At 66.9% G+C, this 57,057-nt stretch carries 49 protein-coding genes (1 of these 49 running past the window's edge); 24 read left to right on the forward strand and 25 right to left on the reverse strand.

Annotation, left to right across the window (positions count from 1 at the left end; genetic code table 11):
- On the forward strand, positions 1–205 hold the 3' portion of the coding sequence (locus GA645_RS14830; protein ID WP_152223777.1) for a cupin domain-containing protein. Its footprint begins 155 nt before the window's first position; only the last 205 of its 360 coding nucleotides appear in the window; its start codon lies beyond the left edge, outside the window; its stop codon occupies positions 203–205.
- Positions 206–490: 285 nt separating this feature from the next.
- Here the strand turns inward: GA645_RS14830 and GA645_RS14835 are convergent, their stop codons facing one another.
- Positions 491–1,219, reverse strand: coding sequence for an alanyl-tRNA editing protein (locus GA645_RS14835; RefSeq protein ID WP_152223778.1), 729 nt, complete (start codon positions 1,217–1,219; stop codon positions 491–493).
- A gap of 482 nt (positions 1,220–1,701) precedes the next feature.
- Between GA645_RS14835 and GA645_RS14840 the strand changes: the two genes are divergently transcribed.
- On the forward strand, positions 1,702–2,508 hold the full coding sequence (locus GA645_RS14840; protein WP_152223779.1) for a lytic transglycosylase domain-containing protein: 807 nt from the start codon (positions 1,702–1,704) through the stop codon (positions 2,506–2,508).
- Between the two features lie 201 nt (positions 2,509–2,709).
- On the opposite strand, the gene GA645_RS14845 is transcribed toward GA645_RS14840, so the two are convergent.
- From GA645_RS14845 to GA645_RS14870, 6 genes are all read right to left on the reverse strand, one after another.
- Positions 2,710–3,804, reverse strand: a complete 1,095-nt coding sequence (locus GA645_RS14845; protein ID WP_152223780.1) for a hypothetical protein — start codon at positions 3,802–3,804, stop codon at positions 2,710–2,712.
- A 111-nt stretch (positions 3,805–3,915) separates the two neighbouring features.
- The gene (locus GA645_RS14850) at positions 3,916–5,067 is read right to left on the reverse strand and encodes a Xaa-Pro peptidase family protein (protein ID WP_152223781.1); all 1,152 of its coding nucleotides are present in this window, start codon (positions 5,065–5,067) and stop codon (positions 3,916–3,918) included.
- 86 nt (positions 5,068–5,153) lie between these two features.
- Positions 5,154–5,996 (reverse strand): ABC transporter permease, encoded by an 843-nt coding sequence (locus GA645_RS14855; protein ID WP_218572326.1) that lies wholly within the window; start codon positions 5,994–5,996, stop codon positions 5,154–5,156.
- Entirely contained in the window at positions 5,993–6,844 is an 852-nt protein-coding gene (locus tag GA645_RS14860) for an ABC transporter permease (protein WP_152223782.1), read from the reverse strand. Before GA645_RS14860 ends, GA645_RS14855 begins: the two co-directional genes overlap by 4 nt.
- A gap of 1 nt (position 6,845) precedes the next feature.
- A complete protein-coding gene (locus tag GA645_RS14865) occupies positions 6,846–7,967 on the reverse strand; it encodes an ABC transporter substrate-binding protein (RefSeq protein ID WP_152223783.1) in 1,122 nt (373 codons plus the stop codon).
- A gap of 39 nt (positions 7,968–8,006) precedes the next feature.
- Positions 8,007–9,086, reverse strand: a complete 1,080-nt coding sequence (locus GA645_RS14870) for an ABC transporter ATP-binding protein (protein ID WP_152223784.1) — start codon at positions 9,084–9,086, stop codon at positions 8,007–8,009.
- A 131-nt stretch (positions 9,087–9,217) separates the two neighbouring features.
- Between GA645_RS14870 and GA645_RS14875 the strand changes: the two genes are divergently transcribed.
- On the forward strand, positions 9,218–10,111 hold the full coding sequence (locus GA645_RS14875; RefSeq protein WP_152223785.1) for a LysR substrate-binding domain-containing protein: 894 nt from the start codon (positions 9,218–9,220) through the stop codon (positions 10,109–10,111).
- A 267-nt stretch (positions 10,112–10,378) separates the two neighbouring features.
- Here the strand turns inward: GA645_RS14875 and GA645_RS14880 are convergent, their stop codons facing one another.
- From GA645_RS14880 to GA645_RS14900, 5 genes are all read right to left on the reverse strand, one after another.
- On the reverse strand, positions 10,379–12,814 hold the full coding sequence (locus GA645_RS14880; protein ID WP_152223786.1) for an RND family transporter: 2,436 nt from the start codon (positions 12,812–12,814) through the stop codon (positions 10,379–10,381).
- 23 nt (positions 12,815–12,837) lie between these two features.
- Positions 12,838–13,902: a YCF48-related protein gene (locus GA645_RS14885; RefSeq protein ID WP_152223787.1), complete on the reverse strand. Its 1,065-nt coding sequence runs from the start codon at positions 13,900–13,902 to the stop codon at positions 12,838–12,840.
- A 62-nt stretch (positions 13,903–13,964) separates the two neighbouring features.
- Positions 13,965–15,323 carry a DUF1329 domain-containing protein gene (locus GA645_RS14890; RefSeq protein WP_152223788.1) on the reverse strand — a complete coding sequence of 453 codons (1,359 nt, stop codon included), beginning with the start codon at positions 15,321–15,323 and terminating at the stop codon, positions 13,965–13,967.
- Positions 15,324–15,364: 41 nt separating this feature from the next.
- On the reverse strand, positions 15,365–17,209 hold the full coding sequence (locus GA645_RS14895; protein ID WP_152223789.1) for a DUF1302 domain-containing protein: 1,845 nt from the start codon (positions 17,207–17,209) through the stop codon (positions 15,365–15,367).
- A gap of 134 nt (positions 17,210–17,343) precedes the next feature.
- The gene (locus tag GA645_RS14900; RefSeq protein WP_256675927.1) at positions 17,344–17,907 is read right to left on the reverse strand and encodes an alpha/beta hydrolase; all 564 of its coding nucleotides are present in this window, start codon (positions 17,905–17,907) and stop codon (positions 17,344–17,346) included.
- 355 nt (positions 17,908–18,262) lie between these two features.
- On the opposite strand from GA645_RS14900, the gene GA645_RS14905 reads away from it, so the two are divergent.
- Positions 18,263–19,267 carry an AraC family transcriptional regulator gene (locus tag GA645_RS14905; RefSeq protein WP_152228119.1) on the forward strand — a complete coding sequence of 335 codons (1,005 nt, stop codon included), beginning with the start codon at positions 18,263–18,265 and terminating at the stop codon, positions 19,265–19,267.
- A 989-nt stretch (positions 19,268–20,256) separates the two neighbouring features.
- On the opposite strand, the gene GA645_RS14910 is transcribed toward GA645_RS14905, so the two are convergent.
- The 7 genes from GA645_RS14910 to GA645_RS14940 all read right to left on the reverse strand — a co-directional run bounded on the left by GA645_RS14910 (position 20,257) and on the right by GA645_RS14940 (position 26,585).
- Positions 20,257–21,267 carry a YeiH family protein gene (locus GA645_RS14910; protein WP_152223791.1) on the reverse strand — a complete coding sequence of 337 codons (1,011 nt, stop codon included), beginning with the start codon at positions 21,265–21,267 and terminating at the stop codon, positions 20,257–20,259.
- A complete protein-coding gene (locus GA645_RS14915; RefSeq protein WP_152223792.1) occupies positions 21,264–21,599 on the reverse strand; it encodes a Rieske (2Fe-2S) protein in 336 nt (111 codons plus the stop codon). The genes GA645_RS14910 and GA645_RS14915 overlap by 4 nt, the downstream gene beginning before the upstream one ends.
- Positions 21,596–22,258: a DsbA family protein gene (locus GA645_RS14920; protein WP_152223793.1), complete on the reverse strand. Its 663-nt coding sequence runs from the start codon at positions 22,256–22,258 to the stop codon at positions 21,596–21,598. The genes GA645_RS14915 and GA645_RS14920 overlap by 4 nt, the downstream gene beginning before the upstream one ends.
- The gene (locus tag GA645_RS14925; protein ID WP_152223794.1) at positions 22,255–23,544 is read right to left on the reverse strand and encodes an MFS transporter; all 1,290 of its coding nucleotides are present in this window, start codon (positions 23,542–23,544) and stop codon (positions 22,255–22,257) included. The genes GA645_RS14920 and GA645_RS14925 overlap by 4 nt, the downstream gene beginning before the upstream one ends.
- A gap of 105 nt (positions 23,545–23,649) precedes the next feature.
- Entirely contained in the window at positions 23,650–24,702 is a 1,053-nt protein-coding gene (locus GA645_RS14930) for a 3-keto-5-aminohexanoate cleavage protein (RefSeq protein WP_152223795.1), read from the reverse strand.
- Between the two features lie 42 nt (positions 24,703–24,744).
- Positions 24,745–25,593 carry a TauD/TfdA family dioxygenase gene (locus tag GA645_RS14935; RefSeq protein ID WP_152223796.1) on the reverse strand — a complete coding sequence of 283 codons (849 nt, stop codon included), beginning with the start codon at positions 25,591–25,593 and terminating at the stop codon, positions 24,745–24,747.
- 11 nt (positions 25,594–25,604) lie between these two features.
- A complete protein-coding gene (locus tag GA645_RS14940; protein WP_152223797.1) occupies positions 25,605–26,585 on the reverse strand; it encodes a quinone oxidoreductase in 981 nt (326 codons plus the stop codon).
- Positions 26,586–26,794: 209 nt separating this feature from the next.
- Here GA645_RS14940 and GA645_RS14945 point away from each other — a divergent pair, with 209 nt between their 5' ends.
- Positions 26,795–26,986: a hypothetical protein gene (locus GA645_RS14945; RefSeq protein WP_152223798.1), complete on the forward strand. Its 192-nt coding sequence runs from the start codon at positions 26,795–26,797 to the stop codon at positions 26,984–26,986.
- A 237-nt stretch (positions 26,987–27,223) separates the two neighbouring features.
- Here GA645_RS14945 and GA645_RS14950 read toward each other — a convergent pair whose 3' ends face one another.
- The gene (locus tag GA645_RS14950; protein WP_152223799.1) at positions 27,224–27,463 is read right to left on the reverse strand and encodes a hypothetical protein; all 240 of its coding nucleotides are present in this window, start codon (positions 27,461–27,463) and stop codon (positions 27,224–27,226) included.
- 180 nt (positions 27,464–27,643) lie between these two features.
- Between GA645_RS14950 and GA645_RS14955 the strand changes: the two genes are divergently transcribed.
- From GA645_RS14955 to GA645_RS14980, 6 genes are all read left to right on the forward strand, one after another.
- Positions 27,644–28,645 carry an HlyD family efflux transporter periplasmic adaptor subunit gene (locus GA645_RS14955; RefSeq protein ID WP_152223800.1) on the forward strand — a complete coding sequence of 334 codons (1,002 nt, stop codon included), beginning with the start codon at positions 27,644–27,646 and terminating at the stop codon, positions 28,643–28,645.
- Positions 28,645–30,447, forward strand: a complete 1,803-nt coding sequence (locus GA645_RS14960) for an ATP-binding cassette domain-containing protein (protein ID WP_152223801.1) — start codon at positions 28,645–28,647, stop codon at positions 30,445–30,447. The genes GA645_RS14955 and GA645_RS14960 overlap by 1 nt, the downstream gene beginning before the upstream one ends.
- The gene (locus GA645_RS14965) at positions 30,444–31,574 is read left to right on the forward strand and encodes an ABC transporter permease (RefSeq protein ID WP_152223802.1); all 1,131 of its coding nucleotides are present in this window, start codon (positions 30,444–30,446) and stop codon (positions 31,572–31,574) included. Before GA645_RS14960 ends, GA645_RS14965 begins: the two co-directional genes overlap by 4 nt.
- A 6-nt stretch (positions 31,575–31,580) precedes the next feature.
- Positions 31,581–32,684 (forward strand): ABC transporter permease, encoded by a 1,104-nt coding sequence (locus tag GA645_RS14970; protein ID WP_152223803.1) that lies wholly within the window; start codon positions 31,581–31,583, stop codon positions 32,682–32,684.
- Between the two features lie 65 nt (positions 32,685–32,749).
- Positions 32,750–33,058 carry a hypothetical protein gene (locus tag GA645_RS14975; RefSeq protein WP_152223804.1) on the forward strand — a complete coding sequence of 103 codons (309 nt, stop codon included), beginning with the start codon at positions 32,750–32,752 and terminating at the stop codon, positions 33,056–33,058.
- Positions 33,059–33,087: 29 nt separating this feature from the next.
- Positions 33,088–34,617: an efflux transporter outer membrane subunit gene (locus tag GA645_RS14980; RefSeq protein ID WP_152223805.1), complete on the forward strand. Its 1,530-nt coding sequence runs from the start codon at positions 33,088–33,090 to the stop codon at positions 34,615–34,617.
- Here the strand turns inward: GA645_RS14980 and GA645_RS14985 are convergent.
- Positions 34,614–35,237, reverse strand: a complete 624-nt coding sequence (locus GA645_RS14985) for a DUF4157 domain-containing protein (protein ID WP_152223806.1) — start codon at positions 35,235–35,237, stop codon at positions 34,614–34,616. The two genes, GA645_RS14980 and GA645_RS14985, sit on opposite strands and share 4 nt — an antisense overlap.
- Before the next feature lie 273 nt (positions 35,238–35,510).
- Between GA645_RS14985 and GA645_RS14990 the strand changes: the two genes are divergently transcribed.
- From GA645_RS14990 to GA645_RS15025, 8 genes are all read left to right on the forward strand, one after another.
- On the forward strand, positions 35,511–35,915 hold the full coding sequence (locus tag GA645_RS14990) for an SgcJ/EcaC family oxidoreductase (RefSeq protein ID WP_152223807.1): 405 nt from the start codon (positions 35,511–35,513) through the stop codon (positions 35,913–35,915).
- Complete coding sequence (locus GA645_RS14995; protein WP_152223808.1) at positions 35,912–36,397, forward strand: ATP-binding protein; 486 nt, start codon at positions 35,912–35,914, stop codon at positions 36,395–36,397. Before GA645_RS14990 ends, GA645_RS14995 begins: the two co-directional genes overlap by 4 nt.
- Before the next feature lie 49 nt (positions 36,398–36,446).
- Positions 36,447–37,385, forward strand: coding sequence for a class I SAM-dependent methyltransferase (locus GA645_RS15000; RefSeq protein WP_152223809.1), 939 nt, complete (start codon positions 36,447–36,449; stop codon positions 37,383–37,385).
- Positions 37,386–37,618: 233 nt separating this feature from the next.
- Complete coding sequence (locus GA645_RS15005) at positions 37,619–39,268, forward strand: VRR-NUC domain-containing protein (RefSeq protein WP_152223810.1); 1,650 nt, start codon at positions 37,619–37,621, stop codon at positions 39,266–39,268.
- Positions 39,265–41,580, forward strand: a complete 2,316-nt coding sequence (locus GA645_RS15010) for an ATP-dependent DNA helicase (protein WP_152223811.1) — start codon at positions 39,265–39,267, stop codon at positions 41,578–41,580. The genes GA645_RS15005 and GA645_RS15010 overlap by 4 nt, the downstream gene beginning before the upstream one ends.
- Positions 41,581–42,300: 720 nt before the next feature.
- Positions 42,301–42,915 (forward strand): translesion DNA synthesis-associated protein ImuA, encoded by a 615-nt coding sequence (imuA, locus tag GA645_RS15015; protein WP_152223812.1) that lies wholly within the window; start codon positions 42,301–42,303, stop codon positions 42,913–42,915.
- A gap of 7 nt (positions 42,916–42,922) precedes the next feature.
- Positions 42,923–44,332 (forward strand): DNA polymerase Y family protein, encoded by a 1,410-nt coding sequence (locus tag GA645_RS15020; RefSeq protein WP_152223813.1) that lies wholly within the window; start codon positions 42,923–42,925, stop codon positions 44,330–44,332.
- Complete coding sequence (locus GA645_RS15025; protein WP_152223814.1) at positions 44,329–47,415, forward strand: error-prone DNA polymerase; 3,087 nt, start codon at positions 44,329–44,331, stop codon at positions 47,413–47,415. The genes GA645_RS15020 and GA645_RS15025 overlap by 4 nt, the downstream gene beginning before the upstream one ends.
- 667 nt (positions 47,416–48,082) lie before the next feature.
- On the opposite strand, the gene GA645_RS29050 is transcribed toward GA645_RS15025, so the two are convergent.
- The gene (locus GA645_RS29050; RefSeq protein WP_152228121.1) at positions 48,083–48,382 is read right to left on the reverse strand and encodes a hypothetical protein; all 300 of its coding nucleotides are present in this window, start codon (positions 48,380–48,382) and stop codon (positions 48,083–48,085) included.
- Positions 48,383–48,562: 180 nt separating this feature from the next.
- On the opposite strand from GA645_RS29050, the gene GA645_RS15035 reads away from it, so the two are divergent.
- Both GA645_RS15035 and lysA read left to right on the forward strand, forming a co-directional pair.
- Positions 48,563–49,498: a LysR family transcriptional regulator gene (locus tag GA645_RS15035; protein WP_152223815.1), complete on the forward strand. Its 936-nt coding sequence runs from the start codon at positions 48,563–48,565 to the stop codon at positions 49,496–49,498.
- Positions 49,499–49,577: 79 nt separating this feature from the next.
- Positions 49,578–50,822: a diaminopimelate decarboxylase gene (lysA, locus tag GA645_RS15040; RefSeq protein ID WP_152223816.1), complete on the forward strand. Its 1,245-nt coding sequence runs from the start codon at positions 49,578–49,580 to the stop codon at positions 50,820–50,822.
- 246 nt (positions 50,823–51,068) lie between these two features.
- Here the strand turns inward: lysA and GA645_RS15045 are convergent, their stop codons facing one another.
- Positions 51,069–51,866 (reverse strand): helix-turn-helix domain-containing protein, encoded by a 798-nt coding sequence (locus GA645_RS15045; protein WP_152223817.1) that lies wholly within the window; start codon positions 51,864–51,866, stop codon positions 51,069–51,071.
- 94 nt (positions 51,867–51,960) lie between these two features.
- Between GA645_RS15045 and GA645_RS15050 the strand changes: the two genes are divergently transcribed.
- On the forward strand, positions 51,961–52,854 hold the full coding sequence (locus GA645_RS15050; RefSeq protein WP_152223818.1) for a DMT family transporter: 894 nt from the start codon (positions 51,961–51,963) through the stop codon (positions 52,852–52,854).
- 291 nt (positions 52,855–53,145) lie between these two features.
- On the opposite strand, the gene GA645_RS15055 is transcribed toward GA645_RS15050, so the two are convergent.
- A complete protein-coding gene (locus GA645_RS15055; protein ID WP_152223819.1) occupies positions 53,146–54,192 on the reverse strand; it encodes a nitronate monooxygenase family protein in 1,047 nt (348 codons plus the stop codon).
- Positions 54,193–54,290: 98 nt separating this feature from the next.
- On the opposite strand from GA645_RS15055, the gene GA645_RS15060 reads away from it, so the two are divergent.
- Complete coding sequence (locus GA645_RS15060) at positions 54,291–55,163, forward strand: LysR substrate-binding domain-containing protein (protein WP_152223820.1); 873 nt, start codon at positions 54,291–54,293, stop codon at positions 55,161–55,163.
- On the forward strand, positions 55,160–56,314 hold the full coding sequence (locus tag GA645_RS15065) for a YbfB/YjiJ family MFS transporter (protein ID WP_152223821.1): 1,155 nt from the start codon (positions 55,160–55,162) through the stop codon (positions 56,312–56,314). The genes GA645_RS15060 and GA645_RS15065 overlap by 4 nt, the downstream gene beginning before the upstream one ends.
- Before the next feature lie 155 nt (positions 56,315–56,469).
- Here GA645_RS15065 and GA645_RS15070 read toward each other — a convergent pair whose 3' ends face one another.
- Positions 56,470–56,910: a carboxymuconolactone decarboxylase family protein gene (locus tag GA645_RS15070; RefSeq protein WP_152223822.1), complete on the reverse strand. Its 441-nt coding sequence runs from the start codon at positions 56,908–56,910 to the stop codon at positions 56,470–56,472.
- Positions 56,911–57,057 lie beyond the last annotated feature (147 nt).

Raw genomic sequence — 57,057 nt, forward strand, 5'->3', positions numbered from 1 at the left:
CTGGGAAGCCGGCGTGCACCTGGAGCGCTGCGAGTGCGACTACGACGAGCTGTGCCACATTCTCGAAGGCACCGTGCGCCTGACCGACGCGGACGGCGTGGCGAAGACCTTCGGGCCGGGGGACTCCTTCGTGGTGGCGGCGGGCTTCAAGGGCACCTGGGAGAACCTCACGCCGGTGCGCAAGGTGTATTTCATTCTCGGCTGAGGCCTGCTTGAGGAAGGTCTCGCAAGGTGCGTAGGAGCGGACTCCGTCCGCGATTGGCCTCGCCCAGCTCCGGGCCAAACCGGCGCGGCGGTGATTCGATCGCGGACAGAGTCCGCTCCAACCTTCTTCTGGATCCCCGCGTTCGCGGGGATGACGCAGAGGAGCGCGAACCTTGCTCCCGTCACTCCCGCGAACGCGGGAGCCCAAAAGACAGTTGCTCCTGCGTCATCGCCACCCTGTAGGCGTGGGCCCGCGAACAGCGTCCGCAGGACGCTCCTCTTCCCGTCAATTCAGCGTCAACACCACCCGCCGCGTGCGGGCGGTCTTCTTTTCCATTTTCGACACACGCACGCCGCCGATCTCCGCCGTATTGGCCACATGGGTGCCGCCACATGGCTGCAGGTCGATACCTTCGATGCGCACCAGCCGCACCTGACCAAAGCCCATCGGCGGTTTCACGCTCATGGTGCGCACCAGCTCGGGGTTGGCGGCCAGTTCCTCGTCGCTGATGCTGTCGATATTAACCGCAGCCGCTTGCGCCACGAACTCGGCCAGGCGCACATCGATCTCCTCCCGCGACAGCGGTTCCGTAGTAACGAAATCCAGCCGCGCGTAATCGCTGGTGATGCTGCAGCCGTCCACCGGGTACGGCAGGATCGCGCACATCAGGTGCGACGCGGTGTGCAGGCGCATGTGGCGGTGCCGGCGCTCCCAGTCGATTTCCACCTGCACCGGCTGGCCTACTTGCAGGTCGGCCGCCGCCAACTGGTCCTCGGCGATCAGGTGCAGTACGTCGTCGGGACCGGCTCCCTCGATGGGCGCCTTGCGCGCGTCGGTAATGCGCAGTCGCGTGCCATCGGCCAGGCTCAGCCAGCCGCTGTCGCCGGCCTGACCGCCACCCAGCGGGTAGAACACGGTGCGATCGAGCAGCACGCCGGTCTCGGTGACCTGGCGGATGTGCGCCTCGCAATGGGTGAGGTAGGTATCGCGGCGAAACAGTGCTTGAGTACTCATCAGGCTCTTCCTTGGGCTTCCAGCGAACGGAACCGCCACTCTACGCCTACACCGGAGCAGACATCGCCGCGAATTCCGTAGCCCGATGCCTATAACCGCCTCGCCTGCTCGCAGCATCTTCAGGTTCTTGCACAAAAATCGGACATCCGCTCTGCCCCGTGAGTCGGGATTGACGTAGGAGCGGATTCATCCGCGATGTCTCCTCGGTGGATGCCGATCCCGCACGCAGCCCGCTCCTACGCAACGGCTGGCCCGCTGCGGGACGCACACTTGAAACAAACACCGCCCGGCGCCGAGTCCCGCAGCGCCGGCAAGCCGTACGTCATCCCGAAATCCAGGGCCGCCTGCAAGGGTTATAACTACCCGAACGAAACGGCAGGTTCTGGGGAGTCGGGCCTGCAACCACTGCCCTTGTCGGCGTTCACCTCTTGCACGGATCAGTGCCCACGGCCTGATCGGCGCCTGTGGCGCGGAGCGGTTTGATGAGTTCCAGAGCGTGGCGTTGGGCTCGCAGGGGCCTTCCTGGCTGCATCGGGCTGGCATTGCTGGTTGCTCCGCTTTATGCCAACGCCCTGTTCCGCTGCCAGGCGCGGGACGGAACCGTCAGCCACACCAGCCATGCTATCGCCGGTGCGCACTGCACGCTTCAGAACGGCAAGGCTGGCGCTGCTACCGGCGCCAGGCCAAAGGCCGCGCCAATGTCCGAACGAAGTGACGCCGCAGGTGCAGAGCGCATTCGGGTGTACACCTTCGTCCACAAGGGGGTTCGCCAGTATGTGAGCCGACGCCCCGTGGGGATCCCAGAACGGGTCGATGTGCTGGAGGTGTATTACATCAAGGGCTGCTACCTGTGCATGGCGCCGAAGGATTTCAATGTCGCCACCCTGCATCTGGACACCCGTTCCTATCAGCGCGAGATCGAGGCTGCTTCGAAACTATACGGCGTCGACAGGTCGCTGGTCCGCGCGGTGATCCATGCCGAATCGGCGTTCCAGCCGAACGCCATTTCCATCGCTGGCGCCCAGGGGCTGATGCAGTTGATGCCCGACACCGCTGTGCGCTTCAACGTGACCAATCCGTTCGATGCGCGACAGAACATTCGCGGCGGCGTGCGCTACCTGGCTTGGCTGCTCAAACACTTCAATGGCAATCAGACATTGGCGCTGGCAGGCTATAACGCCGGCGAGGCGTCGGTGGAGGAGTACAACGGCGTGCCGCCCTACGCCGAGACACGATTCTATGTCTCCCGCGTGCAGTCGCTGACCGAGCGTTATCGCAATCATCGCTAGGACGTTGGGCGCCAACGCCAGCGATGGTTCGCGAGCAGCGACGGTAAGCCCCATTACGTAGGGCGCATAACCTGGAACAGGTTATCCGCCAGACCTTCTGCCGGAGCGGCGCCGAATCGATCGCGGACGGAGTCCGCTCCTACGCTAACCCTGCCCCCTACGCAGGCGGTCAATCCGGCGCGAACGGATCGCGCCGGAGGCTCAGGCGAACTTCCACCCCGCCGTCGCCAGCCGCGCATCCAGCGCGGCGAGATCGGCTTCCACCCGCGCCGCCGGTTCCGGCATATACGCCAGCGGGTCGGGCAGCGTGGACGGCTGGCCGAGGAAGCCTTCAGTCGCGGCATGCAGGCAGTACGCGCTGTAGGCCGGGTTGTAGCCGCCTTCCTGCACCACCAGCAGGCGACCCTGGCAGAGCTCGTCGGCCAGCGCGCGGGCGCGGCGGGCCAGACGATTGAAGCCCTGCATGGTCACCAGCTGGCGGCCGTTGGGGTCGAACTGCGAGGCGTCCAGGCCGTTGGCGATGATCAGCAGGTCCGGCTTGAACGCGCGCAGCGTCGGCTCGACAAAGCGGCTGAAGACCATCTCGTAGAGCTGGTCGCCAGAGCCCATCGGCAGCGGCAGGTTGAGGTTGCTGCCTAATCCCGCGCCAAAGCCGCGCTCGTCCACCGCGCCGGTCTGCGGGTGGCTCGGGCCCCAGGCGCCGTGGTCCATGTGCAGCGAGACGGTGAACACCGAGGGATCGTCGTAGAAGCCTTCCTGCGTGCCGTTGCCGTGGTGTACGTCCCAATCGACGATGGCGACGCGTTCCAGGCCGGCCGACTGGGCCGCACGTGCGGCAATCCCGGCGTGATTGAAGAAGCAGTAGCCGTCCGCCATGGCTGGCGCGGCGTGGTGACCCGGCGGGCGCACCAAGGCCATGGCCGGATGGCCGCTGGCCAATACGCTCTCCAGCGCCGCCAGGCTGGTGCCGGCAGCGGCCAGCAGCCCGGCGAGGCTGCCGGCGGACATCAGCGTGGTGCTGCTGAAGCGCTTGCCCTGGGTATCCGCCTCGAAGATGCCGCGCAGGTAGTCGGCATCGTGGAAGCGCAGCAGTTCTTCTTCGTTGGCATGGCGACCTTCGTGCCAGCGCAGCGAGTCGGCGACCGGGCCGCGCTGGAGGATGGCGCGCATGTTGAGCAGCCGGGGATTGCTCTCCGGGTGCAGCAGTTGCTCGGCCAGCAGGTCGCTGGGCGGCGCTTCGAACACGCCGGCGGCGGTGTCGTGGCGCAGCACGTCGTCGTGCCAGAAAATATCCATCGTGTGACTCATCAGAAGCCCTCGGTTTCCATCACTGCGCCACAGGCGCAGACACGCAACATGGATTCGCCCCGGGCCGGCCAGCGAAGCGCCGCCGGGGGCGAACGCCCATCAGTCGATGATCGTCAGCTCGGGCGGAATCTCCGACAGGCTCGCCGAGCCCTTCTCGCCGCACAGCACGGTGTCGCCGAGCTTGATGCCGAAGCCTTCGTTGTACAAGGACAGGTTGGGCTCGATGGAGAACGACATGTTCGGCTGGAACACGTGGTCGTCGGCCTCGTCCACCATCATCGCTTCCAGCCAGGTCGGCGGGTAGGCCAGGCCCAGGCTGTAGCCGATGCGGTGCACGCGGGTGCGCGACAGGTCGATGCGATCGAGGATCTGGTTGCACACGCGGTTGGCCTCGCCCACCGGGGTACCCGGCTTGGCGATGTCGATGGCAGCATTGAAGGCCTCGGTGAGCAGGGTCGCCACCTCCTTCACTCGCGGGCTGGGTTTGCCGATCACCGCGGTGCGCATGAGGATCGCGTGGTAGCGGTTGCACACGCCCGCATGCTCGAGGATCACCACGTCGCCGTGGCTGATGGTCTGGCGGTGCGGCATGGCGTGGGTCATGGTGCTGCGGCGGCCGGTGGCGCACATCGGGCTGATCGCCGAGTACTCGCTGCCGGCACGGCCCAGGGCGTTGGCGACGATGCCCGCCACTTCCACTTCGGAGATGCCCGGACGTAGCGCCTCGAAGGCGGCCAGCATACCCTGGTCAGCCATGCGCGCGGCGCTGCGCTGGTATTCGATTTCCTCGGCGGTCTTGATCAGGCGGTTCTCGGCGACCAGCGGGCCGGCGTCCTCGAAGCGGGCTTCGGGCATATAGCCCAGCAGCGCGTTGTACTGCGCCGGGGAGAAGGTCGAGGCGGTCATTTCCAGGCCGATGCGCGCCTGGGACAGGCCAGCCTGGGCGAGCACGTCGGCGACGATCTTCAGCGGGTCCTGCCTGGCGATGTCATAGAAGATCGCCTCGTTGATGCACGACAGCTCCCAGGTGCAGGGCTCCTCGCTGGTGCGGGTGAGGAACACCGGCTCGGCCAGCTTCGGCGAGATGATCAGCGCCTGGTACCAGAGGAAGCCCAGGCTGTCGAAACCGCTCAGGTAGTTGATGTTGTCCGGGTAGTTGACCACCAGGGCATCCAGGCCACGATCGGCCATGCGCCGTTTGACGGCTTCGACGCGTTGACGGTAGGTGCGCGCGGGGAAAGCGGTAAGCATGGGGATTCCCTCCTCAGGGACAAGGTGTAAGCGACAGGCAGTTCGACTGGTCGCCAAGGTGGCGACCGGATGTAAATCGGGGTAAGTCAGGAAGGCGGCTGTCGGCGCTCCAGGTACATGCGCAGCAGCATCACCGCCAGGGTGAGGACGATCATCAGGGTGGACACGGCGGCGATCGCCGGGTCGAGGTTGTAGCGCAGGCCGTCCCAGATGCGCTTGGGCAGCGTCACCACGTTCAGGCCGCTGGTGAACAGGGTCACCACCACCTCTTCCCAGCTCATCACGAAGCCCATGAAGAAGCCGCCGAGGATGCCGCCGCGCACGTTGGGCAGCAGCACATGCCAGAGCGTCGGCCAGAGCCCGGCGCCGAGCGAGCGCGAGGCCTTGTACAGGCTCAGGTCGAGCCGCGCGTAGGCCACCAGCAGGGCGATCACCGAGTACGGCAGCGCCATCAGCAGGTGGCCGAAGCCGACGCCCAGCAGGTTGTCGAGAATCCCCAGACGCGCGTCGAGGTAGTAGATCGACATCGCCGAGACCACCTGCGGGACGATCATCGGCAGCAGCACGATCAGCGTCAGCACGGTGCGGAAGCGCCGCTGCAGCCAGATGCCGGTGGCGAACAGGAAGGCCAGCGCCGTGGACAGCGCGCCGACCACCAGGGCCAGGCCCAGGCTCTGCAGGATCGACACCAGCCAGGCGCCGTCGAACAGCGTCGCATAGTGGCGCAGCGACCAGCCGCCCTCCGGGAAGGCCAGGTAGCGTTGGTTGCCGAACGACAGCGGGACGATCACCAGGATCGGCAGCAGCAGGAACAGCGCGGACAGCGCCAGGGCGGCCCAGGACAGCCAGCGGCCGACCTGCGGGCGTGGCAGTTGCGGCTTTTTCACGCCCTTGGGCATGGCGGAGAGATAGGTTCCCTGCTCAGTCACAGCTCAGTCCTCCCAAGCAGGCGGCGGAAGCCGATGAGTTGTCCGAACAGCAGCGCGCAGCCCACCACCAGCAGCATCAGCACGATGCTCAGCGCCGCGCCCAGGCCCCAGTTGGAGAGCTGGAACATCTGCACGTAGATGTACTCGGCGAGCATCGCGGCCTTGCCGCCGCCCAGCAGCGCCGGTGTGACGAAGCAGCCGAGGCTGAACACGAAGACGATGGCGGACGCGGCGACCACGCCCGGCAAGGTCAGCGGGATGAAGACGTCCTTGAGCGTCTGCCAGCGGCTGGCGCCCAGGCTGCTGGAGGCGCGCAGCAAGCTGTCGTCCACCTGTTTCAGCGAGGACAGCAGCGGCAGCACCGCGTACGGCACCATGAAGTGCACCATGCCGATCAGCGCGCCCAGTTCGTTGCGCACCAGCGGCGGCGGCGCGTCGAACCATCCGGTGGCCATCAGCCCCTGGCTGACCAGCCCACCGTTGCGCAGCAGCACCAGCCAGGCGAAGGCGCGGATCAGCATCGACAGCCAGAACGGCAGCAGCACGAACAGCTCGATCAGCTGTCGGCCGCGCGGCGTCGCGAAACGCCAGCGATAGGCGATCAGGTAGGCGATGGCGACGCTGATCGCGGTGGTCAGCAGGCAGATGCGCAAAGTGCGCCAGATCACTGCCTGCAGGTTGGCGTTGTCGGCGATGGCCGCGTAGTTCTGCGTGCCCCACTCCGGCAGGCTGAAACTCCAGCCCAGCACGCCGAGGGTCGGCAGCAGGTAGCCGACCACGACGAGCACAGGCAGGGGCAGGATCAGCAGGCCGTAGACCGGCAGCACGCCCGGTGCAAAGAGTCGCATCTCAGCCACCGATCAGCGCCAGGTAGCGCTCCAGGGTTTTACCGTAGTGTTCGGCGTGCCACTTGTTGTTCAGCGACACCTGCTTCTTCAGGTTGTCCGGTGCGGTGGGGTTGATCGCCTGCAGTTGGGCAGTGAGCAGGTCGTTGGCCGCAAGGTTCACCGGGCCCATGTTGTAGACCTCCATGAGCTTGGCCTGCACCTCGGGACGCAGCGCGTAGGCGATGAAGTCCATGGCCGCCTTGGCGCCTGCCGGGTTGCTCTTGGGCACCATCCACACCGAGGGCGAGACGATGCCGCCGTCGAAGCTCCAGTCGATCTTGCCGGCGCTGTCGTTCTTCACCAGCTCCGCGCGGGTGTGCCACATCTGCGCCATGCTCACCTCGCCGTCGCGGATCAGCTGCTGCGACTCGGCGCCGGTGGACCAGTGGGTGGCGATGTGCGGCAGCAGCTGCTCGATCTTGCGCAGCGCGCGGTCCACGTCCAGCGGGTAGAGCTGCTCCGGCGGTACGCCATCGGCCAGCAGCGCGCATTCGAGGTTGGCGCTCATCCACTTGTAGAGGGTGCGCTTGCCCGGGTACTTCTTCACGTCCCAGAAGTCAGCCCAGGACTTGGGCGGGTTCTTGCCGAACTGCTCGTGGTCGTAGCCGATCACGTAGCTGTAGGTGTAGTTGGCGAGGCCGAAATCATGTACGTCGCCGTAGCCGATCAGCGACTTGTCGACGATGCCGTAGTCGATGGGGGTGAGGAACTTGTCCTTGCCCAGCCGGTAGGACGAGTACATCTCGCCGTCGCACACGTCCCAGCGCACCGCGCCGCTGCTCACCTGGGTCTTCAGCGCGCCCTCGGTGGGGCCGCTGCCGTCCACTTTCAGGGTCAGCCCGGAGGTCTGGTCGAAGCCGCCGAAGCTCTTCTCGAAGGCCGGCACCGCATCGCCGCCCCAGTTGGCCAGCACCAGGCTGCCGCCCGCGGCGAAGGCCCGGCCACCGCTACCGAAAGGCAGCGCACTGGCGGCGGCGAGCAGCAGCAGACTGCGGTTGAAATCGCGGCGGCTGATGCCGGCGCGCTCGCCCTTTTCGGCGGCGATTTCGATGGCATCTTCGATGAAGCCCTGGCGTTCTTTCATGTAATTGCTCCCCGATCGTTTGTTTTCGTTATGGGTTTGTCAGGCGGACAACAGGTGGCAGTGCTGCGGTGACCAGCTGCACCAGTAGCGCTGGCCGCTGCGCAGGCTACCCAGCAGCGGGTGCGATACCGGCAGGCGCAGGTCGAGGCGATCGCCCTGTTCCAGAGTCAGTTCGAGGTTGACGTGGGCGCCCTGGTAAGTGGCCGGGCCCGCGGTGGCGCAGAGGCCGTTGTCGCGGCCAGCGTCCTGCAGCGGACGCAGGTCGATGTGCTCCGGGCGCACCGCCAGCCAGCTCTTGCCGCCCTGGCTGGCATTGGCCGTATTGGCCACGCGCAGGTGCTGGCCACGGAAATCGCAGAGCGTCGCTTCGGCCTCACGCCCCACCACGCCAACTTCCAACAGGTTGGTGTCGCCGAGGAAGTTGGCGACGAAGCGGCTGGCCGGACGCTCGTAGACCTCGCGCGGCGTGCCGACCTGCTCCAGGCGGCCCTTGTTGAACACCGCGATGCGGTCGGACAGCGCCAGGGCTTCTTCCTGGTCGTGGGTGACGAAGACGAAAGTGGTGCCGAAATCCTTGTGCATGCGCGCCAGCTCGCCCTGCATTTCCTGGCGCAGGCGGCGGTCGAGGGCGGACAGCGGTTCGTCGAGCAGCAAGAGCTTGGGTTTGAACACCAGCGCACGGGCCAGGGCCACACGTTGCTGCTGGCCGCCGGACAGCTGGGCGATGCCGCGATTGCCCATGCCGGCCAGGCCGACGCGCTCCAGCACCTCGGCCACCCGGCGCTCGACCTCCGCGCCCGGCACCTTGCGGATGCGCAGCGGGTAGGCGACGTTCTGCGCCACGCTCATGTGCGGGAACAGCGCGTAGCCCTGGAACACCACGCCGAATTCACGCTGGTCCGGCGACAGCTGGGTGATGTCGCGACCGTCCTGCTCGATGCGCCCTTCGCTGGGCTCGACGAAGCCGGCGAGCATCATCAGCGTGGTGCTTTTACCCGAGCCGGATGGACCCAGGAGCGTGAGGAATTCTCCCTGGCGGATGCTCAGGCTGAGGTCGCTCAGGACCTGCAGGTTGCCGTAGCGCTTGCCCAGGCCGAGCAAGTCGACGAAATGCTGCATGGCGGATCTCCAGCCGTTTTTTCTTGTTGATCGGTGTTGGCTTGGGCTCATCTTCTGTGCAAATTTAACTAACGACAATTCAATAGATTTCCACCTGAATCGTTAGTCAAATTCACCAAAGAAGGTCCTTCATGGGTCAGAACAGTGCGTTTCGCATGCCCTCGCTCATCGCCCTGCGCGCTTTCGAGGCGCTGGTCCGCCAGGGCAGCATCAGCCGCGCGGCGCTGGAGCTGCACGTCACCCACGGGGCGGTCAGCCACCAGGTGAAGAAGCTCGAGGAAGAACTGGGCATGGCGCTGGTGGAGCGCCAGGGCAAGGGCGTCAAGCTGACCGCGGCCGGGCGTCAGTTGAGCCAGCAGATCAGCAGCGCCTTCGACCAGTTGCGCGACATCCGCCGCACCTTGCCCACCGAAGAACCCGCCGGCGAATTGCGCATCGCCTGCGCCCCGGCGCTGCTGGCGCGGGTGTCATCGCTGCTGGAGAAATTCCTGCGCAACTATCAGGAAGTCGCCCTGCACCTGCTGCCGATCAGTAGCGATCTCGGCGACGTGGACATGGTGATTTCCTTCGGCGAGACGCATATCGAGGGCCAACGCTTCGCCGCGCTGGGCGACATCCGCTACTTCCCGGTGTGCAGCCCGCGTCTGCTCAACACCCAGGAACACCTGCGCAAACCCCGCGATCTGGCGCGCCAGGTGCTGCTGCACGAGGACGACGGCTTCGACTGGAGCCGCTACTTCCTTGCCGCCGGCGTGCCCGGCCTGCAGGCACGGCAGAACGTGTTCCTGCCCGACGCCTACCTGACCATCCGCGCGGCCCTGGCCGGCGGCGGCGTGACCATCAGCGACCACATCCTGGCCGGCGAGGAACTGCACCAGGGGCGCCTGGTGCGCCTGTTCGACATCGACTTCCCGGCGCCCCACCCCTACTTCCTGATCATCCCGCCCCATGGTCACCAGGCCCTGGCGCAGGAATTCGCCGACTGGCTGCTGCGCGAGCTGGAGGCGATTCCGGCGTTTGATTGAGAGGGTGTTGTCTGTTGCAGGAGCATCAGGAGGAACACATCTTACAAACTGAGTCCCCGCGTTCGCGGGGATGACGTGTGCAGAGGGCGATACATGACACCGTCACTCCCGCGAACGCGGGAGCCTAGAAGACAGTTGCTCCTACAAGAACAGCGCCGATGCGGACCGGCGGGAACGGGCCCTACCCGCAAACAGCAGGGTGCGGATTCAATCGCCGACGGAGTCCGCTCCTACGCAGGAACGAACTCCGATGAGCCGAGAGGTATCTCACCCCTTCCGCTCATTCAACAGGAAGTGCGACAGCGCCGGAATCAGCAACAGCGCACCCAGCATGTTCCAGAGGAACATGAAGGTCAGCAGGATGCCCATGTCGGCCTGGAACTTGATCGGCGACCAGGCCCAGGTGATCACCCCGGCGGCCAGGGTCACGCCCACCAGCGCCACTACCTTGCCGGTGAAGATCACCGCCTGCTGATAGGCCATCGCGAGCGGGAAGCCGGCACGCTGCAATTGCAACTGCACGCTGAGCAAGTACAGCGCATAGTCCACGCCGATCCCCACGCCCAGGGCGATCACCGGCAGCGTCGCCACCTTCACGCCGATGCCGAGGAACACCATCAGCGCCTCGCAGAGCATGGAGGTCAGCACCAGCGGCAGCATGGCCACCAGGGTCGCGCGCCAACTACGGAAGGTGATCAGGCAGAACAGGCTGACGGCGCCGTAGATGTACAGCAGCATGGTGCGGTTGGCCTGGTGCACCACGCTGTTGGTGGCGGCCTCGATACCGGCGCTGCCGGCGGCGAGGAGGAACTGGCGGTCCGGCGTGCTGTTGGCCTTGGCGAAGTCCTCGGCGATGCTCGTGACTTCTTCCAGGGTCTTGGCCTTGTGGTCCTTGAGGAAGGCGATCACCGGCATCACCGAGCACTCGGTGTTGAACAGCTCCGGGGTATTCACCGAAGCCTGCTGCGCCGAGTAGTTGAGCACGTCCTGGTTGCGCTGCAGGCTGGCAAACTTGGGGTTGCCCTCGTAGGTGCCGGCGGTGATCTGGCGCACCGCATCGGCCAGCGACACGGTGGCCTGTACGCCCGGATGCTGCTGCAGCGCCCAGCCCAGGCGGTCGGCGAGGATCAGCGTCTTGTAGTTCAGGCAGCCTTCGGCCGGGGTCTTCACCATCACCGCGAACAGGTCGCTGGACAGCGCGTAGTGGCTGGTGATGAAGGCGTTGTCGCGGTTGTAGCGCGAGTCGGCGCGCAGCTCCGGTGCGCCGGCATCGAGGTCGCCGATCTGCAGGTGCTGGCTGACCAGGTAGCTGCCGGCGCCAATCAGCGCGGCGCACCCCAGGGCGATGGTCGCCCAGCGGCGCTCGGTGAAGCGGTCGAGCAGGCTCCACAGCCGGCCCAGGCCCTGCTCGCGGGCTTCCTGCTGCTCCTCACGGAGGGCACGAGCGGCAGCGCGCGGGCTGACGCCGATGAAGGACAGCGCCACCGGCATCAGCAGCAGCGAGGTGAAGACCAGCACCGCCACGCCAATGCTCGCGGTGATCGCCAGCGCCTTGATCACCGGGATGTCGATCAGCATCAGCACGCCGAAGCCCACTGCGTCGCAGAGCAGCGCGCTGACCCCGGCCAGGAACAGGCGGCGGAAGGTGTTGCGCGCGGCCACCAGGCGATGGGTGCCACGGCCGATGTCCTGCATGATGCCGTTCATCTTCTGCGTGGCGTGGGACACGCCGATGGCGAAGATCAGGAACGGCACCAGGATCGAGTACGGGTCCAGCGCGTAGCCCAGCCAGGCGATCAGGCCCAGCTGCCAGATCACCGCCAGCAGCGAGCAGACGATCACCAGCAGGCTGCTGCGCAGGCAGCGGGTGTAGAGCAGGATGATGACGAAGGCCGAGACCACCGCCAGGCCGAAGAACATCATCACCCGGACCAGGCCATCGATCAGGTCGCCGACCAGCTTGGCGAAGCCGATCACGTGGATGCGGACGTTACCCTTGCCCGGCTCGCCGGCATCGAAGGCGCGCTGGTCACCCTGGTATTCGTACTTCAGGCGCAGCGCGTCGAGCTGATGGGAGAACTGCTGGTAGTCGATGCCCTTGCCGGTGGCCGAATCGTGGTCCAGCAGCGGCACCACCAGCATGCTCGAACGGAAATCATTGGCCACCAGGCTGCCGACGATGCCGGCGCGGGCGATGTTCTGGCGCAGGCGCGCAATGCTCGCGGCGTCGCCGGCGTAGCCGTCGGGCATCACCGGGCCGCCCTGGAAGCCCTCCTCGGTGACTTCGGTCCAGCGCACCGCCGGCGACCACAGCGATTTCATCCAGGCGCGGTCGACGCCGGGGCTGAGGAACAGCTGGTCGTTGATCTGCTTGAGGGTGTCCAGGTAGGCCGGGTCGAAGATGTCCTCGCCACGGCTCTCCACCACCACCCGCACCGAGTTGCCCAGGCCCCGCAGCGCCCCGCGATTGTCCAGGTAGTTGCGGATGTAGGGATGGCTCTGCGGGATCATCTTCTCGAAGCTGGGCTTGATCTCCAGGCGGGTCACGGCCATCCAGCCGAGCAGCAGCGTGACCAGGGCGATCAGGCCGATGAACAGGAGCCGGTGGTTGAACACCAGGCGCTCCAGCGGGCTGCCGCTGTGCGCGTCGAAGTCCCGCAGATCGCTGATGACGGGCATCTGCCCTTGCTTGAGGTCGACCATAGTAGGCTGTCTCTTCTTTTTTCTTATTGGGAGAGCGGCAGCGCGCTGCGCTGCAGGCCGCGGTTGCCCACCAGCAGCAGACTGTCGCCGCTGACCAGGGCACCACTGACCGGCGTGCGCTGGGCCAGGGCCAGCGTTTTGAAGGAGGCGCCGTCGTCACGGCTGACCAGCCCCTGGCCGGCCTGGCTGAACAGGTAGAGGCCGCCATCGGCGCCCTCGCTGGCCGCCGTCAGGCTGACCGGCAGGCCGGTGTTTATCTCGCTCCAGTTCAACCCGCCATCCACGCTGCGCACCGCATTGCCGCGCAGTCCGTAGGCGAACAGGAGGCCGGGCTTGCCGAGCAGGCCGAAGAAGGTGCCCTTGTACGGCGAGTTCAGCGCGACGAAGCGCTGTGCCTGGTGATCGAGCTTGAGCAGCAGGCCCTGCTCGCCAACGATGAACAGGTCGTCGCCCACCGCCGAAATGGCGGTCAGGTGCAGCGATTGCGGGTTTTCGATGCGGTGGTTCCAGGGCTCCCAGCTGTGCCCGCCATCGGTGGTGTGCAGGATCAGGTTGAAGGCACCGATCACGAAACCCTCCTGGGCATTGCGGAACCAGAGGTCCAGGAACGGCTTGTCCGCCCCCTCCTCCTTCATGCGCCGCGACTGCTCCAGCAGGGTTTCGTTATCCGCCTGGGGATTGGCCGTGTAGTAATCGAGCATCAGCTGGCCGATAGCCCGGCCGTCGAGCTGGCGGGTCCAGTGCGAGCCACCGTCGGCGCTGTGCAGCACCACGCCGTCGTGGCCCACCGCCCAGCCGTCGCGCGGCGTGGGGAAGCGCACGGCGGTGAGGTCGGAGCTGACCGGCACTTCGGCCTGCTGCCAGTCCCTGCCGTCGTTGTCGGAAAAGAGGATGTGTCCACGCTGGCCGACCACCACCAGGCGCTTGTCCGCGCGGGCGATGGCCGCCAGCGGGCTGTTCAGGGCAATCGCGGTGTGCTGCGCCGGTTGGTCCAGCACGTCGACGAATTCGCCGGCACCGGCGTGACCGGCGAGCAGCGCCAGTCCCAGCCCGGCGCTGGCCAGGGCGAGCTTGAAGGGAAATTGCATTCGGCTACCTCGATGGGAAAGGCGCGGCGGCCTCGTGAGCCGCCGCGACCGGGCTCGTCCTCTTAGCGGATGCCGCTGCCTGCAAGGGCTTCAGGCGACCACTGGGTGGCGGCCAGTGGGTCGATGTAGCTGATGCCGCCGTACGGACCGACGACGCCGTTGATGTTGTAGGAACCGGCGGTCAGGTCGTAGATCATGAACGGCGTGGCGTCCGGGATGCGCTTGTCGTAGCTCTGGCTGAGGAAGGCGAAGGAGCCGCGATAGAGCTGGCCACGGGCGTCATACTGGTCGGAGGCCAGGGCCACCCAGCTGTCCTCGTCGAGGTAGAAGCGGCGCTTGGCGTAGATGTGCCGCGCACCGGACTTCAGCGTACCTTCCACCACCCACACGCGGTGTTTCTCCCAGCGCACGTAATCCGGCGACAGGTGATTGGGCGTGACCACCGGCTTGATGTCGCTGGCGTAGGTCAGGCGGTAGGTGTTGTAGGGCACGATCAGTTCCTGCTTGCCCACCAGTTTCCAGTCGTAGCGGTCCAGCGCGCCGTTGAAGACGAACACGTCGTCGTAGGTGCCGGCGCCGGCCATGCCGGGGTTCGGGGTGTCGTAGGCCAGGTTCGGTGCCAGCTTCACACGGCGCTGGCCGGGCAGGTACTGCCAGGCGCGGCGCGGTTGCTGTAGCGGGTTTGCGGCGTCCTTGAGCATCATCGCCTCGCCAGCGCGACGGGCCGGGCCGCTGTAGTACAGCTTCATCTGGTAGTAGACCTCGGAGCCCTTCACCGGCTGGTTGAGGTTCTCGTAGATCGGGTAGTTGATGAACGCCTGGCCGGTGGTGGCGAGATTCGCACTGCCCGAGGAGTCGACGTTCCAGGAGTCGTACTTGGCCTTGATGTTCACCCCCTGGTAACGCAGCAGGAAGTTCCACATGGCCTCGGCGCCGGTCTTCGGAATCGGGAACGGCACGCCTGGCAGCGCGTTGTCGATGGCGGTGCCGCCTTCGAGCGACTGGGTGGCGACGGCGTTCTTCCTGCTGTTCTCCAGCACCGCATCCGGCAGCGCGGCGCTGCGGTGGGTCGGGTAGATGTCGACGCGGAAGCTCGGGTAGCGCTTGGCCAGTTCGACGGTGGTGGCGGTCAGCTGGCTCTTGTACTGGTCGACGTTCTTGCCGTCGATCACCAGCACCGGCTTCTCACCGGCGAAAGGGTCCGGGCGCATGCTGTCGCCGGCCTTGAAGCCTGCCGGGGCACTGGTCAGGCCGCCGCTATAGGCGGGAATCGAACCATCGCTGCTGGCGGCCTTTTCGGCACCGACCAGGGTCAGGGTAGAGCCGAGTTGGGCGGCATCCTGGGGCGAGACGGCGGCCTGGGCCGCGCCACACAGAGCCAGGCCAAGGGCCGTGGCGATCAGGGTAGGCTTGAAGTTCATGCTGTTTTTCTCCTGCTCCGGGTAAGGAGCCTGGGGTGAAATCAGAAGGTCGCCTTGAGGGACGCGGTCACCATGCCGCGGTCCTTCAGCAGGGGGGCGAGGCCGCCCTGCGAGGTGATCTGTCCGGGGATGCACTGGTACTGCCCGTTAGCCCCGGGGGTGTTGTTGTCGTGCCCGCTTTCGCAGGTATCGAAGGGACCGAACGCGTCGACGTACTTCAGATCGAAGCGGTATTGCTGGTGGAAGTCCGCGGCCACGCCGACCGAGTAGCTGCCCGCATCCTCGTTGCCGCCCAATTGCACCGCCGAGTTGCCGTGCAGGCCGACGTTGTAGGCCAGCGGCATGGACAGGTCGACGCCGGGGAAGGCCTGGTACCAGGTCGGGGTGAAGTTGGCGGACATGGCGTAGGCATTGGGGGTGACCTTGTCCACACCGCGGTAGCTGGAGTCACCCTTGAAGGTCTGCTCACCTTCGGTGACCTGGATCAGGTGCGTCAGGGTGCCTTCCACCGCCAGCGACGAGGCGTCCCACAGCGGGGTGGCACCGAAGGTCACCAGGCCGTTGAGTACGACGTGGAAGGTACGGCCGCGGGCCAGGCCCGTGTCGCCGCTGCTGGGCACCGAACCGATCAGGTTGGCGCCGTTGATCAGCCCTTTTTGCGCTGCGCTGTAGAGCGTCGAGTTGACGGTGGTGAAGTTGCTCGCCAGCGGCATGTTCTCGCGGTAGTTCAGGTCCATGCCGACGCTCACCCCGGCGACTTCCTTCGACAGGCTGATGCCGTAGATGTCGATGTCATCGGCGTAGGCCGTGAAGTAATTCATGCCCTGCAGGCCGGCGAGACCGGCCTTCTGCATGTTCGGCGCCTCCACCAGCACCGCCGGCAGAGTGTCGGAGGTCTTGCGGTAGTAGAAGCCCAGGGTGCCGTCGAGCCACTCCGGGCTCCACTTGGCCATCAGGCCATAGTCGCCGGTGTTGCTCGGCTCGCGGTCATGCCCGCGCGGGGCGCCGTAGAAGGCATTGAGCGAGGGCAGCGGCAGCCAGAAGACGTTGCCGCCGTCGTTGAGCATGTCGTAGGGGCCCATGTAGGTGCCGCCTTCGGGGAAGCGCGAATTCTGGAACTCGAGGAAGTACTGCGCGGCCAGGGTCAGCTCGGGGTTCACCGTCAGCGAGGCGGACAGCTGGTTGCGCGGCATGAACAGCTCTTTCGCCTCGGTGCCCGGCACGTTGTACAGCTTGCCCAGGTCCAGGGCCGACTGGCCGTAGTTGATGCCGTTGGCGGCGCTGAACAGGGTCTCGCCCCAGTAGACGGTGTGGCGACCGAGCTTGCCGCTGAGCTGCATATCGTCACCGACCTGGTGGCTGGCGAAGACGAAGGCGTCCAGCAGTTCGCCTGAGGGACCGTTGTAGTAGCGGTCGGCGAAGGTGCTCAGGCCGTGGGTCGAGGACTGGGCACCGCGCGGTGCGATCACCGTGCCGTTGGCGCTGACCAGATGGCCAGCGTTGCCCTTCTGGCCGGGGAAGGGATTATCGGAGCCGACATCGTCGTAGGCATGGTCGTACCAGCCGGCGGCGCTGACGCGGAAGCCCATGGTGTCGCGGTAGACGAAGTCCAACTCGCTGAGCAGGTCGAAGCGCTGGGTCACCGGGCTGCCGGCAGAGAAGTTGCGATCACCGTCGTTGGTGTTGGCGGTGCCGGCGATCTTGCTGTTGGCCGATTCCACCCGCTGCCCGTAGCTGAGCTTGACGGTGTTGTCGAAGCGTACGGCGATGTCCGGATTGCCGGTGTTCAGTTCGAACGCCTGGGCCGTGGTGCCGCCGAAGGCGCTGATGATTGCCGTAGCGAGCAGGCAGCGGCGCAGCCGCGGTGAGTTGCTCTGGTAGTGCATGCGTGTGCTCCATTTCTTGTTGTTATCGAGACGCTATCCGGGTCCGTCATGCGGCCCTTGCCCACGCCGCTTTCAGGGCGAACGGGGGCCATACCCCGGCGCCAGGCGCCGGAGCATGAATTTCCTTGCAGGTATCAGCGATCCAGCATGTGGACCAGGGCATCCCCTTCGGGCCAGTCGCCGAAGCCGGAGGCAGGGTTCATGTGGCCGACGCGGCCCAGCTCCACTACGCTCGCGCCCCAGGCGCTGGCCATGCGCTGCACGGCTTCTGGCGAGGCGAGCGGATCGTTTTCGCTGGCCGCCACCAGGCAGGGGAACGGCAAGGGCTGCTGCGGCAGCGGTGCCCAGCCACGCTCGGCGAGGTTCGCCGGGCTCGGGTAGTGCTCCGGCCATTGGCCTTCGAGGTCCGGCGGGGTCACCAGCAGCGCGCCCTTGATCAGGCGGTTGTGGCGGGCTGCCCAGTGCGCCACCATCAGGGTGCCGGCGCTGTGGGCGACCAGGATCACCGGACCTTCGATCTGCGCCAGCTCGTGCTGGATGGCCGCGACGCGGGCATCGAGATCGAGCTTGTCCTCGGTCAGCGGTGGCACGCTGCGAGCATTGGGCAGGCGGGCCTGAAGATGGGTCTGCCAATGTTCGGCCACGTGATCGCGCAGGCCGGGAACGATGAGGACGGTGGTGGAGTTGTTGTGTTTCACCGGGTCACCTTTCAACTTTTCGAACTTGTTGGACAAGACAGTAGAGGCAGCCCGGCTACGCTGCTTTGCATAGAACGTCAGGCACTTCGCAATTGATGACAGCACAGACGCCATCCGGCACTCTGTGCCTAGGCCAGATCCCACGTATTGCGCGAGCTAGGGCCCTTCGATGGGTGTCGATGGCGCTGGCCGATATGCAAAACTTCGTACACGCTTTACTGAACTCGCCGATACACTCTGTCGTCATCGAACAAGCCAAACGCGCTCCGGTGATGGATCGGCACCTGTCATTTCGTGACAGACACCCGCAGCGTGACGCAGCCACAAGAACAAGAAGGCGATCGGCATGACCCCAATGGTTCGTATTGCGGCACTGACCAACTACCTTGAGGTGGCGCGCCACTTCGGGCTCAACCCCCAGCAACAGCTCAGCCAGGCGGGCCTCAGCCTGTCCATGCTGGAGCACCCCGAGCAGCGCGTGCCCATCACCCCGGTGGTAAGCCTGCTGGAAGAATCGGCCCGCGCGTGCGGCTGCGAGACCTTCGGCCTGCGCATGGCCGAATCCCGCCAGCTCGCAGATTTCGGCGTGATCAGTCTGCTGATCACCCACCAGGCGACCCTGCGCGAAGCCATCGATACCATCGTCCAGTACCGCCACCTGATCAATGAATCGCTGGCCCTGTACGTGGACCAGGAAGGCAAGACCGCGATCCTGCGCGAAGAGATCATCACCGTGCCGCCGATGCCCATGCGCCAGGGCATCGAACTGGCCATCGGCACGCTCTACCGCCTCTGCGCCGCCCTCCTCGGCCCGCACTGGCGGCCGATGAGCGTCAACCTCAGCCACGACGCGCCAGCCGACCTGCAGGTGCACAAGCGCCTGTTCGGCTGCAAGGTGGAGTTCGGCAGCGAGTTCAATGGCATCGTGATCCCGGCAGCCGACCTCGACGCCTCCAACCCCATGGCCGACCCGGCCATGGCCCGCCACGCGCGCAGCTTCGTCGACTCACTGCCCGGCGCCACCGACGGCAGCACCCTGAACGAGGTGCGCAAGGCCATCTACCTGCTGCTGCCCATGGGCCGCGCCACCATCGAACAGATCGCCCAGTCCCTGGGACTGAACGTGCGCACCCTGCAGCGGCGCCTGGAAGAGAACGGCGTGACCTTCTCCGACCTGATCAACGAAGTGCGCCGGGAGCTGGTGCTGCGCTACATGGAGAACCCGCGCTACTCGCTCAGCCGGATTGCCGATCTGCTCGGGTATGGGATGCCCAGTTCGTTCACCCGCTGGTTCACCATTCAGTACGGCATGTCGCCGGCGGCCTGGCGGCGGGACCATATGGGGCGGGAGTCGGAGTGAGGTTTCGCTCGGTTGAGCTTCTGTAGGAGCGGACTTTGTCCGTGATGCTGACAACAGCTAAAGCGTTATCCGCTGTCCTGTTCTGTGTTTCTGCGCCGCTTCGGTGTGGGCTGAGAGATTTTGTGTCGCCCCCTCGGGCGAGTCCCTTTTGTCAAACGTCGGATAGCCGCCCTCACAAAAGGAACCAAAAAGTCTCGTCCCGGCATCCGGGTCTTCGCTTCGCTCAGACTTCCCTCCTTCCGGTATCGCTCCGAGGGTCGGCGTAGAAGGGCCATCCCTGGCCCTCTACGCCTCTCGCGGCATCCATGCCGCTCGCCCCTCTGCGCAATACCTCCACTCGGCCTCCTGACGGGACTCTGCGCGCGCCTGCGACTTTGGCTGCTTTATGTTGGATTGCTCTTCGTAGGATGGCGTAGAGCGAAGCGAAACCCATCATGGCGGATAACGCTGCGCGTTATTCACCCTACAGGTGTTCATCCTGCAACGTGGGTGCTGTGACAAGCCTTCGCGGACAAGGTCCGCTCCTACGGGAGCACAGCTCCGCTCTGGCTCTGGCTCTGGCTTTAAAGACTTCCAGAGAAACCTCCGCACGCACCGGAGCGCCCCTTCAGGAGGCCGAGTGGAATCGGAGTTTCAGGGGTTGAGCGGCATGGATGCCGCGAGAGCGTCGTTGGGCCATGGATGGCCCGTCGACGCGGGCCCCTGAAACTTCGATGGAGCGAGGGGAGTCCCGCGAAGCGGGACCCGGATGATGGGGCACAGACCTTTGCCTACTTTGGGTGGGGCGGCCATCCGTCGTTTGCCAAAGTAGGTCGCCCGAGGGGGCGAAACAAAAGACATCCGAGCACGCCGAAGCGGCGCAGAAACACCCAGCCAAAAAACCAAAAACATCGCGGACGGAGTCCGCTCCTACGAGAGCCGATCCCTGCGTAGGAGCGGACTCCGTCCGCGATTGGCGCCAATAAGGCGCAATGACCTGCGCCAGCCGATCAACCCGCCAGGCGCAACATCCCCAACACCAACACCGCCAGGAACACCGTCTCCCCCACCATCAGCAGGATCGGCTTGATCCCCACCGTGGCCAGGGCGCGTAGCTGGGTCTTCATACCCAGCGCGGCGATGGCGATCACCAGGCACCACTGCGACAGCTTGCTGCCCGCCTGCTGCACCACCGGCGCCAGGACGCCGGTGCTGTTGACCGCCGCCAGCAGCACGAAGCCCACCGCGAACCAGGGCAACAGCGGCGGACGCTTGTCGCCCGGCTCGACGCCCCGGGCGCGGGTGATCATCGCCGCGCAGAGGATCACCGGCAGCAGCATGGCCACGCGCATCAGCTTGACCACCGTGGCGCTGTCGCCGACTTCCGGCGAGATGCTGTAGCCGGCGCCGACCACCTGGGCCACGTCGTGGATGGTGCCGCCCAGGAAGATCCCCGCCTGCAACGGCGGCAAGCCCAGGGCATGGACGATCATCGGATAGAGGATCATCGCCAGGGTCGAGAGCGCCGAAACGCCGAGCACGGTGAACAGCGTGGCTTTCTCTTTCTGCGTGTGGGCCGGCAGCGCCGCCGCCAGGGCCAGGGCCGCCGACGCGCCGCAGATGGCCGTGGCGCCGCCGGTGAGCAGCCCGAAGAGGAAGTTGAAGCCCATGGCGCGAGCGGCAGCGATGGAAACCAGGATGGTCACCGTCACCAGCACCACGACCATGACCACCGGCTGCCAGCCGAGCTCCGCGATCTGCCCGAAGGTGATGCGGATGCCCAGCAATGCCACGCCCAGGCGCAGGATCTCGCGGGCGGTGAACTCGATGCCGGCCTTGCACACGCTGTCGGTGGCGAGGAAGTTCAGCGCCAGGCCCAGCAGCAGCGCGAACAACATCACCGGGGCGCCGTAGTGCTCGGAGAGGAAGGTCGCCGCGGCGGCGACCATGGCACTTACCAGCAGGCCCGGCAACAAGGTGCGGCTGCGGGTGCCAAGTGCGGAAATGACAGCGGTGCTCATGCGGAAACTCCCTCGGCGATGGTCTCGTCGAGCAGCAGGTAGCACTCGTTGGCGCGCCACTCGATGGGGTAGCGGCGTACGCCGAAGCCCTTGAGACCCGCCGGGCAGCCCGTGTCCAGGTTGAACTTCAGCCCGTGCGCCGGGCACTGCAGCCAGCGGCCGTCCAGGCGACCGGTGAACAGCGACGCTCCGCCATGGGGGCAGCGGTCATCGACGGCGTACAGGCAGCCCTCGACATCGAACAACAGGACAATGCCGTTCTTGTGGTGAACCAGCGAGCGCCCGCCGCGTGCCGGCAGCCGATCGGTCGGAATGTGCAGCTCGCCACTCATGCCGACAGCGCCTCCTGCCGATCGAACGCCCGCAGCAAGGCCACGAGCAGTTGCTCCGGGCTCTGTCCGCCGAGGGCGAAGGCACGCCCGTCGAGCAGGAACAGCGGCACGCTGGAGTCGGCCAGGCCTACGCGGCGGCCGATGAACGCCCGCGCACCGTCGGCCAGGGCAGCCTCGAACTCCTCGGGAATGTAGTCGCAGGCGCGCAGCAGGCGCTGCAGGGTGTCGCGCTGGCCGATATCCTCGCCGAGCTGGAAGTGCGCGCGGAACAGCAGTTCCAGCAGGCGCTCAAGCTGCGCCTGGCTGCCCAGCTGGGCGGCGCGCTGGAACACCCGGTGGGCGTAGGTGGTATTGGGCATGCTGCGGATAAGTTCGAAATCGATCTCCACCCCAGCCAGGCGTGCGGCGTCGCGCACCTCCATCTGGCGCGCCCGCACCGCCCGCTTGCCGCCGAGGCGACGCTGGTAGAACGCAGCGAAGGGTTCGCCCTCCATCGGCACCTGGGGCAGCAACTGCAAGCCCAGCCAGTTCACCCGCACGTCCAGTTCCGGACGCTGCCGGGCCAGCTGGCGTAGCGCGGCGTCGAGATTGCGCTTGCCGATCAGGCACCAGGGGCAGATGAAGTCGAAGGTCATGTCCAGGTTCAGCGTCGGCATCATGCGCCCTTCTCCTCGCCGCGCAGGCGGCAGATATCACTGTGGTAGTGGCGCCGGGCATAGATGAACACCAGCGCGGCGAAGATGCTCAGCAGCGGGACGATCTGGAACGCACGGTCCAGTCCCACGGCGTCGGCCAGCACGCCAGTGAGCAGCGGGCCGGGTGCCAGGCCCAGCAGGTTATTGGCCAGGGTCAGGGTGGCGAAAGCGGTGCCGTGCACGGCCGGGCTGGTGAGGTTGGCCACCATGGCGCCGGAGGGCCCGGAGGTGCCGCCAGTCACCAGCATGCCAAGGGCGAGCAGGCTCAGCTGCATCGCGCCCGGCGGCAGGTGGAAGGCCACCGAGAGCAGCAGACAGCTGACCAGGCAGAAGCCGATGGCAAGGGCGATCTTGCGCGGCGGATTGGCACGCCCCAGGCGGTCGCAGAGGATGCCGCAAAGCACCATGCCGGTGCCGCCCACCAGCACGATCACCGCCGAGATCAACCCGGCCTTGTCGGTAGGCAGGTGGTAGTAGCGGTTCAGGTAGCTGGGAATCCACACCATCACGGCGGCGGCAACGAACAGCTGCAGGCCGCTGCCCAGGTAGGCGGCGACCACCGAACGACTGCCGAACAGGCTGCGCAGCGAACGCCCTCCGGCCTGGCGTGGCGCCTCGGCGGCGGCTACCGGGGCGATGCGCTTCTCGCTCACCACCAACGGATAGAGCAGTGCCAGCAACAGGCCGAACAGCGCCATGCCGGCAAAGGCCCAGCGCCACCCCAGGTGAGCGGCGAGCACGCCGCCCAGGCCCATGCCCAGCACCGAGCCGAACATGCCGCCGGCCATGAAGGCGCCGGTCAGGGTGGAGCGCAGATGCGCGGGGAATACCGAAATCACCACGGCGATGCCGACGCTGCCGTAGGCCGCCTCGCCAACGCCGACGAAGAAGCGCGCGGCGAACATCTGCGGGAAGGTCTGCGCCAGCGCGCAGCCCAGGGTCGCCAGGCTCCAGAGCATGGCCATCAGCGACAGGCTGCGCACCCGACCCCAGCGGTCGGCGAGCAGCGAAAGGGGGAAGGTCAGCAGGCCGACCATGACGGCGACGATGCCGCTGAGCAGCCCAAGCTTGGCGTCGCTCAGGGCCCATTCGCTCTTGATCAGCGGGAAGACCGCGTTGAGCACCTGGCGCGACATGTAATCGGAAATCAGCAGGCCGAAGGTCAGGGCGAAGACTACCCAGGCATAACGACGCGGCACGCTGGGCGTGGTGGCAGGAATGTCGCCCAGGGCGACGGAGTGGATGGCCATGACGCTACCTCTCCAGGCGAGTAATCGGGTTCTTGTTGTTCTTCTGGGGTAAAAGCCGGTGCGGGTTACTGGCAGAACCCGCACCGCCCACTACTTAAGAGCAGGTCACGCGCGAAGCGGGACGGACTTCTGGCCCGGCTGGCGGTTGGGTGCCATGCCGTTCATGCGCAGGGTTTCTTCGATGCTGTCGTACTGCACGCCGATCTTGTAGATGGCGCGGGCTTCCTTGCCGCTGGCGACCTCGCGGCCCAGCTCATGGGCGACGCGGACGCACTGCTGGATCTGCTCCACCGAGGTCATGCGCTGGCCGTGCTGGCCAATGATGGTGTCCTCGATGCCGCAACGCGGGTGCAGGCCCATGGCCATCGCCATCATATTGAACGGCAGCACGTTCTTGAGCAGCGACTCGGCGGTAACCGTGGCGCCATCCGGTGCGCGGTGCACGAAGTTCATGAAGTTGAACGGATTGGGACCGTCGAATCCGCCGCCGATGCCGATCCAGGTCAGGTTCAGCGGGCCACGGTAGACGCCCTTGCGCACCAGGCGCTCTAGGGTTTCCAGGGCATGCATGCCGGTCAGCTGGAAGTGCGGCTGGATGTTGGCCGCCTGCAGGCGCTTGAGGTGCTCCTCGACCCAGGCCGGGCCGGCCGGCACGGTCATTTCGCTGTAGGCCGCCTGGTAGAGCGGGTTCTCCAGGGAAGTACCCTTCAGGTACTCCGGATAGAGCAGCTCCATGATGTTCATCTGGGTGGTGTTGATCGCCACCGTCACCTGGTCGGGCTTCGGGGTCAGCTCGGCGAGCATGTGGCGGGTGTCGTCGGACAGCCACTTGGCCGCCTCGCCTTCATCTTCCGGGGCGAAGGAAATCGAGCCGCCGACCTGGATGATCATGTCCGGTACGGCTTCGCGCACGCCGGCGATCAGTTCGTTGAACTTGGACAGGCGCTTGGAGCCCTTGCCATCCAGCTCACGTACGTGCAGGTGCAGCACGGTGGCGCCGGCTTCATAGCAGTCCACGGCCTTCTGGACCTGTTCGTCCATGGTCACCGGGATGTCTTCAGGGAAATCCTCGGGCATCCACTCGGGGCCATAGGGGGCGGTGGTGATGACTACCTTGTCCTGGTTTTCCGGGTGCAGGGAATCGTCGAAAAATTGCATGTCAGTCTCCGTAGATTGTTCTTGTAGAGTCTTTTTCGAGGATCAGAACGGCTTGTCGCCGATGATTCCGGCGCGCTCCATGCGGCGCACGCACGGCGGGTAGTCCATCACCGCGTAATGCTGGGTACTGCGGTTGTCCCAGATCGCCACGCTGTTCTTCTTCCAGCGCCAGCGCACCTGGTACTCGGGGATGTACACCTGGCTCACCAGATAGCGCAGCAGGTCCAGCGCGCCGGGGTTGGCGTCCTGGCCGAAGCGCACGTTCTGCGCGGTGTGGTAGTTGGTGAAGTGGGTGGTGAAGGCGTTGACGAACAGCACCTTCTCGCCCGTCTCCGGATGGGTGCGCACCACCGGGTGCTCGGCGTCCGGGTACAGGGCCTTGAGCGCCAGGCGCTTGTCGATCGGCATCGCCGCGCCAAAGCTCGCCTCGATGCTGTGACGGGCACGCAGCTCGGCGATCTTCGCCTTGATCTCGGCCGGCAGGTTCTCGTAGGCCAGCACCATGTTCGCCCACATGGTGTCGCCACCCACCGGCGGGCACTCCACGCAGCGCAGCACGCAGCCCATGGGCGGAGCTTCGCGCCAGGTGGCGTCGGTGTGCCAGGCGTTCTCGTAGCGGTCGTTGGGCAGGTCCGGGGTCTTGTAGATCCGCACCAGGCCCGGGTGCTCGGGGTCGCTGCCAGCCACCGGGTGGTCCTCCAGCTCGCCGAAACGGCGAGCGAAGGCCACGTGGTCCGCGCGGCTGATGTCCTGGTCGCGCAGGAACAGCACCTTGTGCTTCAGCAGCAGGCTGCGCATCTCGTCGAACAGTGCATCGTCACGGGCGGCATCGCCCAGGTTCACGCCGGAAACTTCAGCGCCGATGCTGCAAGTCAGTTGCTCCACGTGCATGACGAGTCACCTCAGATGACGAAGATCGACGAGCCGGTGGTTTTGCGCGACTCCAGATCGCGGTGGGCCTGCACGGCATCTTCCAGCGCATAGTGCTGGTTGATCTCGATGCGGATATCGCCATTGCCGACGTGGGTGAACAGCTCATCCAGCAGCGCGGCCTTCTCCGCCGGGTCGGCGATGTAGTCGGCCAGCGCCGGGCGGGTGAGGAAGATCGAACCCTTCATTGCCAGCAGGACCGGGTCGAACGGCGGGATCGGTCCGGACGCGGTGCCGACGCAAACCATCAGGCCACGGCGTTTGAGCGAGTCCAGGGAGGACATGAAGGTGTCCTTGCCGACGCTGTCGAACACCACGTCCACGCCACGGCCATCGGTCAGCTCGCGCACCCGCTTGGCAACGTCCTCGCGGCTGTAGTCGATGACATCCGAACAGCCATGGGCCAGTGCGACCTGGGCCTTGGCTTCGCTGGAAACGGTGCCGATCACGCGCAGGCCGAGCAAACGCGCCCACTGCGAGACGATCAGGCCCACGCCACCGGCCGCGGCGTGCAGCAGGATGCTGTCACCGGGCTTGAAGTCGTGGATGCGACGCATCAGGTAGGCCGAGGTCAGACCGCGCATGGTCATCGCCGCGGCGGTCTCGAAGGCGATGCTTTCGGGCAGTCGGATCAGCGGTGCGGCGGGCACCAGGCGCTCGGTGCTGTAGGCGCCCAGGGTATTGATGAAGCCGGTATAGGTGACCCGGTCGCCCGGTACGACGTTGTTCACGCCCTCACCCACCGCCACCACCACCCCGGCGGCCTCCACGCCCATACCGCTGGGCAGGGGCACCGCGTAGGTACCATTACGGAAGTAGGTGTCCGCGTAGTTCAGCCCTACGGCGACGTGGCGCAGGCGAACCTGCCCCGGGCCGGGATCGCCGACCTCCACGTCCTCGTAACGCAGGACTTCGGGACCCCCTGTTTCATAGAAACGAACGGCTTTGGCCATGCCGGATTCTCCAGTCAGTCTTGTTTTTTTTAAAGGGCGGATGCCCGTGGATTGGACTCTAGGGAGGGGGCCGGACAGCCGCTTCACATCGAACGACAGGGGCTTTTCATTTCGTGACAGGGAGGCTGCGCCGTTCGTCAGGCACGCGTAGCTACGGGCGCCAAGGCGCGTTCACTGGAGGGTGGAACAGCCAATGGGAGGATGCGGACATGCCCAGATTCATCGCCGTGCTGCTGGCGGGCTTACTGGCCTTCGCCCTGGGCGGCTCATCCTGTAACGGCTACAGCGCGCCCAGCGAGCAGCATGCCGCCCCGCCAACGCAGCCGCGGATGTCGGACGACATCAATATCGGCTACCAGGGGGTTGCGCCGCCGCAGACGCAGGCCATTCCCCGGCGTTGACGGAGGCGCCTGTCGGCGCTGATCGCGGACGAAGTCCGCCCCTACGGGTTAAAGGACTCTGTCCGCGATTCACCGGTAACGCCGGCGCCAGACAGACTCGCGCCTCGGTCACAGGAGTGTTGGACCGTTCGAGAGCAAGCGCGCTCCTACGACCAGACCAGTCCTCTGCGCCAAGGCCGGGGTCGGAGCGCCAGCGCATCCGGGCCAAACGGCGTAGAACGCGGAGCGTAATACGCCCTACGGGTGCCTCATCAGGTGGGTGCCGAGGATCAGCCGCGACGCCACCATTGCCAGCAGCCCGAGCGCCACGAAGAGAACGATGGTCGCGATGCCCTCGCGGCGCGCCAGGAAGTCCGTGAGCGCGGCCAGGCCGATGGCCAGGACGAACATCACCATGCCGAACCACTGCATGAGCTCGGCGCGACGGTGCCAGGGGGACTGTTTGACCGCGTGAAGACTCTCGATTTCGTCGTTCATGACAGCGCTCCCGTTGCGGTTGCCTCTCCACGCTAACAGCAATCCCCGCCCACGGCGGCGCAACTGACGAAACGATGGCCTGGAACCCCTCTGCGACGCGTCGTAGCAGCCATTTTGCTGCTCTGGAGGTGAATATCTGGCTATCCTTCACCGGGCTGTCACGAAACAGGGAAGGACTACATGCCGAAGAAGCTGTTGCTGGTCGTCATTCTGGCGCTGTTGCTGGGAGGCGGGTCATGGTGGTACCTGCACTCCCGCGAAAGCGGAGACAAGGGACTGGTGCTCTACGGCAATGTCGATATCCGCCAGGTTTCGCTGGCCTTCATCGGTAGCGAGCGCATAGCCAGGATGAACGTCGACGAAGGCGACCAGGTGAAAGCCGGCGACGTGCTGGCCAGCCTCGACACCCGCACCCTGAGCCTGCAGATCGACAAGGCCCGGGCGCAGATCGCCGCCCAGGAACAGAACCTGCTGCGCCTGAAGAACGGCTCGCGCCCCGAGGACATTGACCGGGCCCGCGCCCAGGACCAGGCCGCCCGCGCCCAGCTCGACCTCGCCAACACCCAGCTGCGCCGCCTGCAGAATATCCGCGCCAACAGCCCCGGTGGCCGCGCCGTGAGCCAGCAGGACATCGACAGCGCCACCTCGCAGCAGAAGGTCGCCCAGGCCCAGCTGGAAGACCGCCAGAAATCCTTGCGCCTGGCGCAGATCGGACCGCGTACGGAAGACATCGCCCAGGCCGAGGCGCAGCTCGCCGCCGCCCGCGCCGATCTCGCCCTGCTGCAGCACAACCTCGACGAGGCCGACCTCAAGGCACCGCAGAACGCCACCGTGCGCTCGCGCCTGCTGGAGCCCGGCGACATGGCCTCGCCGCAGCGCCCGGTGTACTCCCTGGCGCTGACCGACCCGAAATGGATTCGCGCCTACGTCAGTGAAATCAACCTGGGGCGGATCAAACCGGGCATGAAGGCCCAGGTGTTCACCGACAGCCACCCCGACCAGGCCATCGACGGCCACATCGGCTACATCTCCTCGGTCGCCGAGTTCACCCCCAAATCGGTACAGACCGAGGAGCTGCGCACCAGCCTGGTCTACGAGGTGCGGGTACTGGTGGCCGACCCCGACAACCGCCTGCGCCTGGGCATGCCCGCCACGGTACGCTTCGCCGACGAGCCGCGCTGATGGCCACGACTCAGGGAGTCCGCAACGAAAGCCCGGTCATCCGCGCCGAAGGCCTGGCCAAGCAGTTCCTGGTAAAGGCGTCGGGCAAGACGATGCAGGCGCTCAAGGACATCTCGCTGGACATCCCGCGCGGCCAGCTCACCGCCCTGGTCGGCCCCGACGGCGCCGGCAAGACCACCTTCCTGCGCCTGGTCGCCGGGCTCCTGCAGGCCGACGCCGGCAGCCTGACGGTGCTGGACCTGGACGTCCACGCCCATCCGCAGCAGGTGCAGGATCGCATCAGCTACATGCCCCAACGCTTCGGTCTCTACGAAGACCTCAGCGTGCAGGAGAACCTCGACCTCTACGCCGACCTCCATGGCGTGCCACACCAACAGCGGGTGGAACGCTACCGGCGCCTGCTGGAGATGACCGACCTGGCGCGCTTCACCGAGCGCCCCGCAGGCAAGCTTTCCGGCGGCATGAAGCAGAAGCTGGGCCTGGCCTGCACCCTGGTGCGCTCGCCGGATTTGCTGCTGCTCGACGAGCCCACGGTGGGCGTCGACCCGCTGTCGCGCCGCGAGCTGTGGGAGATCATCCAACAGCTGATCGAACAGGAACAGCTCAGCGTGCTGGTCTCCACCTCTTACATGGACGAGGCCGAGCGCTGCGCCGAAGTCTTCCTGCTGCACCAGGGCCAGCTGATGGCCAAGGGCGACCCGGCATCGATCCGCGAGCACGCCGACAACCTCTGCTTCATCGCCACGCCGCCACCCGGTGAGCCGGCGCGCACCCTGCAGGCGCGCCTGCTGGAGGATCATCACAACGTCGTCGACGCCGTGCCGCAGTCCGGCGAAGTGCGTTTCATCCGCCAACCGGGTGCGGACCAGGGCAAGCTCGACCAACTGCTCGACGGCGCCCCGGTGCGCCAGGTGGACGCGCGCCTGGAGGACGGCTTCATGTTCCTGCTACGCGCCCGCAGCGACGCCGAGGCGGTGGACATGGAATCGCTCAAGACCGGCACGCAGCGCCACGAAGACGGCGACGAGCCAGTGATCGAAGTGAAGGAACTGGTGCGCAAGTTCGGCGACTTCACCGCCGTAGCCAGTACCAGCTTCAGCGTGCACCGGGGGGAAATCTTCGGCCTGCTCGGGCCCAACGGCGCCGGCAAGACCACCACCTTCCGCATGCTCTGCGGGCTGCTGCCGGCCACCAGCGGCACCCTGCAGGTGGCCGGGGTCAACCTGCGCCACGCGCGGGCCCAAGCGCGGCGCAAGGTCGGCTACGTGTCGCAGAAGTTCTCCCTCTACGGCAACCTTTCGGTGGCGGAGAACCTGCGCTTTTTCGGCGGCGCCTACGGCCTGGGCGGCAAGCGCCTGAGCCAGCGGATGGACGCGGTATCCCGACAGTTCGACCTGACCGGCCAGGAAGACGCCCCCAGCGGCCAGCTGCCCGGCGGGTTCAAGCAACGCCTGGCCATGGCGGTCGGCCTGCTGCACGAACCGGAAATCCTCTTCCTCGACGAACCCACCAGCGGCGCCGACCCCCTCGCCCGCCGGGGCTTCTGGCAGCGCATCACGGCGCTGGCGGCGTCCGGCACCACCATCATCATCACTACTCACTTCATGGAAGAAGCCGAGTACTGCGACCGCATCGTCATCCAGGACGCCGGCAGGCTGCTGGCCATGGGCACCCCGCAGGAAGTGCGCGAGCAGGCCGGCGGCAAGGGCAGTACGCTGAACATGGAGCAGGCGTTCATCGAGATAGTCGAAACCAACCGTCTCGAGAGCAGCCGCGAACAGGCCAGGGCGGGCTCGGCATGAGTGCCGGCGGCTTCTGGCGGCGCCTCGCCTCGCTGACCCGCAAGGAAGTGCGGCAACTGGTGCGCGACCGCAGCAACCTGCTGATCGGCATCGGCCTACCCATCGCACTGATCCTGATCTTCGGCTACGGGCTGTCGCTGGATGTGAAGCGCGCCATCGTCGCCATCGTCCTCGACGACCCCTCGCCGATTGCCCGCGACGTGGCCGCCAGCATCAGCCGTACCGACTATCTGTTACCGCATCACGTGCGCTCCCTCGCCGAGGGCGAAGCACTGATGAAGGCCCGCGAGGTGGACGCTCTGGTGCAGGTGCCCTCAGACTTCACCCGCCGTCTCAGCGACGGCAACGCGCAGATCCAGGTACTGGTGCAGGGCTCGGACGCCACCCGCGCCGCCAGCGTCGCCACCTACGTCGGCAGCGCCCTGGCCGGCTGGGGCGAGAAGCAGGCCGACCGCAGCGCCGGCCCACAGGCCCAGGGCGGCGCCGTCACCATCGTCCAGCGCATGTGGTTCAACGCCGCCAACACCAGCACCTGGTACCTGGTGCCGGGGCTGATCGTACTGATCATGACCCTGGTCGGCGCCTTCCTCACCGCCCTGGTGATGGCCCGCGAATGGGAGCGCGGCACCCTCGAGGCGCTGTTCGTCACCCCGGTGCGGCCGGTGGAAATCCTCCTGGCGAAGATCATCCCCTGCTTCGGCATCGGCATGATCGGCCTCGCGCTGTGCCTGATCGCCGCGCGCCTGCTGTTCGACGTGCCGCTGTACGGCTCCTTCTTCGTACTGCTGGTCGCCTCCATGCTCTACATGCTGGTGGCGCTGGGTATCGGCCTGCTGATCTCGGCGATCACCAAGAACCAGTTCCTCGCCAGCCAGATCGCCCTGCTCGCCAGCTTCCTTCCGGCCATGATGCTTTCGGGCTTCATCTTCGACCTGCGCAACGTGCCCACCGCCATCCGCGTGGTCGGCGACCTGCTGCCGGCGACCTACTTCATGGAACTGGTGAAATCCCTGTTCCTGGCCGGCAACTTCTGGCCGATGATCCTCAAGGACTGCGCCATCCTCGCCGCCTACGCCGTGGTCCTGCTGGGCCTGGCGCGGCTGGTGACGCGCAAGCGACTGGACTAGAACGACATGGAATTTTTCTGGCGCATCCTCAACCTCTGGCGCAAGGAACTGCTGGTCATCCTCAAGGACCCGGCCAACCGCATCGTGCTGGTGGTGCCGGTGTTGCTGCAGAGTGTGCTGTTCGGCTACGCGGTGACCTTCGACCTCAACGACGCCCCCTACGCCCTGCTCGACCTCAGCCACGCCGAAGCCTCCAGCGAGCTCGTCTCGCGCCTGGACGGCAGCGGCATCTTCCACCGGGTGGCGACCCTCACCCGGGTCGAGGAAATCCAGACGGTGATCGACGAGCAGAAGGCGCTGCTGGTGGTCCATATCCCCTCGGATTTCCAGACCCGACTTGCCCAGGGCGACCCCGCGCCGATCCAGGTGATCCTCGACGGGCGTAACTCCAACACCGCCGGCTCCGCCGCTGCGGGGGTGGCCAACATCGTCATCGACTTCAACCGCAGCCGGGGCCTGGCAGCTCCGCCGCTGAGCGTGGTCAGCCGCGCCTGGTACAACCCCAACCTGGAAACCCGCTGGCCCCTGATCCCGGCGCTGATCGCCACCCTGAGCATGATGCAGACGCTGATGCTCACGGCACTCTCGGTGGCCCGCGAGCGCGAACAGGGCACCTTCGACCAGCTCCTGGTGACGCCCTACACGCCGCTGGAAATCATACTCGGCAAGGCCATACCACCGACCCTGATCGGCCTGGCGCAGGCGAGTCTGGTGCTGCTGATGGCGCTGTTCTGGTTCCGTATTCCCATGGCCGGCTCGCTGCTGGATCTCTACGGCGGGCTGGCGGTGTTCACCATCGCCTGCGTCGGGCTGGGCATGTCGATTTCCGCCATCTCGCTGAACATGCAGCAGGCGATGCTCTACACCTTCGTGCTGATCATGCCGCTGACGCTGCTTTCCGGCCTCGCCACGCCCGTGCGCAACATGCCGGTATTCCTGCAGACGGTCACCTACGCCAACCCGCTGCGCTTTGGCATCGACCTGATCCAGCGCATCTACCTGGAAGGCGCGACCCTCGCCAGCGTGTCGCTCAACCTGGTCCCCATGCTGGTGCTGGCCGCCATCACCCTGCCGCTCGCCTCGTGGCTGTTTCGCCACCGGCTTGCGTAGTCGATCACTTGGAATGGCCCAGCGATGCAATACCCTGACCCGACACCTCGACAGAAGCCAACGATATGAGCGACGCCAGCCAGTTCATCGTGTTCGCTGTCACCCAGCTCGCCCTGCCGTTCGGGCTGGGCTACCTGTATTGCCGCAGCAAGGGTATTCCCACCGACTCCTGGCGGGCCGGCGGCATCTGCCTGATCGCCCTCTCGGCAGCGATGCTGTTCTTCATCGGGCTGCTCGGTCTGCCCACCCATGTGAAGAACGTCGGCATGGTCAGCAATCGCTCCATGGGCCTGCTGCTGGGTGTCGCCGGCATCGCCGCAGGCCTGCTGCTGGGCTACTGCGCACGGCGCTTCGAGGGCTCGTCCGATGACTAGCGCCAAGTGAATCTGAAAGGGTGTAATCGATGAATCGCACTTCCCGCCTCGTCTCCCTTGCCCTGCTCGGCACCGGCCTCGCCGGCTGCGCCGTCGGCCCCGATTTTGAGGCGCCACAGACCCGGAGCCCGGCCAGCTGGCAGGCGGCACATTCCGGCGAGGCGGCGCTGCCTCCCGCCGCTGGCACCACCCGGCTCGCCGAGGACTGGTGGACACTGTTCAACGACCCGGTGCTGAACAACCTGCAGAGCCGCGCGGACAAGGCCAGCCCGGACCTCAACAGCGCCGTGCTGCGCTTCGCCCAGAGCCGCATGCAGCGGCAGATGGTGGCGTCCCAGCGCGGCGTGGACGTCAACGCCTCGGCGGGGGTCAATCGCCAGCGCATGAGCGAGAACGGCGCCAACGCGCTGATGATCCAGCGCATCGCCCCGGGCGCGAACAGCGAGCAGATCAGCAAGGTCCTCGCCGAACCCTTCACCCTCTACCAGGCCGGCTTCGACGCCTCCTGGGAGCCCGACCTGTGGGGTCGCATCCGCCGCTCCATCGAGTCCGCCGACGCCAGCGTGGCGGCGCAGGCGGCAATGCTCGACGAAGTGCGCCTTGGCGTTGCGGCGGAACTGTCCCGCGCCTACTTCGAGCTGCGCGGCGTGCAGCAGCAGATCGCGGTGACCCGCCAGGACCTGGCCGCCACCGAGGAATCCCTGCAACTGATCCAGGCGCGCGCCGATGGTGGGCTGGTGGACGATTTCGACGTCGAACGCCAGCGCGGCCAGCTCGCCGACCTGAGCTCGCGCCTGCCGCAACTGCTGGCCAGCGAAACCACGGCGATCAACCAGATCGGCGTGCTGGTCGGCGCCGAACCCGGCAGTCTGCGCGACGATCTCAAACCCGTGGCAGCGGTCGAACCCCAGACGCCGGACCTCAGCCTCGGCCTGCCGTCGGAACTCGCCCGCCGGCGCCCGGACATCCGCGCCGCCGAGGCCCAGTTGCACGCCGCCACGGCCAATATCGGCGTGGCGGTGGCCGACCTCTACCCGGCCATCCGCCTGGGTGCGCGTTTCGGCTTCGAGTCCACCGAGGGCGGCCACATCAGTGACTGGGGCAGCCGTACCTGGAGCGTGGGCCCGAGCCTTTCGGTACCGATCTTCGACAATGGCCGGCGGCGCTCCAGCATCAACCTGCGCAAGCTGGAACAGCAGGAAGCCGCCGTGGCCTACCAGCAGACCGTGCTCAAGGCCTGGCAGGAAGTCGATGACAGCCTCAGCCAGTACGACGCCGAACGCCAGCGCAACCGCCAGTTGCAGGACAAGCAGCGCAGCGCCGACATCACCTATGGCATGGCCAAGGCGCGCTACGCCGGCGGGATGACTGATTTCCTGGTGGAACTGGATGCCCAGCGCGCCTACCTGCAATCACGCCGCGACCTGGTGGACAGCGATACCCAGCTGCGCCTGACGCTGATCGCCCTGTGCAAGGCCTTGGGCGGCGGCACGCCGACCCTGGAATCCAGCCACGGCGGCACGCTGGCGCCGGCAGCGAAGGAAACCGCCAGCCGCTAGTGGGTCGCAGCGGCCGCCTGCTGGCTGTCGCGCAGGTCCTTGGCGACCCGCCGCTGCATGGCGTAGGCCGGCGTCTCGACAGCTTCGTAATCCTCGCTGTAGCGGCTGGCGAAGCCCTGCACACCCCACTCCCGGAACTGCTTCACGTGCCACAGCTCGTGGGCCCAGAGGGCGACGTCCTTCTGCGCGTCTTCCTCTCGACGGAAGACGATCACGTCCACCAGGGTGACGGCTTCGGTATCGGGGTTCTGCATCATGGTCTGGGCGGCGTTCAGCTCGTCCAGCGCACCGGTGGAATAGCGCGCCGCCATCAGCACCTCGTCCGGGTAATAGGCTTGCAACTGGGCGCGGATTTCCAGCGGGATCGGCTGGGTGCCGCCCTGCTCCGCCTGGTCGCGGGACTGCTGCAGCCACACGCCGAGTGCCTGGCCGGCCATCTTGCGGGTGTCGGCGATCACCGGGCCGAGCACGGCGCCAAAGTCCGGCAGGCAGACGCAGGTGTCCAGGCAGACCTGGCGCTGCCCCGTGGGACAGCTGACGGCGGGCGTTTCGACGGACACGACCAACCCGGCGAGCAACGCCAGAGCGCTCAGGATGCGGGTCGGATGGGGGGATGGCATTTGGGGGGCTCCGCTACAGCGTGGAGAAAGACTTGGCCGTTGGACCACGGCGCGGCGCGATCATGCCATGACGCCAGCAAAAAAAGAGTGCTGGCGCGACGGACGAAACTTCTGCTAGTTTCTGGCCCATGAATGCCGCCAACCGCACCTTCCAGCAGATTATTACCACCATCGCTCCGATGGTGGGTTAGCGCATTCCGCGAACAACCAAACCCGCCTCCCGGCGGGTTTTTTAATGCCCGCCGTCTGAGGCTCCCGATCGAGGAGACACTGATGGACCAGGCATCCCCCCCACAACAGCACCCCCTGCAAGCGCTCATCCAGGCCGCCGACGAGGCCATCGGCCGCGAGGACTTCGACGCGCTGCTGGAGTTCTACAGCGAAGACGCCCTGCTGGTGGTCAAGCCCGGCCTGCTGGCGCGCGGCAAGGCGCAGATCCGCCAGGCCTTCGTCGCCATCGCCGAATACTTCGGGCACAACCTGCGGGTGCGCCAGGGCCGCCTGGAAATCCTCGAAACCGGCGACACCGCCCTGGTGGTCGCGCAGACCCTGCTGGACACCAGCCACGGCAAGCTGACCCGCCGCGCCACCTACGTGTTCCGCCGCGAAGCCGACGGCGCCTGGCGTTGCGCGGTCGACAACTCCTACGGCACCGACCTGCTGGAGACCACGACATGAGTACAGGCACATTGCATCTACTCTGCGGCAAGGCAGCGTCGGGCAAGTCCTGCCTCGCCCGCGAACTGGCCGAGGCGCCGGGCACCGTGATGCTGGCCGAGGAACAATGGCTGACCGAGCTGTTCCCCTGGGGCATCAGCAACCCCGACGATTACCAGCTCTACGCCCGCCGCGTGCGCAAGGTCATGGGTCCGCACGTGGTCGGCCTGCTGCGCGCTGGCACCAGCGTAGTGCTGGATATCCCCGCTAACACCCTGGCCGACCGCCGCTGGCTGATCGACCTGGCGCAACAGGCCGGCGCCGCGCACTGCCTGCACTTCCTCGACGTCGACCCGGACACCTGCCGTAGCCGCCTGCTGGCGCGTCATGCCCTGGCGCCCCTGGCCGCACCGCTGGACCCGGCCGGCTACGAGGCGCTCAACCGCTACTTCGTCGCCCCGCGCCCGGAGGAAAAGCTGCAGGTGCAGCGCCATGGCGCGTAGAATCGCCGCCCCGATTGGCCCCAATCGCCTGATTAGAAAGACCTGAAAGATGAACACCGAAGCCATCGCCACCCTGCGCGAGCAGCTGCTCACCGCCCTGAACCCCGCCCCCGCGGAAACCCGCCGCCTGTTCCACGGCCGCGGCCGGCGCTGGCCGGGGCTGGAGCAGGTCACCGCCGACTGGCTGGAAGGCGTGCTGCTGGTTTCGCTGTTCCGCGAGCCTGCCGAAGACGAACTGGCGGCACTCAGGGCGATGCTGGTCGAACTGGCGCAAAGCGAAACCTGGCTCGCCACCGGCGCCCGCAGCCTGATGCTGCAGCACCGTTACACCCTGGACAGCACCATGGAAGTGCTCCACGGCGAAGCATTCGACGGCTGGCAGATCAGCGAACACGGCCTGCGCTACCAGCTGGACCTGGGCCGCAAGCAGAACAACGGCCTGTTCCTCGACATGCGCTACGGCCGCCAGTGGGTGCAGGCCAACTCCGCAGGCCTGCGGGTGCTCAACCTGTTCGCCTACACCTGCGGCTTCTCCGTGGCGGCGATGGCCGGCGGTGCGCAGAAGGTGGTCAACCTCGACATGGCCCGCGCCGCGCTCAGCCGGGGCCGCGACAACCACCGCCTGAATGGCCACGACCTGTCGAAGGTGAGCTTCCTCGACCACGACCTGTTCAAGTCCTGGGGCAAGGTGAAGAAATCCGGCCCGTACGACCTGATCATCATCGACCCGCCGAGCTTCCAGAAAGGCAGCTTCGTCCTGGACAAGGACTACGCCCGCGTCCTCCGGCGCCTGCCGGAATTGCTGGACGGCTCCGGCACCGTGCTGGCCTGCGTGAACGACCCGGCGGTGGGCGTCGACTTCCTCCTCCAGGGCATGGCCGCCGAGGCGCCGCAACTGCGCTTCGTCGAGCGCCTGGAAAACCCGCCGGAATTCACCGATATCGAGGAAGACAGCGGCCTCAAGGCGCTAGTGTTCCGCCTGGGTTGATCCGCTGAGCCGGTGCGATGCGGTAGAGCAAAGAGCGACCGTAGGATGGTGTGGAGCGAAGCGATACCCATCGATTCCGAGCACCCGCCGCATGGGTATCGCTTCGCTCCACCCATCCTACAGAGCCCCCCAAAACGCTGTAGGCCACATCCCGATGAAAGGCCGCACTAACCCTTGCGGCAGCGCCCCCACCGCGCCATCCTAGGCACTGTATGTAAAACCAGTGAAAACTGATGCTCGTGCCGCTCGACCCCAGCCTCTACTACCTGACCAACTTCCACCGCGCCCTCGACTGGATCGACGAACGCTACGCCGACCTGCTCGACGCCGAGGAAGCCCGGTTCATCGCCGATTTCCGCGCGCTGCCGCTGCCCTCGCGGGCGCTGCTGGTACGGCTGGTGATGCGCAAGGGCCCGCACTTTCGCGCCGGCAAGCTGAGCTACGCGGAGATCGGTGACATTCCCAGCGCCGCCGCGCCGCTGCTGGAGCTGGGCTGGCTGGACGACGCCTATCCCCTGGCGCTGGAAGAGCTGCTGCCGCTGCTGCTCAAGGACGAACTGCTCGCACGCTTCCGCGATGACCTGCCGCGCGGCGCGCTGAAGAAGGCCGAACTCTACGAGCACCTGCACGCCTACCACGAGCAGGTGCAGCCGTTCGCCGGCTGGTACCCGGACCTTGACCGCCTTTACACCCTGATGGCGACGCCGCTGTGCGACCGCCTGCGCCTGCTGTTCTTCGGCAATCTGCAGCAGGACTGGTCCGAGTTCGTCCTCGCCGACCTCGGCATCTTCCGCTACGAAACCGTCCCTTTCACCGCCGATTCCCGAGCCTTCCGCAGTCGCGACGACCTGGAGGCGTACATCCACCTGTGGAACGGAGCCGTGCGCTTCGAGACCGGCGAACCCATCGGCGAGCTGCTGGACGAGCTGGGCGACTTCCACAGCGACAACCCCTACCTGCAAGCCCGCCACGGTCGCCTGCTGTACCGCATGGCCTACCAGCTGGAGCGCGAAGGCGAGCTGGACGCCGCGCTGGCGATGTACCGGCGCACCGCTGCCGAGGGTTCGCGGCAGCGGCAGATCCGTGTGCTGGAACGCCTGCAACGCTTCGAGGAAGCCCACGCGCTGGTGCAAGCCGCCCTGGCCGCGCCGGAAAGCGACGGCGAGCTGCAGTTGGTAGAGCGCGCGCTGACCCGTCTGGTCCGCCAGCTCGGTCTACCGAAGGAAAAGGCCAGCAAAACCGCGCCGCCGCTGCGCATCGACCTGGAACTGCCACGCCCGGACGTCAACGTCGAGTTCGCCGTGCAGGCCGTGCTTCACGAGGACAAAGCACCGGTGCACTACGTGGAGAACGCGCTGGTCTGCAGCCTGTTCGGTCTGCTCTGCTGGGACGTGATCTTCGCCCCGCTGCCCGGCGCCTTCTTCCACCCCTTCCAGGCCGGGCCCAGCGATCTCAACCGCAGCGACTTCGTCAGCCGCCGCGCCGAAGCCTTCGCCGCACGCCTGGCGCTGCTCGAAAGCGACGCGTACCTGGAGGCGATCCGCGAAACCTGGGTCGCCAAGTTCGGCATCCTCTCGCCTTTCGTGCACTGGGAGCTGCTGGACGAAAACCTGCTGGAGCAGGCCCTGCACTGCCTGCCGGCGGCGCACCTGAAGCTGTGGTTCGAGCGCCTGCTGGCCGACCCCAAGGCCAACCGTGCCGGCATGCCCGACCTGATCCAGTTCTGGCCCGGCGAGGCGCGCTACCGGATGATCGAGGTGAAAGGCCCTGGCGACCGCCTGCAGGATAACCAGAAGCGCTGGCTGGCCTTCTGCGCCGAGCACGGCATGCCGGTGGAGGTCTGCTACGTGCGCTGGCAGGGCGAGGCGGACGAGCCCTCATGAGCTACGCCATCGCCGTGCGCGCGCTGTGCGAATTCACCGCCAAGGAAGGTGACCTCGACCTGCGCTTCACCCCCGCCCCCACCGCCCAGGAAGGCATGGCCGGGCATGCCACGGTGGTCTCTCGCCGGGGGCTGGGCTACATCGCCGAACTGCCGTTGCGCGGCGAATATCCGGGGCTGGTGGTCAGCGGCCGCGCCGACGGCTACGACCCGACCGAAAACCTGCTGGAAGAGATCAAGACCCACCGCGGCGACGTCGCGCGTATCCCGCAGAACCACCGGCTGCTGCACTGGGCGCAGGTGAAGGTGTACGGCTGGCTGCTGTGCCAGACCCTGGAGATCGACGCCATCGATCTGGCCGTCGTCTACTTCAACGTCATCACCCAGAAGGAAACCGAAATCCGCGAGCGCTTCGCCGCCGCCGATCTGCGCGCCTTCTTCGAGCTGCAGTGCCAGCGCTTCGTAAAGTGGGCCGAGCAGGAAAGCGCCCACCGCGTCGAGCGCGACCAGGGACTGGAGGCGCTGCGCTTCCCCTACGCCGAGTTCCGCCAGGGCCAGCGGATGCTCGCCGAGTCGGTGTACCGCGCCGCCCGCGACGGCCAGACGCTGATGGCCCAGGCCACCACCGGTATCGGCAAGACCCTCGGCACGCTGTTCCCGCAGCTCAAGGCCTTCCCCGGCCAGCAGCTGGACCGACTGTTCTTCCTCACCGCCAAGACCCCCGGCCGGCGCCTGGCCCTGGACGCCCTGGCGACCCTGCGCCAGCAGGAGGCCGCGCAGCCGCTGCGGGTGCTGGAGCACGTCGCCCGCGACAAGGCCTGCGAGCACCCGGACAAGGCCTGCCACGGCGAATCCTGCCCGCTGGCCAAGGGTTTCTACGACCGCCTGCCCGCCGCCCGCGAGGCCGCGCTCAAGCAGCGCTGGCTGACCCAGGAAACGGTGCGCAAGGTGGCGCTGGAGCACCAGGTCTGCCCCTACTACCTGAGCCAGGAGCTGTGCCGCTGGGCCGACGTGGTGGTGGGCGACTACAACTACTACTTCGACATGACCGCCCTGCTCTACGGCCTCACCGTGCTCAACGACTGGAAGGTCACCCTGCTGGTGGACGAGGCGCACAACCTCATCGAGCGCGGCCGCGGCATGTACAGCGCCGAGCTGGACCAGGGCGAGTTCAACGCCCTGCGCAAGGTCGCCCCGGCCAAGCTGAAGAGCGCGCTGGAACGCGTCGGCCGGCACTGGAACCAGCTGCACCAGGACCAGGACGTGGATTACCAGATCTACCCGACCATCCCCGACCTGTTCATCGCCGCGTTGCAGAAGGCCGTCAGCGCCATCACCGACCACCTCACCGACCAGCCCACCGGTAACGAGGCCGAGCTGTTGAGCTTCTATCTCAACGCCATGCTGTTCTGCCGGCTGGCCGAAGCCTACGGGCCGCACTCGCTGTTCGACATCACCCGCCACGACGTCAGCGCGCGGCGCGTGCTCTCGACCCTGTGCCTGCGCAACGTGGTGCCGGCGCCTTTCCTCGCCGAACGCTTCAAGGTGGCGCATAGCACCACGCTGTTCTCCGCCACGCTGACCCCGGCGCACTACTACGCCGACCTGCTCGGCCTGCCGGAAGACGCCGGCTGGCGCGAAGTGGAGTCGCCCTTCCACGCCGAACAGCTGGAAGTCCATGCGCTGAGCAACCTGTCCACCCGCTACCAGCACCGCGAGGCCAGCCTCACGCCGATCAGCACGCTGATGGCCCGGCAATTCCGCGCCCGGCCCGGCAACTACCTGGCCTTTTTCAGTAGCTACGCCTACCTGCAGCAGGCGCTGGAACGCTTCACCGCCGAACACCCGGATATCCCCTACTGGGTGCAGTCGCGCAGCATGAACGAACTGGAGCGCCAGGCCTTCCTCGACCGCTTTACCACGGACTCGCGCGGCATTGGCTTCGCCGTGCTCGGCGGCGCCTTCGGCGAGGGCATCGACCTGCCGGGCGACCGGCTGATCGGCGCCTTCATCGCCACACTGGGCCTGCCGCAGGTGAACGAGGTCAACGAGGAGATCAAGCAGCGCATGCAGGGAATGTTCGGCGACGGCTACGACTACACCTACCTGTTCCCCGGCTTGCAGAAAGTCGTTCAGGCGGCTGGCCGGGTCATCCGCACCCCCACGGATTCGGGGGTGATCTACCTGCTCGACGACCGCTTCAACCAACCGGCGGTGCGGCGGTTGCTGCCGGGGTGGTGGAAGCCGGAGCGATTGAAGTTCATCGCCGACCCGCCGCGGTCGAAGGCGCCGCAGGGGGATCTGCTGCTGTAAGCCTGCGCGCGGATATCCGTACTCCGCGATTGTCCTTGTGCCGTGCGGTTCGCGAGCAAGAACTGGGCGTCCCCCTCGGTCCTACGAAGAGCGCTCCGACTTTCCCTGTAGGAGCGGGCACCGAGGTACAGCGCCAAATTGTAGGAGCGAGCTTGCTCGCGAACCCACTCAGCGCCGGCCTTGCCGGCTGATCGCGGAGAAGCTCCGCTCCTACGAAAGAGCAGCTTTGGCTTTGGCTTTTAAGTCTTCCAGAGAAACATCCACGCGCGCCGAATGCCCCATTCAGTAGGCCTCGTTGAAACTTCGATTCAACGAGGGAATTTTCCGTCCCAAGCGAAAAACCGGATGTCCGGGGCAAGACCTTTGCCTACTTTGGGGCGTTTGCCAAAGTAGGTCGCCCGAGGGGGCGAAACCCAGTATGTCCGCAAACGCCGAAGCCGCACAGGAACACCCAAGCCAACGCAGCAGACCTGCAACACCAGAGCAAGAGAAAGCGCCGACCCTGCCGGCGGATCGCGGGCAGGGCCCGCTCATACAGAAAGCGCCCCGCGCGTCCGAATCCCCTTCAGACCAACCACCATTGACGCCCCCACTCCACCGGATAAACTGTATATCCATACAGCGCAATCCGAGCCATCCCATGCCCCGCCACCCCATTTCCCTCCCCCGGCCCTCCTGCCGGACACCTGACCGTCGTCGCTTGCCGACCAGGAGCGAGTGATGGGCAGCGTGGTCGCGCTCGACACCCTGTTCCATCAGCGCCAGGTCTGGAAGGGCCAGCCCCAGGGCCTGCCGCCCAGCCTGCAGCCCACTGGCCACACGGTGCTGGATGCCACCCTGCCCAGCGGCGGTTGGCCGGAAGCGGCGCTCAGCGAAATCCTCCTGGCCGCCGAAGGCACCGGCGAGCTGCAACTGGTCTGGCCGACCCTCGCGCGGCTCAGCGCAGCCGGCGAACGCATTGTGCTGGTCGCCCCCCCCCACATCCCCTACCCGGCCGCCTGGCAGGCCGCCGGGGTCGCGCTGGATCAGCTCGCCATCGTGCAAGCCAGCGGCCGCGACGCCCTCTGGGCCGCCGAGCAATGCCTGCGCTCGGGCAGTTGCGGCGCCGTGCTGTGCTGGCCGCAACAGGCCGACGACCGCGCCCTGCGCCGTCTGCAGGTGGCCGCCGAAACCGGGCAGGCCCTGGCCATCGCCTACCGCTCGCAGCGTGAAGCGCTCAACCCCTCGCCCGCCGCCCTGCGCCTGGCGCTGGACGCCAATCCGGCGCAGCTGCGCGTGCTCAAGTGCCGGGGCGGCCTGGCGCCGGCGCGGCCCATCCCGCTGCCCTGGCACTGAGGTCGCCATGCTCTGGGCCTGCATTCTCCTGCCACAGCTGGCAATGGACGGCGTGCTGCGCGGCCGTCCCGAGCCGGACGCCGCCCTGGCGCTGCTCGCCGGGCCGCCCCAGCGCCGCGTGTTGCAAGCGGTGAACCCGGCCGCGCGGGCACTGGGCCTCAAGCCCGGCCAGTCGCTCACCGCCGCCCAGGCCTTGAGCCGCGACTTCGCCACCGCCGAGTACGACCTGCGCGAAGTGCAGCGCTGGCAGAACCTGCTGGCCGCCTGGGCCTACGGCTTCAGCTCGCAGGTCAGCCAGCACTACCCGCGCGCGCTGCTGCTGGAGGTGCAGTCCAGCCTGCAATTGTTCGGCCCCTGGCCGCGCTTCGAGGCGCGTCTGCGCGAGGAGCTGAACGGGCTGGGCTTCCGCCATCGCATCACCGCCGCGCCCAATCCGGCCGCCGCGCGCATCCTCGCCAACGGCCACGACGGCCTGGCGATCCACGACAACGACCAGTTGCGCCAGTACCTGGGCAGGATGCCGCTGGAGCGCCTGGGCCTGGAGCGTGACGCCGCCACCTCGCTGGGCCGCATGGGCCTGCGCAGCCTGCAGCAACTGCTCGCCCTGCCGCGCGAAAGCCTGGCCCGGCGCTTCCCGCCGCAGGTGCTGCGGCAGGTCGACACCCTGCTCGGCCAGCGCCCGCTGGCCCTGGAGTTTTATCGGCCACCGGACCGCTTCGAGTCGCGTATCGAGCTGAACTTCGACGTGGAATCCACCCAGGCGCTGCTGTTCCCGCTGCGCCGCCTGACCGCCGACCTTGCCGCCTTCCTCGCCGGGCGCGACAGCGGCGTGCAGCGTTTCGTCCTGCATCTGGAGCACCACGAAGGCAGCGACACGCAAATGCCGGTCGGCCTGCTCAGCGCCGAGCGCGAGGCGGCGATGCTCTTCGAGCTGACCCGTGGCCGCCTGGAGCAACTGCAACTGCGCGCCCCGGTGCACAGCGTGCGTCTGCTGGCCGACGATCTACCACCCTTCGTGCCGCAGCACCGCGAGCTGTTCGACGACCGCCCGCAACAGTCGCTGCCTTGGGAGCAGCTGCGAGAACGCCTGCGCGCGCGACTGGGTGACGACGCCGTGCACAGTCTGGGTAGCCGCGCCGACCATCGCCCCGAGCGCGCCTGGCAAGACAGCTCCACGCCGCTGCAGCCCATCACCGAAGCTCCGCGTCCCGGCTGGCTGCTGGCCGAACCCCAGCCGCTGCGCGAGTTCGCCCCGACCCTGCTGGCGGGCCCCGAGCGCATCGAATCCGGCTGGTGGGACAGCGAGGACATCCGCCGCGACTACTACCAGGTGCGCACCCGCAGCGGCCAGCGCGCCTGGGTATTCCGCCCGGTGGGCGACGACGGGCCCCTGCTGCTGCACGGCTGGTTCGCATGAGCGCGCCAGTCGAAGGCATCGGCTACGCGGAGTTGCACTGCCTGTCCAACTTCAGCTTCCAGCGCGGCGCCTCCAGCGCCGCCGAGCTGTTCGAGCGGGCGAAGAAGCTCGGCTACCGGGCGCTTGCGATCACCGACGAATGCAGCCTGGCCGGCATCGTCCGCGCCTGGCAGGCCTCGAAGGAGAAGGAAATCCCGCTGATCACCGGCAGCGAGCTGAGCCTCGAGCAAGGCCCGAAGCTGGTACTGCTGGCAGAGAACCTGGCCGGCTATGAGAACCTCTGCCGCCTGCTCACCCACGCCCGCCGCCGCGCCGAGAAAGGCAGCTATCGCCTGGTGCGCGCGGACTTCGACGGTAACCTCAACCACCTGCTGGCGATCTGGCTGCCACGAAACGAGCAGGACGACGACGGCCTCTGGCTGCGCGGCCTGTTCCCCGAGCGCCTGTGGCTCGGCGTCGAACTGCACAAGGGCCCGGACGACACCGGCAAGCTGCGCCGCCTGCAGGAACAGGCCGCACGTCTGTCCATCCCCGCCGTGGCCTGCGGCGACGTGCACATGCACGCCCGTGGCCGCCGCGCCCTGCAGGACTGCATGACCGCCATCCGCCAGCACCTGCCGGTGCACGAGGCCGGCCAGCACCTCTACCCCAACGGCGAGCGCCATCTGCGGCCGTGGGAGGCGCTGGCGTCGACCTACCCGGCCGAGCTGCTGGCGGAAACGCTGAAGATTGCCGAGCGCTGCACCTTCGATCTGAGCAATCTGAAGTACCAGTACCCACGCGAGCTGGTGCCCGAAGGCCATACGCCGACCACCTGGCTGCGCGAGAAGACTGAGGAAGGCATCAAGCGCCGCTGGCCGGAGGGCGAGACCGATACAGCGCGCAAACAGGTGGAATACGAGCTGGAGCTGATCGCCGAGCTGGGATACGACAGTTACTTCCTCACCGTCCACGACATCGTCGCCTTCGCCCGCCGCCAGAGCATCCTCTGCCAAGGGCGCGGTTCAGCGGCCAACTCGGTGGTCTGCTTCTCCCTTGGGATCACAGAACTAGACCCATCCAAGGCGAAACTGCTGTTCGAACGCTTCATCTCCCGCGAGCGCAACGAGCCGCCGGACATCGACGTCGACTTCGAACACGACCGCCGCGAGGAAGTCATCCAGTACGTGTTCCAGCGCTACGGCCGCAGCCGCGCCGCGCTCACCGCCGTGGCCAGCACCTACCGGGGCGCCGGCGCGGTGCGCGACGTGGCCAAGGCGCTGGGGCTGCCGCCGGACCAGGTCGGCGCGCTGGCCGACTGCTGCGGCGCCTGGAGCCGCGAAGCGCCGCCGCCCGAGCGCCTGCTGGAGGCCGGCTTCGACCCGGAAAGCCCGATCCTGCGCCGCGTGCTGGCCCTGACCGGGCAATTGGTCGGCTTCCCCCGGCACCTGTCACAGCACCCCGGTGGATTCGTCATTTCCCAGCAGCCGCTGGAAACCCTGGTGCCGGTGGAGAACGCGGCGATGCCCGAGCGCACCCTGATCCAGTGGGACAAGGACGACCTCGACGCCGTCGGCCTGCTCAAGGTCGACGTGCTCGCCCTCGGCATGCTCAGCGCCCTGCGCCGCTGCTTCAACCTGATCGCCGACTATCGCGGCCAGCACTGGACCCTCGCCACGCTGCCGCAGGAGTGCGCGCAGACCTACGCGATGATCAGCCGCGCCGACACCGTTGGCGTGTTCCAGATCGAGTCCCGCGCGCAGATGGCCATGTTGCCGCGCCTGCGCCCCGAGACCTTCTACGACCTGGTGATCGAAGTCGCCATCGTCCGCCCCGGCCCGATCCAGGGTGACATGGTCCACCCCTACCTGCGGCGGCGGAACAAGGAAGAAAAGGTCGACTACCCCTCCGAGGAACTCAAGCCGGTGTTCGAGCGCACCCTGGGCGTGCCGCTGTTCCAGGAGCAGGTGATGCAGCTGGCGATCATCGCCGCCGAGTACACCCCCGGCGAGGCCGATCACCTGCGCCGCTCCATGGCCGCCTGGAAGCGCCACGGCGGGCTGGAACCGCACCGCAAGAAGCTGTTCGAGCGCATGACCGCCAAGGGCTACCCGCAGGAATACATCGCGCGCATCTTCGAGCAGATCAAGGGCTTCGGCAGCTACGGCTTCCCCGAGTCCCACGCCGCCAGCTTCGCCCTGCTCACCTACGCCAGTTGCTGGCTGAAATGCCACGAACCGGCAGCCTTCACCTGCGCGCTGATCAACAGCTGGCCCATGGGTTTCTACAGCCCCGACCAGCTGCTGCAGGACGCCCGCCGCCACGGCCTGGAGATCCGTCCGGTGGACGTGCGCCACAGCCTCTGGGACTGCACCCTGGAACCCATTCCCGAACGCCAGCCGGCGATCCGCCTCGGCCTGCGCATGGTGCGCGGGCTGCGCGAGGACGTGGCCAACGCCATGACCCAGGCGCGCGAGCAGCGGCCCTTCGACGACGTCGCCGACCTCTGCCTGCGCGCCCATCTGGACGGCCGCGCACGTGAACAGCTGGCCGACGCCGGCGCCCTGCGCGGCCTCGCCGGCCATCGGCACAAGGCGCGCTGGGCGATTGCCGGGGTCGAGCCGCAATTGCCGCTGTTCGCCGGCCAGGTCACCGAGGAAGCGCCGGTCAGCCTGCCGCTGCCCAGCCGTGGTGAAGACCTGCTGACCGACTACGCGACCCTCGGTACCACCCTCGGCCCGCACCCCATGACCCTGCTGCGCGGCGCCCTCAAGGCCCGCCGTTGCCGCAGCTCACGGGAGCTGACCAGCCTGGAAGCCGACCGCCCGGTGCGCGTCGCCGGCCTGGTCGTCGGCCGCCAGCGCCCCGGCACGGCCAGCGGCGTCACCTTCGTCACCCTGGAAGACGAGTTCGGCATGATCAACGTGATCGTCTGGCGCGACCTCGCCGAACAGCAGCGCCGCCCCTTCCTCAGCGCCCGCCTGATGCAGGTGGACGGCACCCTGGAAGCCAAGGACGGCGTGCGCCATGTGATCGCCGGGAGGCTGACGGACTTGAGTGAGCTGCTGGAGGGGCTGGATGTGCGGAGTCGGGATTTTCACTGAGCCCAGTTACACGTATCGAATCTCGCAGAAGCGCAGGTTCATAGGATGGCGTGGAGCGAAGCGATACCCATCAGCTCCATGCGCCATCGGCATGAGTATCGCTGCGCTCCACCCATCCTACAAAGAGCAACGTAGAGCGCATAACCCGGAACGAGTTATCCCCCCTACATGGCTGACGCCGACCATGCTGGCGAATCGCGGAGAAGGGCTAGGCGCCCCCTCGCCTGCTGCAGCGCCTGCTGTCGCGTTTCGGCGTGCGCTGACGGAGTCCGCGATCCCCCAAGTTCGCGAGCAAGCTCGCTCCTACGAAAAGCGGTTTCCAGCGAGACATCCGCACACGCCGGAGCGCCCCTTCAGGAGACCGAGTGGAATCGGAGTTTCAGGGGTTGAGCGGCAAGGATGCCGCGAGAGCGTCGTTGGGCCATGGATGGCCCGTCGACGCGTGCCCCTGAAACTTCGATGGAGCGACGGTATTTTTCGCCTAAGCGAAAAACCGGATGCAGGGGCAAAACCTTTGGTTACTTTCTGGGGGGCGGCCATCCGCCGTTTGAGAAAGTAACTCGCCCGAGGGGGCGAAACAAAAAGTCCCAGCACACGCTGAAGCGGCGCAAAAACACCTAACCCGAAAACGGCGCATAAAGCCTTAGGCGTTATGCGCCCTACATGGCTATTTACGCCGATAACTCTTGTTCCCACTAGGCGTCAGGCAGTAGACGCCGCCGCGCGGCCCCGTACAGAAGGTACCGCTGCTGCAAGAGCAAGAACCGCTATCGGACGAAAAGCGTTGCAGCGAAGGAGCGCTGGAACCGCGCAGTCCTGTATAGGCCGGGCAGCTCTTCTTCGAACCGCTGATGGAGCCGTCATTACAGAGGAAGAGATCGCCCTGGCAACGGGCGATACCGCCCTTGCTGCCGGAACAGGGGGTATTAGCAGCGAGCACCAGCGTCGTGGCGAACACCAGCGCCATCCCTATCGACCAAACCGAAAATTTGCGCATCCTGCGTCCACCCATTAATGGTGGCGCAATGCTATAGCGCGATGACGATCTTGTCAGGACACTCTGAAGGCAATGGCCCTCAAGGCATTGGAATTTGCCCACGGCGCTCGCGCCCCTTACCCTCCCGCTATCTCCCTTCTGGCCTACCCCATGATTACCCTCCGCCACATCGAAGTCTTCCGCGCGGTCATGACCACCGGCAGCGTCACCCGCGCGGCCTCCTTCCTGCACACCAGCCAGCCCACGGTCAGCCGCGAACTGGCGCGGCTGGAGCAGCTGATCGGCTTCGACCTGTTCGTGCGCGAGCGCGGGCGGCTGGCGCCGACGGCGCGGGCGTTGATGCTGTTCGAGGAGGTGGAGCGCTCCTTCACCGGGTTGGACCGCATCGTCGCCTTCGCCGGCAGCCTCGGGCAGTTCGCCGAGGGCAAGTTCTCCATCGGCTGCCTGCCGGCGCTGTCCCAGGCGCTGTTGCCGGAAGCCTGCCGGCGCTTCAGCCGGGAAAACCCCGCCATCAGCCTGGAAGTGGCGGCGCTGGAATCGCCGCATCTGGAAGAGGCGCTCAGCGCCCAGCACCACGACATCGGCCTGATCGAGAACGACGACGCCCCGCGCGGCACCGAGTTGCAGCCGCTGCTGGCGGTGGATGAGGTGTGCATCCTCCCGGACGGCCATCCGCTGCTGGCCCGCGAGCGCCTGGAGGCGGCGGACTTCGCCGGCCTGCCCTTCGTCAGCCTGGCCACCAGCGACCGCTACCGGCACCTGATCGACGCCGTGTTCCTCGGTGCCGGCGTGCAACGGCAGATGCAGGTGGAAACCCACAGTGCCGTCTCGGTGTGCAGCATGGTCCGCGCCGGACTGGGCCTGGCCGTGGTCAACCCGATTACCGCGCTGATGTTCCAGGGCCAGGGCATCCAGCTGCGCCCACTGGCATTCTCGTTGCCGTTCCTGGTCAGCGTGGCGAAACCGCTGTACCGCCCCGCTACACCGCTGCGCGAGCGCTTCGTGGCGGCGCTTCAGGCAGAAGCTGGCGTGCTGGTACAGCGCCTGCGCGAAGCCGGCGTGGGCTGCACCCTATATCAAAATTGAATTGACCAACCAACAAGCGGCATTATTCAGGCATGCAAAGGACCGGTAGACTGGCGCCATCTACCTTCGGAGTTCATTCATGCCCTTCCTCGCCCTGCCCCGCGCCGAACAGCTGGCCCTGCAATTCGGCACCCCGCTGTGGGTCTACGACGCCGCCACCATCCGCGGCCAGATCGAGCGCCTGAAGAGCTTCGACACCATCCGCTTCGCCCAGAAGGCCTGCTCGAACCTGCACATCCTGCGCCTGATGCGCGAACAGGGGGTGAAGGTCGACGCGGTGTCCCAGGGCGAGCTGCTGCGCGCCCTGGCCGCCGGCTACTCGTGCCGGGAGGATGAGTCCGATATCGTCTTCACTGCCGACCTGCTGGACCGCGCCACCCTGGAAACCGTGGTCGAGCACGGCATCCCGGTGAACGCCGGCTCCATCGACATGCTCCGCCAGTTGGGCGAGGTCGCCCCCGGCCACCCGGTCTGGCTGCGCATCAACCCCGGTTTCGGCCACGGCCACAGCAACAAGACCAACACCGGCGGCGAGCACTCCAAGCACGGCATCTGGCACAGCGACCTGCGCGCCGCCCTGGACGTGATCCGCGAGCGCGGCCTGCGCCTGGTGGGCCTGCACATGCACATCGGTTCGGGCGTCGACTACGGCCACTTGGCCCAGGTCGGCGAGGCCATGCTCGGTCTGGTGCGCCTGGTGAAGGGCGCCGGCCACGACCTGTCCGGGATTTCCGCTGGCGGCGGCCTGTCCATCCCCTACCGCGACGGCGATCCGGAAGTGGATACCGCGCACTACTTCCAGCTCTGGGACAAGGCTCGCAAGGCCGCCGAGGCCGTGGTCGGCCACAAACTGCACCTGGAAATCGAACCGGGCCGCTACCTGGTCGCCCAGGCCGGTTGCCTGCTCAGCGAAGTCCGGGCCACCAAGGACGCCGGCCGCAACCACTTCGTGCTGGTGGACGCCGGCTTCAACGAGCTGATGCGCCCGTCGATGTATGGCAGCTACCACGGCATCAGCCTGCTGGCCGGTGACGCGGACAGCCGCGAGGTGATCGACAGCGTGGTGGCCGGCCCACTGTGCGAGTCCGGCGACGTGTTCACCCAGGGCGATGGCGGCGTGGTCACCCCCCGCGCGCTGCCTCGCGCCCAGGTTGGCGACCTGCTGCTGATCCACGACACCGGAGCGTACGGCGCGTCCATGTCGTCGAACTACAACAGCCGCCCGCTGATTGCCGAGGTGCTGCTGGAGGGCGCGGATGCCAAGCTGATCCGCCGCCGCCAGCGCGTGGAAGAGCTGCTGGCGCTGGAAGAAGACCTGGGCTGATCGAGCCTTAACGCAAGTCCCAGCGTTTGCAGGAGAGATCGGGGGCCGGGCCTCTCCTACGTTGTTTCTGGGTGATTCCCCTTCGGGACAGCGCTTGCGCTGAACGCACTTCAGTGCGGCCCGAAGGGTGAGCGCAGCGAATAGCCCAAAAGACAGTTGCTCCTACAAGCTTCTCCGCGACTCGCCGGCAAGGCCAGCGTCAGGCAGGTCCGCGAGCAAGCTCGCTCCTACAAGATCAAAAGCCCCTCACGCCTGCCCCAGCGCCCGGAAGGTCGAGCGGTACTGCTCCGGCGTGGTGCCGGAGAGCCGGCGGAACATCGCGATGAACGCCGACGGGCTGCTATAGCCCAGGTTGAAGGCGATCTGCTGAACCCCCTCTCCTGATGTCAGCGCCTCGATGGCGGCGAGAAACCGCAGGCGCTGTCGCCATTCCCCGAACGACATCCCCAATTCCCGCCGACAGGCCCGCGCCAGGGTGCGCTCGGTGCTGTGTACGCGCTCGGCCCACTGGGCCAGGGTGTGGTTGTCGCCGGGCGCGGCCTGCAGCGCGGCCAGCACTTCACCCAATGCGCCGCCATTGGCGTACGGCAGATAGTCGTCGTGGGGCTGCGCCGCTTGCAGCTGATCGATCACCACGTCGGCCAGTCGGCGGTCCGCATCGCTCTGCGGGACGTTCACCTGGCGCTCGGCGAAATCGGAAAGGATGGCCTTGAGAATGTCGCTGATCGCCAGGGTGCAGGGTGAAACCGGCAGCTTGCGCGACAGCTCGGCGGACACATAAAGCGAGCGATAGACGATGGCCTGGCGGTTGTAGCAGCTGTGCTCCCGCCCCGGCGGCACCCACACGGCGTACTGCGGCGGCGAGAGGAAGCGCTGGCCATCCACCTCCAGCTCCATCACACCGTGGGAGGCGTAGTTGAGCTGGCCCCAGGCGTGGCGATGGCTGGGCGAGTGGGTGCCGGCATCGAACTCGTCGTAACGGAAGTAGATGTCCGAAGGCAGCGCTTCGAAAGTGGGCGGGAAAAGTGCCGTGGCGCGGGTCATGTCCGAATGCCGGGGTGGATTGTCCGGATTTCATTATACGTCTCGATTCGGACGGACGGACAATACGCACCGTTATCCCCGGAAGCGTTCCACCATGAATTACCTGTTCCCCCTGCTGGCCGTGGTCATCTGGTCCGGCAATACCGTCGTCAACAAACTCGCCGTGGGGCAGATCGCCCCGGCGGAGATCGGCTTCTTCCGCTGGCTGCTGGCCGGCCTGCTGCTGACCCCCTTCATGCTCCGCGCCACCCTCGCCCACTGGCCGACGATCCGCGCCAACCTGGGCAAGATCGTCACCCTCGGCCTGCTCGGCATGGCCGTCTACCAGTGCCTGGCCTACTACGCCGCCGCGCTGACCTCGGCCACCAACATGGGCATCATCCTCTCGCTGATGCCGCTGATGTCCCTTGCGCTGGCCTCGATCCTGCTCGGTAACCGCATGAGTTTCGCGGCGCTGCTCGGCGCGCTGGTCTCGCTGAGCGGCGTACTGCTGGTGATCACCCAGGGCAACCCGCAGCAGTTGCTCAGCCACGGCGTGAACCTGGGCGACGGCATGATGATCTTCGCCACCCTCGCCTACGGCGTGTATGGCGTGCTGCTGAAGAAGTGGAACCTGCGACTGCCGCCGCTGGTGATGCTCTACCTGCAGGTGCTGGTGGCGATTCTGGCGCTACTACCGCTGTACCTGGTCTCGCCGCACACGGGGCTGACCGCATCCAACCTGCCGCTGGTGCTCTACGCCGCGCTGTTCGCCTCCATCGTCGGCGCGCTGGCCTGGATGCAGGGCGTGGCGCGCATGGGCCCGAGCCGCATGTCGCTGTTCTTCAACCTGCTGCCGGTGCTGACCGCCGCCATCGCCGCCGTAGTGCTGGGCGAGCGCCTGACCAGCTACCACCTGGTCGGCGGTGCGCTGACCCTGGCCGGCGTGCTGCTGGCCGAACTCTGGCGGCCACGGGAGAAACCCGCCGCCGCCATCAGCGCCCGCTGATTCAGGAGCACCCTCCGTCAATTGGTTCGGCCCGATGTCGGGGATTCAGGCCCTGTAGGAGCAACAGTCTTTTGTGCCCTTGTAGGATGGCGTAGAGCGAAGCGAAACCCATCAACATCGTGCACCGACAGCATGGGTATCGCTTCGCTCCACCCATCCTACGAATTGCGGCAACTCGAGTCCTGGTGCGCGACTCCTGTAGGAGCGGGCCATGCCCGCGATCACGCCCATGGGGCGCTGCTACAGGTGCGGCAGCAGATCGCGAGCAAGGACCAGGTGTCCCCCTCGGTCCTACGCCCGGAACTCGGTCATCAGGGTTGCTACTAATTCCGCCGCCGGCATCTCCCGCGACAGCGGCGCGCCCTGCCCGGCCCACTGCACGGCGAAGTCGGTGTTGCCCTTGGCGGTCGCTGCTGCCGTCAGCGCCTTGGCTGCGTCGTAGGTGAACGGGTAGTCCGGCAGCGCCGGCGCATCCGCGCTGCCCACGTCGGTGAACAGCCGGTTCACCATGCCCCGCGCAGCGCGGCCAGAAATCGCCGCCGTCACTTCGGTGCGCTCCCCACGCTCGCCACGCAGCGCCGCCTTGAACGCGGCGCTGGCCGAGGACTCGCTGGCGGAGATGAAAGCCGTGCCCATCTGCACGGCCTGCGCGCCCAGCTCGAACACCGCGCGCATACCCTGCCCATCCATGATTCCACCAGCGGCAATCACCGGCAGGCCGGTGCCTTTCACCAGTGTGCGGACCAGCGCGAAGGTGCCGATGCGCGCGTCTTTCCCCGGCTCGAATACGCCACGGTGACCGCCGGCCTCATAACCTTGCGCGACGATGGCGTCGATGCCCGCCGCCTCGATGGCGCGGCCTTCCGAAAGGCAGGTGGCGGTAGCCAGCAGGCGGATGCCGGCAGCTTTCAGGCGGTCGATCCAGTTCTGCGGCGGCAGGCCGAAGTGGAAGCTGGCCACGGCCGGGCACGCGTCCAGCAGGAACTCCAGCATCTCCGGGTCGGCCAGGAAGCTGCGGTAGATCTCGGTGATCTGCGCGGGAGGCTGCGCATCGAACTCGGCGAATAGCGGCCGCAGGTGCTCCAGCCAGGCCGCTTCGCGCCCGGCATCTGCCTGCGCCGGGCGATGGCAGAACAGGTTGAGGTTCAGCGGCTTGTCGGTGAGGGCGCGGGTCTGCTCCAGCAATGCGCGGGCCTGCGTGGCATTGCTCGCGCCAAGACCGATGGAGCCGAGACCACCGGCATTGGACACCGCCGCGGCCAGCGCTGGCGTGGACACACCGACCATGGGCGCCTGGATGATAGGGTGCTGGATGCCGAGCAGTTCGGTGATGCGCATGATGGGGTCCTCGTCGTCGCTCCGGCAGTATCGCCGCTTGACTTACCATCTCATGAAGAGAATATTTACCGCAATATGTTCTCTAATGAAGATTAATCATGGATCTCTCCAGCCTGGAAATCTTCCGCTGCGTGGCCGAGGAGCAGAGCGTCACCCGCGCCGCCGCCCGCCTGCAACGGGTGCAGTCCAACGTCACCACGCGCATCCGCCAGCTTGAGGATGACCTTGGCGCCGCGCTGTTCCTGCGCGACGGCAAGCGCATGACGCTGACCGACCAGGGCCGCGAGTTCCTGGTCTACGCCGAGCAATTGCTGGCCCTGGCCGCCGAGGCGCGCCAGTCGTTGCACCCGGACAGCGCCAGCGGCACCCTGCGCCTGGGCAGCATGGAAGCCACTGCCGCCAGCCGCCTGCCGGAGCCCCTGGCACGCTTCCACCGCGACTGTCCGGAGGTGGAACTGCGGGTCGGCACCGGCCACAGCCAGAAGCTGCTGGACGAGGTGCTGAACCGCCAGCTCGACTGCGCGCTGATCGCCCACCCCGACATCCTGCGTGCAGAGCCCGGCTTCGAAACGGCGCTGGAGCGCGGCCTGCGCGCTGAGCCGGTATTCCGCGAGGAACTTCTACTGGTGCTGCCGGGCAACCATCCGCCAGTGAAGCAGCCGGAGGACGTGCAGATCCGCACCCTCGCCGGCTTCGCCCGTGGCTGCACCTACCGCTTGCTGGCCGAGCGCTGGCTGCAAGTCGCGCCGCTGGCGGTGCAGGAAGTGGGCTCCTATCACGGCATTCTCGCCTGCGTGAACGCCGGCTCCTGCATCGGCGTGCTGCCCCGTTCGGTGCTGGAATTGCAACGGGACATGCCGGACCTGCAGGTCGTCCCGATAATGGACGTAGACACCCTGCTGATCTGGCGCGACGGCTATGCCACCGGCGCCTTCCGGCGCTGGCGGGAAACCCTGGAGGCCCGCCCGTGAACACCTCGCGGCGCCTGCCCGCCGCATGGTCGGCAGCACTGATCCTCGCGGTGGGCATGGGCTTCGGCCGCTTCGCCTTCACTGGCCTCTATCCGCTGATGGTGCACGACGGTCTGCTCAGCGTCACTGGCGGCTCCCTGGCCGCCTCGGCCAACTACGCCGGCTACCTGCTCGGCGCCCTGCTCCTGGCGCGTAGCCATGAACGCCATGCCGCGCGAATCTGCGTACTGGCCCTGACCGGTACGCTGATCGCCCTGGCCGCCATGGCCATTCCGGCGCCAACCGGGTTCGCCATCGGAGTGCGTCTGCTGGCCGGCGTGCTCAGCGCCATGGCGCTGGTGGGCGCGGCGCAGTGGCTGCTGCAAAGCATGGGCGAGAGCCACGGCGCACCGATGATGTTCGCCGGGGTCGGCATCGGCATCCTCGTCTCGGCGGAGCTGATCGTCGCCGGCAACGCCCTCGGGCTGGGCAGCGCGGCGATCTGGTGCGTGCTGGCACTGGCTGGCCTGGTGCTGTCGCTGCTAGCCGCGCCGGCGCTCCGGCGACCTGGGCCATCCACCACGCAGCAAGCCGCGTCTGTTTCAGGCCAAGCGCCGCAGTTCTCCGCGCCGATCATCCTGCTGGTCTACGGTCTCGCGGGGTTCGGCTACATCATCACCGCCACCTACCTGCCGCTGCTGATGAAGAGCGGTCTGGGTGCAATCGATCCGTTGCAGGTGTGGGCGGTCTTTGGTCTCGGCGCGGCGCCTTCGTGCTTCCTCTGGCACCGCTTGCACCTGAAGCTGGGCAGCCGCCGCGCGCTGGCGCTGAACCTGCTGGTGCAGACCCTGGGCGTATTGCTGCCGGCACTGGGCGAATCGGCCTACCTCTACCTGGGCAGCGCGGTGCTGGTGGGCGGCAGCTTCATGGGTACCGTGACCATCGCCATGCCGGCGGCGCGCGCGGCGGCCAGCCAGGTGCGCTTCAACATGCTGGCGGCGATGACCGCACTGTACGGCGTTGGGCAAATCGTCGGGCCGCTGGTGGCCAGCGCCCTGCGCGGGCTGACCGGCAGCTTCATCCCGGCCCTGGGCGCTGCCGCCGGGGCCTTGCTGATCGGCGCGCTGTGCTGCCTGCCGATGCGACGACCCGCCGTGACGCAGCCCTTGTAGGGCGCATAGCGCGCCAGCGTTATCCGCCATGATGGGTATCGCTTCGCTCCACGCCATCCTACGGACCTACCGAAGTCAGTCCCTGTGGCGGGGACATCGCGGACAAAGTCCGCTCCTATGCATGCCGGGAACGTCGGAGCCGTCTGAGAAATTCCTCAAACCGGCGGCAGTTGGCGGAAGGACACGCCCAGACGATTCCACACGTTGATCGCGCCGATGGCCACCGTGAGGTCCACCAGCTCGCGCTCGCTGAACTGCTCCCGCGCATGCTCGAACACCGCGTCGGGCACCTTCGACTCCGAGAGCAGCGTCACCGCCTCGCACCAGTCCAGCGCCGCCCGCTCGCGCTCGGTGAAGAACGGCGACTCGCGCCAGACGCTGACGGCGAACAGGCGCCGCTCCGTCTCCCCGGCGCGCCGGGCCTCCATCGCGTGCATGTCGGCGCAGAAGGCGCAGTTGTTCACCTGCGACACGCGCAGGCGGACCAGCTCCAGCAACGGCCGCTCGACGGACAGCTCGAAGATCGCGGCCTCCAGGGCCAGTACCGCCTTCAGGGCCTCGGGCGATGCGGTGTAGTAATCCAGGCGTGGCTGCATGGCGGGCTTCTCGGTTATGGGGCCGCCCTATTGTGCGCGGCGCCGGGCGTCTGGCCGGTGGCCAATTCGTGGAAAAGTGATCACGCAACTTCACCGGCCGATCCGCCCGGCGCTACTCTTCCAGCTCTGCCACGCCCGCCGGAGCCA

The sequence above is a fragment of the Pseudomonas sp. SCB32 genome, assembly GCF_009189165.1.
GTDB lineage: Bacteria > Pseudomonadota > Gammaproteobacteria > Pseudomonadales > Pseudomonadaceae > Pseudomonas.

Bases quoted from the DNA above. Each gene is read 5' to 3' on its own strand.
- GA645_RS14980 (WP_152223805.1), top strand. From the start codon at position 33,088: ATGAATCGCACTTCCCGCCTCGTCTCCCTTGCCCTGCTCGGCACCGGC.
- GA645_RS15060 (WP_152223820.1), top strand. From the start codon at position 54,291: ATGGATCTCTCCAGCCTGGAAATCTTCCGCTGCGTGGCCGAGGAGCAG.
- GA645_RS15020 (WP_152223813.1), top strand. From the start codon at position 42,923: ATGCTCTGGGCCTGCATTCTCCTGCCACAGCTGGCAATGGACGGCGTG.
- GA645_RS14955 (WP_152223800.1), top strand. From the start codon at position 27,644: ATGCCGAAGAAGCTGTTGCTGGTCGTCATTCTGGCGCTGTTGCTGGGA.
- GA645_RS14865 (WP_152223783.1), bottom strand. From the start codon at position 7,967: ATGAAAGAACGCCAGGGCTTCATCGAAGATGCCATCGAAATCGCCGCC.
- GA645_RS15045 (WP_152223817.1), bottom strand. From the start codon at position 51,866: ATGACCCGCGCCACGGCACTTTTCCCGCCCACTTTCGAAGCGCTGCCT.
- GA645_RS14835 (WP_152223778.1), bottom strand. From the start codon at position 1,219: ATGAGTACTCAAGCACTGTTTCGCCGCGATACCTACCTCACCCATTGC.
- GA645_RS14925 (WP_152223794.1), bottom strand. From the start codon at position 23,544: ATGGCCATCCACTCCGTCGCCCTGGGCGACATTCCTGCCACCACGCCC.
- GA645_RS14880 (WP_152223786.1), bottom strand. From the start codon at position 12,814: ATGGTCGACCTCAAGCAAGGGCAGATGCCCGTCATCAGCGATCTGCGG.
- GA645_RS14870 (WP_152223784.1), bottom strand. From the start codon at position 9,086: ATGCAGCATTTCGTCGACTTGCTCGGCCTGGGCAAGCGCTACGGCAAC.
- GA645_RS14840 (WP_152223779.1), top strand. From the start codon at position 1,702: ATGAGTTCCAGAGCGTGGCGTTGGGCTCGCAGGGGCCTTCCTGGCTGC.
- lysA (WP_152223816.1), top strand. From the start codon at position 49,578: ATGCCCTTCCTCGCCCTGCCCCGCGCCGAACAGCTGGCCCTGCAATTC.
- GA645_RS14850 (WP_152223781.1), bottom strand. From the start codon at position 5,067: ATGCTTACCGCTTTCCCCGCGCGCACCTACCGTCAACGCGTCGAAGCC.
- GA645_RS15010 (WP_152223811.1), top strand. From the start codon at position 39,265: ATGAGCTACGCCATCGCCGTGCGCGCGCTGTGCGAATTCACCGCCAAG.
- GA645_RS14995 (WP_152223808.1), top strand. From the start codon at position 35,912: ATGAGTACAGGCACATTGCATCTACTCTGCGGCAAGGCAGCGTCGGGC.
- GA645_RS14845 (WP_152223780.1), bottom strand. From the start codon at position 3,804: ATGGATATTTTCTGGCACGACGACGTGCTGCGCCACGACACCGCCGCC.
- GA645_RS15025 (WP_152223814.1), top strand. From the start codon at position 44,329: ATGAGCGCGCCAGTCGAAGGCATCGGCTACGCGGAGTTGCACTGCCTG.
- GA645_RS14920 (WP_152223793.1), bottom strand. From the start codon at position 22,258: ATGATGCCGACGCTGAACCTGGACATGACCTTCGACTTCATCTGCCCC.
- GA645_RS14990 (WP_152223807.1), top strand. From the start codon at position 35,511: ATGGACCAGGCATCCCCCCCACAACAGCACCCCCTGCAAGCGCTCATC.
- GA645_RS14970 (WP_152223803.1), top strand. From the start codon at position 31,581: ATGGAATTTTTCTGGCGCATCCTCAACCTCTGGCGCAAGGAACTGCTG.
- GA645_RS29050 (WP_152228121.1), bottom strand. From the start codon at position 48,382: ATGGCGCTGGTGTTCGCCACGACGCTGGTGCTCGCTGCTAATACCCCC.
- GA645_RS15005 (WP_152223810.1), top strand. From the start codon at position 37,619: ATGCTCGTGCCGCTCGACCCCAGCCTCTACTACCTGACCAACTTCCAC.
- GA645_RS14985 (WP_152223806.1), bottom strand. From the start codon at position 35,237: ATGCCATCCCCCCATCCGACCCGCATCCTGAGCGCTCTGGCGTTGCTC.
- GA645_RS14860 (WP_152223782.1), bottom strand. From the start codon at position 6,844: ATGCGACTCTTTGCACCGGGCGTGCTGCCGGTCTACGGCCTGCTGATC.
- GA645_RS15070 (WP_152223822.1), bottom strand. From the start codon at position 56,910: ATGCAGCCACGCCTGGATTACTACACCGCATCGCCCGAGGCCCTGAAG.
- GA645_RS14905 (WP_152228119.1), top strand. From the start codon at position 18,263: ATGGTTCGTATTGCGGCACTGACCAACTACCTTGAGGTGGCGCGCCAC.
- GA645_RS15000 (WP_152223809.1), top strand. From the start codon at position 36,447: ATGAACACCGAAGCCATCGCCACCCTGCGCGAGCAGCTGCTCACCGCC.
- GA645_RS14945 (WP_152223798.1), top strand. From the start codon at position 26,795: ATGCCCAGATTCATCGCCGTGCTGCTGGCGGGCTTACTGGCCTTCGCC.
- GA645_RS15050 (WP_152223818.1), top strand. From the start codon at position 51,961: ATGAATTACCTGTTCCCCCTGCTGGCCGTGGTCATCTGGTCCGGCAAT.
- GA645_RS14915 (WP_152223792.1), bottom strand. From the start codon at position 21,599: ATGAGTGGCGAGCTGCACATTCCGACCGATCGGCTGCCGGCACGCGGC.
- GA645_RS14885 (WP_152223787.1), bottom strand. From the start codon at position 13,902: ATGCAATTTCCCTTCAAGCTCGCCCTGGCCAGCGCCGGGCTGGGACTG.
- GA645_RS15035 (WP_152223815.1), top strand. From the start codon at position 48,563: ATGATTACCCTCCGCCACATCGAAGTCTTCCGCGCGGTCATGACCACC.
- GA645_RS14960 (WP_152223801.1), top strand. From the start codon at position 28,645: ATGGCCACGACTCAGGGAGTCCGCAACGAAAGCCCGGTCATCCGCGCC.
- GA645_RS14975 (WP_152223804.1), top strand. From the start codon at position 32,750: ATGAGCGACGCCAGCCAGTTCATCGTGTTCGCTGTCACCCAGCTCGCC.
- GA645_RS14950 (WP_152223799.1), bottom strand. From the start codon at position 27,463: ATGAACGACGAAATCGAGAGTCTTCACGCGGTCAAACAGTCCCCCTGG.
- GA645_RS14935 (WP_152223796.1), bottom strand. From the start codon at position 25,593: ATGCACGTGGAGCAACTGACTTGCAGCATCGGCGCTGAAGTTTCCGGC.
- imuA (WP_152223812.1), top strand. From the start codon at position 42,301: ATGGGCAGCGTGGTCGCGCTCGACACCCTGTTCCATCAGCGCCAGGTC.
- GA645_RS15055 (WP_152223819.1), bottom strand. From the start codon at position 54,192: ATGCGCATCACCGAACTGCTCGGCATCCAGCACCCTATCATCCAGGCG.
- GA645_RS14890 (WP_152223788.1), bottom strand. From the start codon at position 15,323: ATGAACTTCAAGCCTACCCTGATCGCCACGGCCCTTGGCCTGGCTCTG.
- GA645_RS14965 (WP_152223802.1), top strand. From the start codon at position 30,444: ATGAGTGCCGGCGGCTTCTGGCGGCGCCTCGCCTCGCTGACCCGCAAG.
- GA645_RS14930 (WP_152223795.1), bottom strand. From the start codon at position 24,702: ATGCAATTTTTCGACGATTCCCTGCACCCGGAAAACCAGGACAAGGTA.
- GA645_RS14895 (WP_152223789.1), bottom strand. From the start codon at position 17,209: ATGCACTACCAGAGCAACTCACCGCGGCTGCGCCGCTGCCTGCTCGCT.
- GA645_RS14940 (WP_152223797.1), bottom strand. From the start codon at position 26,585: ATGGCCAAAGCCGTTCGTTTCTATGAAACAGGGGGTCCCGAAGTCCTG.
- GA645_RS14875 (WP_152223785.1), top strand. From the start codon at position 9,218: ATGGGTCAGAACAGTGCGTTTCGCATGCCCTCGCTCATCGCCCTGCGC.
- GA645_RS14910 (WP_152223791.1), bottom strand. From the start codon at position 21,267: ATGAGCACCGCTGTCATTTCCGCACTTGGCACCCGCAGCCGCACCTTG.